The sequence below is a fragment of the Bacillus sp. AR8-1 genome (assembly GCF_008042345.1).
GTDB classification, from domain to species: Bacteria; Bacillota; Bacilli; order Bacillales; family Bacillaceae_G; genus Bacillus_A; species Bacillus_A cereus.
On the sequence record NZ_QNUB01000041.1, the window covers coordinates 1 to 57671 of the forward strand.

A 57671-nucleotide genomic window follows, 5' to 3' on the forward strand; every position below is an offset into this window, starting at 1 on the left:
GTCGTTCCTTGGCCTCCTCCGTTATTCGCTGGAGGTGTCGTTCCTTGACCATTTCCGTTATTTTGTTCATTTTGTTTCTTTTCTTCTTCTTGTTTCTTTTGCTCTTCTAGTTTCTTTTGTTCTTCTTGCTTCTTAAGTTCCTCTTGTTTCTTTTGCTCTTCTTGTTTTTTCAGTTCTTCTTGTTTCTTTAATTCTTCTTGCTTTTTCTCTTCTTCAGTTTTTTGCTGTTGATCTTGTTTTGGTTGCTCCGTTGTATCCGGTACGCTAGTATTTGGCGATGAATCACGTTTTTCACCTTTTATACGTAGCTCACTACCTTCTTGAATAACGCTACTTGGCATTTTAAAGCGTGATTTATCTGTAGCCATTTCACTCATCATTTCTTTAAAGATCAACTGTGCAATTTTCGTATTTTTACTACTAATATACTCGTCTTTACCATCTTTCATATACCCCGTCCATACTGCCATCGTATATTGCGGTGTATATCCAGCAAACCAACTATCACGAGTTGCACTTTCTGGAATTTTATATTGAGCTAATTGTTTTGATGAGTAGTTTGTCGTACCCGTTTTACCAGCTACATCTAAAGATGCTATATTTGCAGATGTACCAGTACCTGATGTAACTACAGAACGAAGCATATCTGTAATCATATATGCCGTAGAATCTGTCATAACTTGTTTTGGCTTTTGTCCAAAACTTTGTGACTTACCATCTGGATAAACAACTTTCTTAACAAAATGCGGTTTCGTATATTTACCATCATTACCAAATGCCGCATAAGCGCCCGCTATTTCAGTTGGTGATACTTCATTTGTACCAATCGCTGTTGATTCAGTCGGTGCCGCATTAAATGTAATGCCTAATTTCTCAGAGAAGTCTTTTGATTTATTAATTCCAACTTCTTTCGCAGTCTTAATTGCTGGGATATTTCGTGACTTTTCTAATGCTACACGCATTGTAATAGGTCCCATATGACTTCTATCTGAATTTCGTACTTCTTGTCCCGTTGAATACTTAAATGGAGAGTCATCAATTTGATGGTACGTGGCCCATTTTAAATATTCAATTGCAGGAGCGTAGTCGAAAATCGGCTTCATCGTTGAACCAGCTGCACGATCTAATTCAATTGCCATATTATGCCCTTTAAATACAGCTTTATTTTCTCCACGGCCACTACCTATAGCACGAACTTCTCCTGTTTTCGTATCCATAAATGTAAATGCACCTTGGAATTTATCGTTCGGATAATCAATGATATTATTATTTAAAATATTATCAGCGAGTTTCTGTGCTTTCGGATCTAACGTTGTATAAATTTCTAAACCATCAGAACCAATATTAGCATCTGGCAATTCTTTTTCTACTTCTTTCACAACTGCATCCATAAATGCAGGGTATGGCATTGTTTGTAGTTGAGTTGCAGGCTTGAGTCCCTTTTCTACGTCAACTTTTAATGCTTCTTCCATTTCCTGTTTTGTTATATATCCATGTCGATTCATTAAGTTTAGAACAACATTTCTTCTTTCTGTTGCTTTTTGAACATTTTCTTTTTTCGTTGGATCATAGTTATTCGGTGCTTTCGGTAAACCTGCCAGCATCGCAACTTCTGGTAATGTTAAGTCCTTCAATTCTTTACCATAGTAGTTTTGTGCTGCTGTTGCGATCCCATATGAACGGTTTCCTAAGTTAATTTTATTTAAGTACATCTCTAATATTTCATGTTTTGAATACTGTTGTTCTAGCTTATAAGCTAAATATATTTCTTGCGCCTTACGCTTTGGTGTTTTGTCCATTGATAAGAAGTAGTTTTTAATAACTTGCTGTGTTATCGTACTTCCACCTTGAGAACCGTAATCTCCTTTAAGACTTACTAGAACAGCACGCGCAGTACCTTTAAAATCTACTCCGCTATGCTCATAAAAACGTGAATCTTCTGTCGCTAAAAATGCATTTTCTACTAATTTAGGTATTTGCTCATACGTAACATTCGTCCTTTTTTCTTTTCCATATTCATATACCAAATCCCCGTTTTTATCATAAATTTTTGAGGATAACGGATTAACAAGTTTTGCTTTCTCAAGTTTTGGTGCATCCTTAATCATTACGAAAAAGGTAGCAACCCCCGCCACTAAACCAACAATACCAAGTAATAAACAAGTAATTAAAAACTTGCGAAAGAATGATGTTTTACCTTTTGGTTTTTGTGTTTTAGAAGCTGGTTGTTTTTTCTTTTTAACTTGTCGTCGTTCCTCTCGAGAACGATAATTTTCTGACATGTTACTTTCTCCTGCCTTTCAATTCTCCCGTTGATTTACTTAAAAATATTGAGGTCACTTTCTAAAATGCATTTGATTAAGAAAGTATATTGACCTGGAGCATTCAATATTTTCCCAATTCACAGATTATAAATTTTAGAATACTTCTTATACAAACTATTTTCACTTCTATTTTTCCTAATAACGCTGCCCCTTTAAGCATAGAATGTAAAAAGTGAATTTTTAATACCTCGTATAAATAATATACCTTTTTTTCAAATGGTCAATATTTTCTTATTTATAAATCAAAGGTGAAATAAAAATAGCACAACGATATGTACTTCGTGTGAACTTCCTTATAATTACGTATAACAAACATTTAATATATTGCATATAAGTATAATACCTCTTAATTTATAAGGATTTCAACTTCACAACCTCAATATCTACAAGAAATTATTAAAAATGAAAAGTGAGGAGTTGCGTAATGATGAAGCTATCTCCCGTGATTTCAAAAAATATAGTTGCTGTTGGCTATAATCCTTTTTCTATGATTTTGCGAATCCAATTAAAGAATGGTATGTACGATTTCTTTAATGTACCAGAAAGTATTTATACTGGCCTATTACATGCACAATCTAAAAGTTATTATCATAAAACTTATATTAAAAATTCTTTCCGCCACACAAAAATTTAAACTTAACACCCACTAAAAAAAGGAGGTTAATCCTCCTTTCTTTTAAAAACATTTCACAGATGAATTATCTTCGATTCCTCTTATTAATTTCATCATATGCTTGAATTTGTTTTTTCAAACGCCGATCAGCTTTTTTATCATGCACTACAAGAATTGCATGTATAACTCCTGGCACCCAAAATATTAATGTTAATATGAAATTTATTATTGCCTGAATTGGTTTTCCACAAAATAGTACAGCAACAGGTGGAAGAAAAATTGCTAATAAATACATCATCCCTTGAAAACTCCTTATTTTGTATTTTATATATCCCTTTTCAAAACATACGTAAAGAAACCTTATGATGTTGTTGTTACATAAATTTTCATTAAGTATATATAACATCTCTTACTTTATATATTCTATCTATAGGCAAAAAAACCTACTACTATTTTAATCTTAACGTACCTATAAAATTCATGTATCTCCTTCTATTTATATAAGTATTTCAACCTTTGCATTGTTTTCTAGCCTATTTTCTTCCTCTATTGCAGTTACTCCAATTGCAGAAATTAACGTTCCTATCGCTTGTATCCAAATACCAATGAGTGCAATTATTCTCTCATCCTTCTTATCAAAAATACTATCTTCATTTTCTCTCTCATCTTTCAATACATTTGAAACACCTTGATACGCTTGTAATCCAGCACCTAAACTTTGCATGGAGTTACCTAATATAATAATTTTCTGTAGTACATTTATATCCATCAAAGCTGCTTCTACTCCTAAAAAAGCACCGATCGATTGTAAACTGTTCCCTGTAATAATAAGATAATCATTTTCTTTCGATTGTTCATTTATATTAAAATATGTTCCTATTACATTTGATATATTCCCTAATGCTAATAGCTCAATTCCTATTTGATCAAGTAATTTACTTTGATTCTCTAAGCCTATATTTTGATTTTCTCTTTTTTCTTCCCCATCATCATAATTGCTCGCAATGATTTGTAATATATACCCGAGGGCTTGTAATGAGCTTCCTACAATAACGAGATCCGATTCAACTTTCTCTTCTCCAATAAATCCTCTTGTCGTTCCAATTGCAGCTGTAAGGTTCCCACCTACTTGAAACCATGCCCCTGTAACTTTTAAACCGCTTGGATTCATTTTTATCACCTATTTAAATATTTTCTAAACCTTTCAAAATAAAGTGAAACTTTAATCAGTGGGGTTTTCTTCATCCCCCTCCTAAATTCTTTGCTTTCGCTGAATTTTGAGGTAGGGGTCTTACTAATCGGCAAATAGCGGAATAAATAAATTCCACCCTTAATCTTTTATTTTATTTTTTAAATGTAATTTTGTGAATGATATAATGTGCTACTAATATAAAAAGCACCTTAAAGGTGCTTTTTATATGCATGCTGGGCATGTCAGTGAATCTCCATTTTTATCTATTGTTATATTCAATATATATTGAGTTGCTTTATGTGACCAAGTTTCAGGTGTAGGTGATTCATTTATATATTGTGGCGCACATGACTTCAGCATTGGAGTACTAATACTCCCTCCAGGATCTAAAGCAACTACAGCCATGCCATGAGGTAATTCCAGTGCCATAGATTTAGTGATACCTTCAATTGCAAATTTTGAGGCACAATATGGCGCAAGCTCAGCTTCACCTTCTCTCCCCCAACTAGAACTCATATTAATGATAATTCCTTCTTTCCTAGCTACCATTGCGGGAACAAACGCTCTTATTACATTTACTACACCATTCACGTTTACATTCATTACATTTTCGAATTCTTGAGCCGTAATTTTCCAAAGTTGTGCATTTTGATTTACAATCGATGCATTATTTATTATCATATCGGGAGCCGTATGTCTATTAAGTATATAATTTGCCCAGTTGTTAACTTGCTGAGAATCTGAAACATCAATTACTTGAAAATCATGTATTTTACTGTACTGTTTTTTTAGTTCTTCAATTTTATCTTTTGAACGTCCACAACCATATATGTTCCACCCTAATTCATCAAATCGGTCAACCATCGCACGTCCTAACCCTTGTGTCACACCTGTAATAATTACAGATTTACCAATTTCTTTTCTCTGCATTTCTCTCATCCTCCTTCCCTATATCTTACTCTCTTCATTTTTATTCAGCCATTTACTATAGTATCAACTCAACTCATACTTTAGTAATGGTTTTGATATTGCATACATAAATAAAAAAAGTAACCATCATGGTTACTTTTTGCTATATATCTAAAAATTCATTGTTTATTTCATTATCGTTTTTACATTTCAACTTCTCTTTTCCACATTTTTCACACTGGTAAATATAAACTACACCTAATGTATCTTTTTTAAAATCCTCATTATCCTGCATCTTAATAAAAATATATTTATGTTTACAATGCGATTCCCCCAAATAATTTTCAAACCACTTTTTCAACACAACACATTCCACCTTTATGATAGAACCTTTATTTAGCTGCCTTATTACATACTTTTATTTAAATATTCAATCTCATATTGCAATTTTTTAAATTGCTCAAAATGCATGGTAATAGATTGGCTACTACCATAATCAACATTTTGTTTCACTAATATAACACCCGTATCATGAAAAAGCGCTTCAAGTTCTTTCCTAATAGACACTTTCGCAATATGAGCTGTTTTAATTGCAGATAAAATTGCAATTTCATTAAACTTTAATTTTATTTCATTTGGACAAAATGCGTCTTCAACTAATATAACTTCATTACTATAAATTAGTGCAACAAGATTACTTGATTTGGCATCTGTTAAATCAACTTTTTTCATAATATCTTTCATTACATTTTGCCTCCTTTATTTTCGTATATATCAATTATACAAATTTTTTTAAAAAATTACTCAACTTTATTATATTAATTTTAACACACTTTTATTGAAATCCATGCTCCAAACGTTTTACTATTCCACAATTTTTATTATATGAACCATCTGGACTATAACTCCATATAGTAATGTTAACAACTTATTATAAAGCAGGTGAAAATTATGCCATCAGTTGTAGGGAATTTAGTTGTACAAAATAGTAATGGTTCATTTAACTTAGGTGATTTCTACAACGTTTCTCCAAAAGAAAATACGAAAGCTTATAATGGCTCTGGCGCATCAAACGTTGGTTTTGTTGTTAATACTTTTAGCGGTGTTAGCGCGACCAATACATTTGATTCTGACCTTGCAGATCAAAACCAAGTGGGTACAGCCTAATCTTATGTTCAACTTTTAGTATAGAAAATCTTAATTTGTCTATACTATAATCAGGCTGTTTGACAGCTCTTGTTGATTTTGGAGTACCCTATCTTTTTCTCCCTTTCCCTGGGGCTCAGCAGCTAGCACGAAGCTAGCTGCTTTTTCTTGTATTATTTGTCTCATAAATCAGAAATAAAAGAAGCTGCCATTTAATATTCAGCTTCTTTTACGTTATTTCAATAATATCCATAGCGTTAAATACGTAAGTTTTATAAAAGGCGTCTGTACAAATTACAATTTGTTTTACCGGATTGATATGTACAACAGTCATGTAGTTTGTTAGTATGTAACCATCTTCAAAATATGTTACCAATATTTCTTTCTCAGACAGTAATGACGTTAATAATTTATCAGAAATTCTCTCTTTTGCTTCGTTTGTTAAAAGCGGTTTTTGTACTTTTAATTTCTCTCCAATAATCTTTCTCATATTTAAAAGTTGTTCGGATATTACTGTAAACGGAACCCACTCTCTTTCTTCCTTTTGTATCTTTACATCGTTCATTTTTATCTCCTTGATCATTTATACATTTATTTAGCCATACTATCCCTTAGTTATTTTTAATACGCACTAAACTCGGATTTACTTCTAAACTATAATTAGGTTACCTCTCAAAAGAACATTCGTTCTTATTATACACGAACTTACGTTCTTTTGAGAAGAGCCATACTTATTATTTTTTAACAAAAAACATAATTTTATTTATCTCCATACTTTTTTCCTTTATCAAATAAACTTCTCATTTCTTATGTAAAATGCATATAACAACTAAAAGGCGACTTCACACAAAGTGAAATCGCCTTTTCTTAAAAAATATTTCAATGTTTATTTTTCTATCCTAACTAATGTTCTTTCTGGAATACATAATTCATCTATATTAAAATGATTTATTTTTAATTTCAATTCCCCTACTCGTTCCTTATCTTCATCACCAACCCAACAACTGAATAATTCGAAATAGTCTCCATCTTCCAAATAACCTTCCATAATCTTGCATAAAGTTAAAAGTTTTTCTTTCGCTTCTTTTTTTTCCTTTACGTTTTGCCACTCGACAAGTTCAATTCCCCAACTAGTTGAAACCTCATATATGTAATTTTTTTGGAATTGATACTCTTGTACCATTTCAAGCATACTTTCCTCTGCAAAACATGATCCAAAAACAATTACATCATTAGAATCGGGCTCCGTTAACGGAATTTCTACATTACAGCCTATGTAACTTGCTAAACTCATTTTATACTCCTCCAATATTCGTATAAAAAATACTTCATAGTATATTTATTTACTTAAATATAAAATCCCTGCCTAAACAAAAAAGTTTTAAATTTTTTCGTTTATTAACCATCTATAACTGAACACATATACTATGATGAACGAACTCACAAAGCATAAGAAAAGAGAGCATTTACAACACTCTCTTTTCTTACATACTCTATGAAACTTTACAAAACTGAATCAGTGATTTTTATTATTATATTTCATTACATATACTTAGGTTGTACTATTATATGTAACTCTCTCTCTGTATCCGCTTTTTTCGGATGACGAAAATAATTAAGTTCGTACTTTAACACTTTATACTCAACAATCCCGATTTTAATCCCTTTCGTTTCTTTTAATATAGCTAATAAATCACTTACATTTTCATCATATGACTCAAAAATTTTCGCGCCGCCCTCTCCTTGAAAGATTACTTTCATATATTCTCCCCACCTTAATTTATTGATGTGGTAAATGACGCGTTTAATACGATTCATTATTTATCCTAAAATTTTCACACCAAAAAGAACATCCTTTCCATTCGAATGCTCAGCTTTTTACTAATTATCCATATTAAATATTTATTCAAAAACATTATATGTATTATTTTTTAAATTACGTTCGATATCCATTATTTCCCATTGTAATTCTTAATATTTAAATGTAATATTGTATTGTCTTACTATCTATTTATAACTCACACACTAATTAGAAAAGGGAACTCTATATGAGTTCCCTTTTCTAATTATGATTACAATCATTATTTCTTTTCTAGAAATTTAAATGTATCTTTAAATTCTTTATTATTCACTTTAATATCAGCATCTTTCAATAAATCATTGACTACTTGTTGTTTCCATTTACCTGTCGTATCTTGTAGTCTTTGTTGTTCTAAATCTTTACGAATTTTTTCCTTTACTTCATCAAATGGCTTCAATTCTTTTTTATCCGTCACTTTAATAATATGGTAACCGTAAGTTGTTTTAACTGGATCACTTACTTGGCCTGCATCTAATTTATACGCAGCTTCCTCAAATTCTTTCACAGTTTGTCCAGGAGCAAAACCAGATATTTCCCCGCCCTGTTCCTTTGAACCAGTATCTTCTGAATACTGTTTTGCTAAGGCAGCAAAATCTTCACCATTATTTACTTTCTCCTTTACTTCTTTAGCTGTCTTTTCATCTTTCACTAAAATGTGACTTACTTTCATTTCTGGTTTATAGTTATTTTTCACATCTTTTTCTGTGACTGTTGCTTTAATCGCTTTCTCAAATGCAATTTCTGGCTTCATTTTTTCTTTTAATTCATCTTCATTTTTCAATCCAAGTTGTTCTAAAGTTGATTTAAAGTTCTCACCCATTTTATCTTTTGCTTCTTCTACTTTCTTTTTTGCTTCCTCATCCGAAACTTTATATTTATCTAACAATGCCTTACTTAACATCATTTGATATAAAGTACTTTCTCCATATTGTTGTCTTAATTCTTTACTTAATTCTTTCTCTGTAACATTTCCTACTTTTGATGTTACTACGTTGTCTGAAGAACCACATGCAGATAATGCTAGCATCACGCATGAAATAATTGTTCCAATAAATATTTTTTTCTTTTTCAATTCAAATACCTCACTTTTATCATTATGCAAATTAACTATACACAGGCATTGTGAAAACAGTGTGTTTTCTGCATGTAATTCATTTCATATGAGTTGACTATGTATCATGCATTTCCATTTTTAAACATAAAGAGTCTTCTTACTATTATGTATAGTAAGAAGACTCTTTACATACACCTCAAAAACAATACGGCTGCTATAGTTACTTAATACTTACATGTTCTTCAGGTATCCAACTATTCTGCCCGATATCTACCGCATTTCCCACTCTACCCCACACTCGAAAAGATGTCGATCCATCTATATTTCCTTTATAATTCATACATTCAGGCTCTTCATAATAATTTACTCTGTAGCCGACAGGATATTTCGAAGTTGCATAAAACCATTTCACCTTAAAATGTTTTAAATATGCCCACTGCTTATCGTTCCCTAAACAAATCATATCTTGCTCACCGCCTCCCCAATAACCTGTTAAGATTAAATATGGAATTTTCTGAGTGAGTGCACCTGTAAATTGAGGATTCATGGGGTTCTCATATAAATTTATTCCGTATCCATCAGGATATTTCGAAACTGCAATACCAATGCCATTCGGTTGCTGTTTATACACTATGTTAGATTGATTTGCTTTGTTCGAATCTATAAACCAAGAAAGTGACTTATTTCCTACTAATCGATTCAGATCACATTTCCCAATCCCAGGAACATTCCCTGAATCCGTATATTGCCAAATATCACATGGATATGCTGGCTTATTCCCTCCATAACGAGGGATCCATACGAAATCAGCTTCAATATTACGTGCTCCAAATGATAAATACATGTGATGCCCTACATATAATCCTACTTTTTCCGCACCTAAACGGCGTAATTCATCAATAAATGCCTGTGTCCCGCCTTGCATATCTGCCATCGTTTGAACTTCTACGTCCGCCACCCAAAACTTAGCTGATTGATCACCACGATTCCAAAAATCTTGTGCCTCTTTCTTTGCATCAGCAATAGATATAAAACGGCAAAAAGCATAATTACCGAATGGGATACTATACTTTTTCATTTCACTAACATAATTTTGATACATAAAATCCACCGTATTAGAGCCATCTTGAACTCTAGCAATCACTAAATCTAGCTGAGATGCTGCAATATCCCAATTGATAGTTCCATTCCATTTTGAAATATCTACAATATACCCCATACATTCCAGCTCCTTTTTAATGTCTTATTCATAGCTTGTTTTATTGTAAGCCTTATCTCTCTAAAACTAGCTATCTATAATATAAATAAAAAGAATCGTTACTGTTTTAAAAAATATATTCTCTTTCAGAAATATTTCTATTAACTTTAACATATATACCATATAAAACATTCTCATATTTGAAATATACCCTACTATTCATTTGTTATGTAATCTCGTCCTATCAATCCAGGTATCAATCATTTTTACGGATATTAGAAAACATCCCCCTACATTATTAAATTAAAACTTCCAAACTTAACGCATGCACTAAAATAATATAATTACCACCAACAGGAATAAGCGGCCCAACTGTAACAGTTGGATCAGCACCTATTGAATTTTTTAATTCATTAAAATATGTGATCCACGGTGGCGAAAGCTGAGCTTGTACATTTTCTTCCACTATTTTATACTACCTCCTTATACAATTCTTACTAACATAATATGTAGAAAATAAAAAAATGCATTAGTTATATTAACCATTTGCGTATTTATTGATTATATTAATTAAACGTTTTATTTCGCATTCTCAATTTCCCCTTTACATCTTTAAGCAATTTTACTACTATGAAATTCTTTATTATAAGCAAATCCACTGAAGTTTCATATTATACTAATACGACTCTACATCCTTTAACTTATAATACTCAATATTAGGAGCTGATTTCATGGAAAAAAAACCTATCGTGTTCAAAATCCCACCAAATTCAAAACTAAAAGTTACATTTTTCGGTCCTTGTAACGAAGTAATTACAAATGTGTCTATAATTAATCAACTATGCACCCCTAAATGTCAAACTATCACGCAATATCCAGACTTTAAGAAATATGTGACTGAAGTACGATCGCTATCCCGTTGTTAGTCCGCATAATGTACGATTTTCACAAATTTGTTACCTAAAATAACTGAGAAAGAAAATAAATGCATTCCTAAACTAAAATTACACATTTTATGATATTCCATTGATAATTCATTGATTTTTTACACGTTTTTATTAAAAGAACATATATTATCGTATGGAGATTATCCACTCATAAAACCTATCTTTCTTTAGAGCGTACTTATTATGTATGCTCTTTTTTTATGCAACCGTCCCCCTTCTAAATTGACCAATAATATATTAAAATTCTTTATATACTCAAGGAGGTCAAATATGTTCAAGCTGCATCCAATACTACTCATCTTAGGATTGATTTTGTTTTTATATAGTGTAATCGCCTTTATGTTATTCTTTTCAGTGTATTAGTATTACCTTCACAAATCTATGTTCAATATATAATTTCTATATAGTAAAGAAAAAACGTAACGATACGATCTTTTATGTATTCCTTCTTTCTTGTTCTATAAGAAAACTAGTAAACTTACTAACAATGAGTTTGTACAAGCATGTTACTTATTATTCTGTTTATTATCTGAAGAAGATTGAAACCCTTACAAATTAAACTATACTTAACCTGTTTACTTATATATTTTAGAAAAACAATAATAATCCCCCACCATTTGGTAAGGGGATTAACTAAACCTACTAAAAAACATTTAATGATCTGTTTTATTTAATTGGAGAAGGAAATCTTGCCACTTCAAAGTGAACCGTATTTACACCATTAACATTTTGTACAATTACGCCAGCAATACTACTTTCTGCAAAAATTTCAACTACATCTCCTGCTTCTAATTGAAGAATAGTAGTTACGGAAACATCATTATTAAAAAATACTCCTGTTCCAAAGAAATCATTATCTATCGCTATTGCTGGATTTCCATTCACACGAATTTCTACTCTAGCTCTGTAATTCACATTAAAATCATTTGGAGAAAATGTTATATTTCCTAATACACTATATACCCCTCTAGTTTTCGGAGTGAAAATGGATGTTACTGGATTATATTCATTCGCTAGATCAAATTGTTCATTTTGAAATAATACTTTAACAGGAGTATTTGCTAGAACAGGTTGATTAACTGTATTCACAGCTCTAAATGCCGATGCCCTTACAAGCTCCTCTTTCTTATCATCACAACACTTCACCTTTACATACTTCCTATCACATTTACTACTTTTCCTATAACAATCATGACTTTCCTTTTTGTAATCTTTACAATACTTACAGTAATAATAAGACATAGTTAGTCCCCCTTTCCTTTACACTTATTTTTACATAGTATGCTATATAGATTAGAATAGCTTGGACGACCTGTTACTATTTTTAATAGAGTAAAAAACCCTCACCATTTCGGTGAGGGTTTACCTTTAAGCTTCTGTAAACTCATTGTTTAATGACTTTATTTAATTGAAGAAGGAAATCTTGCTGCTTCAAAATGTGCACCATCTTCTAAAGGACTTAAAACTCCATCTATACTACTTTGTGCATAAATCTCAACTTCATCCCCTGCATTCAATTGAACAATCGTCGAAACACTTACTACATTTCCAAAACTTATGGGACCAAAAAAGTCATTATCTATAGCTATCGCTGCGTTTCCATTCACACGAATTTCTACACGCGCTCTATAATTTAAAGTTGGATCGTTTGGAAAGAAACCAATCGTTCCAATAATAGAATATACTCCTTTAGTCTTCGGCATAAAAATAGATGTTGCTGGATTATACTCATTCGCTAAATCAAATTGTTCATTTTGAAATAACACTTTCACAAAAGTATTAGCAGGAACATTTTGATTTACTGTATTTCTAGCTCTAAATGCGGATGCTCTAACAAGATTGTCCTTGTTATCATGGCACTTACAAGTGTTCTTACAACAATCATGATGCTTCTTTTTATACTCCTTACAATACTTACAGTAGTAATAACAAGACATACTAATTCCCCTTTCAAACTTATTACTATATATTATGTAAGATTGATTTATAAGGTTTGGACTAGCTATTTTTATTATTCATAAGGGCGCTATTAACCTGCACCCTTATTTATATACACCACTTCATTCCTTACTAGTTATAAGTTGTATACAGTCCCATATGGAATAGTCAGAAAAGAACTTCCGTACGGTGTAACTTGATGTACTGGGTAAAAATACTCTACGGATGAGTAATATGGTTGTACACCTTGCTGCTGCATTTGCATTTGTTGTTGCATTTGCAATGCTTGTTGAATAGCTTGGACTGTACTTTGTGCTCCACTATACGTTATAGACGTACCATACGCTGGTCGCATGCCAGCTTGAGAATTAAAATATGAATAAAACATGATTTTCAACTCACTTCCGTATAATTTATTACAAATTATATTATGATTCTTTATTTCAGTGGGTACTATAAAGCTAGTCCGCTCGCTTATATTCAAATGACAAAATAAAAAAGTAGCTGCTAGACTACTTTGACTCCTTCTTATTACCAAATGAAATGATATACATATTCTCCTGTTACACGCTCATTAATTCCCGCAACCCTAACGAACCTAAGTAAATCCGCCCCTTGAAGAAAATATATCGACATCGTAACCGGTACTTGTGACCACATGAATTGAAAAAGCTCATTCACCCTCTGATTCGTCGTAATGATTAAATCATTTACAGGTCCATGATTCCATGCAGAGGTTTGAACTGAAGTGAAAGAAAGGTCTTTCCCATTAACCACTATTCTTGCCACGCTTTGAGTTATGTCCACAATAATCCCCTCCAACATTACAAAAATTGGACCTTTTTTAGTTCATATTATTATAAATATTCTTGACTGTAATAAATGTTTAAGGCAAATCCCTAATAAAGTGAAACTTTAATCAGTGGGGGCTTACTGCCCGTTAATGCGGGATAAAATTTTTTATTCATATCCCTCAATTCCCATTACAACCATATAATTTCTAACCTTATTCAATTTTTGTAATTAAAATAAAAAATAGCTAATTCACTACTTAAAAAGTAAAAAAGCATCAGATTGACTAGTATGTAGATGGTTAAATGAATGTAAAATGTTTTTAAATTATCTACTCTTTTTTTAGTTTGGAAGTAACTCTCATCTCGTCCCATCTTTATACACCACTTTCTTAATCACACTGAACGCAATATTCAATTGATGAGTTTGTCATTTCGTTACCTCCAATTAACGCCTTTGTTCAATGTAGTAATTTTCTTGTATAATAAAAGTTAATTAATCTAGAAGGGACTGAATTATGCGCAGATATCAATATTTTTAATCTACCTATCATTACAACATAACGGAGGTAAAAGTATTGATTACAGAACTACACTCACAGAGATTATATTTAAGGAAAATGAAAGCATCTGATTCACTAAGTATGTTTAAAATATGGTCTGATCCTGATGTTACTAAATTCATGAATATAAGTAATTTCACTGATGAGAACCAGGCAAAAGATATGATTCAATTCCTTAACGAACTCGCTCAAAATAATAAAGCTATACGTTTTACTATTATTGAAAAAGAATCTAATCACATTATCGGTTCATGTGGCTATAATTCCTTAGATTTTGAAAACTCAAAGACTGAGATTGGCTATGATATTTCAAAAACATTTTGGGGTAGAGGATATGCACCTGAAGCAATATCCTCTTTATTAGATTATGCTTTTACACATCTAAAACTATATCGTGTTGAAGCAAAAGTTGAACCTGCAAATGTAAATTCCATAAAAGTATTAGAAAAATTAAACTTTACTTTTGAAGGTACTCTGAGAAAGAGCGAAAAATCAGCTGGAAAGCTTATCGATTTAAATATCTATTCGAAATTAATAAGCGATTAATTTTAGTCCCTCTGCCCATACTCAATCAAAGTGTGGGCTTCTTTAATTTCTGTATAAAATTCAAAAGTTTGACACAATCCTGGAAAAAGCTTATAAAGAAAAGTGAGGTTCCGTTATTTTCACACTTAGTAGCGCAGTCATGTTACATACAATTTTATAAGTGTGAACGAACTACAAAACTAAAAAACAAATAATAAGTTTGCAACATGTTTGCAAATACGAATTTTGCATATAAATTCGTGTGATATTGAAAGGAGTTTTACTTATGAAAGAAATTAAAACAGAACAAGAATTCAAAGACATCATCGCAAGCGAGGAGCCTGTAGTTGTTAAGTTCTTTACTACATGGTGCCCAGATTGCGTACGTATGGACAACTTTATCGGAGATGTAATGGAAGAGTTCAATAAATTTGAATGGTATTCTATTAATAAAGATGAGTTTCCAAGTATCGCTGAAGAGTATCAAGTAATGGGTATTCCAAGTTTACTTGTATACCAAAATGGTGAGAAGTTAGGCCACTTACATAGTGCTAACGCAAAAACTGAAGAGCAAGTTACTGAGTTTTTAGAAGCATACTAAAATAAAAGCCCTCTGGAAAATATTTTTCAGAGGGCTTTCATCTATTTTCACACTTATCTTTTGACGTTTTTCATCGTTTAATGAATTACACCTTGTCATTATAAGAATAATACATAGTAAGAAAAGTATTCGTTTCTTCATCCATCTCCCCTCCTATCTCTTTAGTAAATAAACTCCAATTCGGTTTACACCCTGACTTTGTACTTTTCAACATATTTTTCCTTCACGAAACTTTGTTATCCCCTTCTTAAAAAGCTATAAAACGTCAACAATGTTTGTATAGACCCACACGACTTTCGTTTGATACTCTATTTATAGAAAGAATTCCTTTAAAGAAAGGTGAGTGATTAAAATGGATACTCTTTCTCATAAAGAAGCTGATAAAGGTGCTATTGTCAGCATTATGGCCTACATATTTTTATCCTCTATGAAAATCATCATCAGTTATATTACCCTCTCTAGTGCATTACGTGCTGACGGTTTAAATAACTTAACGGATATCGGTGCTTCTTTAGCGATATTAATTGGTCTAAAAATATCTCGTAAACCTCGTGACCCAGATCATCCGTATGGGCATTCGCGGGCCGAACAAATCGCATCACTTGTTGCGTCCTTCATTATGGCAACAGTCGGATTAGAAGTTGTTATTAGTGCCATTCAATCTTTCTTAAATCCGAAACAAGCAGCACCTAATGTACTCGCTGCATGGGTTGCTTTATTTTCTGCTGTCGTTATGTACTGCGTGTATTTGTATACGAAAAAAATTGCAGCACGAACAAAAAGTAAATCATTAGAAGCCGCTGCAAAGGATAATTTATCAGATGCACTCGTAAGTATTGGTACTGTAGTAGGTATTGTCGGTTCTCAGTTCCAAATGCCTATTTTAGACCCTATTGCCGCTTTAATTGTAGGTCTTATTATTTGTAAAACTGCATGGGAGATTTTCGTAGAATCTTCTCATATGCTAACAGATGGAATTGATCCTGATAAAATGGAGGAATACGCTGATGCTATTGAGCATATTGGCGGTGTGGAAAACATTGTAGATATTCGAGCTCGTATGTACGGGAATCAAACGTACGTTGATATTACAATTGAAGTAGATGCTCGTATGGATGTTGGAGAAAGTCACTGTATTACTGACAATATCGAGGCTATGCTTCGCAAAAAGTTTGGAATTTACCATGCACACATTCATGTTGAGCCAATGAAAAAAGAACCTATTATGACATAGGTTCTTTTTTTATGAACGTTTTATGAAATATAACACATAAAACGAGCCAGCTACCGCCAGCTGCCCATCCTGCTAATACGTCAGATGGATAGTGCACGCCAAGATATATTCGGCTAACTGAAATAGATAATACAACAAAGCTTGCTATAAGAATAATTAATAATTTTTTATGCAATGAAATACGATCTTCAGTAATTGTGACGTATGCAATAAATCCTAAAAAAGCAGTAGCATTCATCGTATGACCGCTCGGAAAACTATATCCAGTTGCAGTAACAAGCTGCGTGACATCAGGTCTTGCTCGTTCGTACCATAGTTTAAGCATACTGTTTAAATAACGAGATCCGTAGTAATTAATTGTTAGAAGTAACGCACTAAGCAACTTTTTTCTAACGAGAAAATACATTACAAGAATAATGAGTAATGGAAAATATATTCTTTTGGAACCGATAAAAGACACCCAAGTAAAATAGGTCGTCAAATAATCGTTTCGAAAGCTTTGAATAAAATGTGCGACTATATTGTCGAAATTCTCAATACAAGCGGTATGATACGAAAGTGATAATACGACAAAACAAATGAGTAACGTAAAACTTAGCAAGTATAAATGTCGATATCGTTTCACATACATAACCTCACTATGCAAAAAAATGGAGCGGTTGTTTTAGTTTTCCTCTCCATTTCTTTTTTATGCATAGTTTATTAAAAAATATAATTATTAATTTTTTGCTTCATCTCAGGGATATCTTCTCTTGTTACGGTAAAACGAATCACCTTCTCATCAAGATCAAGCGCCTCAGCGAATAATCCAGCTAAACCACGGGATTTTCTATCTACTTCCATAATAATTTCTAGTCGGTCGTATGCACGTGGCAAGATTAATAATTCTAATTCATCTAATTTCCCATAATGCTCTCCAGAAACCGGAATAAACTCAAATTCTTGTGCGAATGGAACTTGCTTACATAATCGATGCGGTAATTCTTCACATTCTATATGACGTGCTTTAAACCCTAATTCATTTACACTATCTAAAACACTACTTAATAATGCATTGGGTAACACTTGAACGTAGTCGCGGTCACTTGGGTCTATACTACGTTTAATATCAAGACCTGTATGAATCCAAACCGTTTTCATACCAAGTGTAAGTGGTGCTTCAATTGGCATTGGAAAAGAAAATGGAATTTCAACTTTTTCATTCGGTTCTACAGAAAAAGGTTCTGTTAAGCGTACTCGCTCTAAATCATATGTTGCTGTTACTTTTTTATCATCCACTTCTCGTACATAAGACGTCGATAATGTTAAGTAAATGCTTTCAATTTGTTGGCTAACTGAACCTCCAGTTATATGAACCTTTCCAACTATTTCTTCCCCAACAATATACTCATCTTTTTCAAGAACAGTATCTACCTTTGCACTTCCAATACCAACGCTTGCTAAAAATTTTTGAAACATGGAGTCTTCATCCTTTCTAAAGCAGAAGCTACATCTTGTTTTAAATCTTGTACATTCTCATAGTACGGCGTTTTTATTTGTAACATTCGCATAAGCATTTCGCGATTATAATTTTCCAAAGTTAATTCTTCGTACCATGGTTTTTCCTTTTTTTCATTAGATTCATATCCTGCATATAATAAAAATAATGAGAAATGACCGAGCGCATAAAAGTCACTACGAAAGTGAACTTCTCGCATCAAAGCTTGTTCACCTTCGTAAGTTGTAGCTCGCTCATCATCCTCACCTTTCCATTTAGCCAATCCAAAATCAATAATACTAATTTGATTTTCTTTCATTAGTATGTTTGGAATGCGTAAATCTCGATGAATAATGCCTTCACTATGAAACACCGATACAATTTCTAATATTTCATATAAAATCTCAAAAACTTCACGTTCTGTATATACATACCCATCTATGAAAATATAATCTTCAAAATTTTTACCAGGCATGTACTCCATTACAAAGAAGCTCTTTTTCTCCCATATGAAATGATCATATAGACTAGGAATTGCATGATGATTCAATGTTTGTAAAATCATTTTCTCTTGTTCAAATGATTTTCTACCAGACTCATATCTTTGTTTACTTTGTCTTAATTGTTTTAAGACTTTATATCTATTTATTTGTAAATCATTAACGACATATGTAACCCCATAACTGCCCATTCCAATTACTGATTCAATTTTATAACGTTCTGCAACAATTGTATTTTTTCGCAGTGGTCTATCAAATAAAGCTAGTACACGACGCCATTTCATCAGCTACTTGAAAAGAAGCTACGGCTTTTACGTTTTCTTTTATAATGTTGATGTCCATAACCAGATGAACGTCGTTTATAATCGCTACTTGAATAAGAGCGCCCTCTACGACGATAATCACTACTTGAATACGAACGATATTTTTTCTTTCCTAATAAAGAATCAATAATTTTTTTGAACATTCCTTCACCTCTTGAGTAAAATTTCCTTTTCATTATACCAATAATTATTGACTATATTTGTGACAGGTTTGTAAAGAGTAAAAAACGACGAGTTATGCCCGTCGTTACTTTCATTCATCCTCTTCATCAAAAACTTCATCAATCATACATTTCTCTAATAAATACTCAAATGTAATATCTGCGAGATCTTCAATTTCTTCTCGTTTTGGGACGTACCCTCTTTCAATTAGTTGCTCATAAAAAAACTCCGCAATCTCTTCCGTATCAATCACGACTTCAATTTCCTTCATGAGCATCACTCCTTTATTTCTGTTTTATGAAAAAATCTCAAAATTATGTATATGAGATTAGAAAAATAGATTTTATTTTTTTATAGGTCATAAGCTTTGGACGAGATGCATACGATTGTAGTACAAGCTATTCAAAGGGGGAAATAATAATGGAAAATCAATATGAAGTAGGACAAACAAAAGAAGAGTTCATGCATGAAGATCAATGGGCAGACTCTCTTATAAAGTGGCTTTTTATTTTTTTAATAGTTGTAGGCATACCTTATACTGCATATGTTGTTGTTCAATTTATTCTCTCTTTCTAGTTAACTATTTTTTCTCTGTCAATTTAACTAAATAATTATGAACAACATCCATTACAATTTTATATTCTTCATCTTTAAATGTATCGAACAATAATTGATAATCGTTATAAATATCAAGTAACCCATCAATGATTTCTTGACGATTCGTCTTAACACTCACTTTTTTCGAGTTGTTAATTGACTTTAACTTACCTAAATCTAATTTATTCATACCTGCTTTATCTTGTTTCAGTTTCTTCAAAATTGCATTTGCCGTTTGAGCATTCGCAAGTAACGTTAAATCTGACTCATCCGCTTCTAACCATTCACCATCCGTAATCCGTGACAATTCATAAATTGTATCTTCCCATGCGTCATTCTTATATCTCCATACTTCTGTACGAAAACCAACAATACGGAAAACATCTTTATCATATCCAGTTACTTGCACAAGATCACCAAACGTGAAATTATAATTTAATTCAATCCACTCCGTATCGCCCTTTTTCATATCTTGCTCTGTAACGTGCTGCAATGTTTGCTCTACGTAAAATCCATCGTGATTATTGACTTCGTATACATAAACTCCATCTAAAATCTTCATATTTGTGATTTTCCCAACGGTTCCATATAGCGTAATCACGACTATGTCCCCTACGTTGTATTTAGGTTGTTTTTTTCTTGCCATCTCTATCTCTCCTTTTTTTGACGTCGTGATTTTGATATCAGTATATGCAACCTACATAAAAACGCTTATCACAGAAGCTTATATTCATAAATTTTTTCAATAAAAATTATAATCTTATAAAATTTACGTTACACTCAAAAAAAAGCTAGTAACTAGACTAGCTTCAAATCAACAAATTTCGTATAAAAAAACATACAGAATACTTCACTTTAAACAAAGTAATGTATTCTGTATGTTTTCAAATAGTTTTTATCTATCTTGTATGTATAAATCCCAGGCTTCATCAAATATAGACATACTTTCTAGCATTCCGCTCAACTCTAAGTATGAACTAATTTCATCATAGTCTTCAGATTGCTTCGGAAAACTTAAATCATCATACATCGCCTCTGCTAAATCTGAAATTTCATTTCTAAATAAAGCTGCACGATGCTTCATCATATAATGGTAAAATGTTTTTTTCAAAAATATTCCCTACCTTTCTAACTTGGGTACATTATACAAGGCGAAAAAGAAAAAAACCAGCATAAAAGCTGGTTAAAAGTCGAAATAATTTCTTTTTAATAGACGCGGTCTTCCCATTAATTCTTCATACGTTAGTTGTTTTGGTAAATCTTTCGTGTAAATTAAAAATAATTGATCTTCAATTTCTTTTACTGTATGGTCTGATTGATAGTCCATCCCGCACGAGGAACAAGAAATACATGGTGTCTTTTGGATTTCAATGGCTTTCGTACCATCTGGTAATTCCCAATATACAGTATTCAAGCTTTCTTTCGCTTCTGTACTGTCACACCACATACAATTCATACTGCATCACCCTCAGTTTTTTTGTCGTTTTCTTCTAATTTAGCCATTTGTGCTTGATATTTTTTATCTTTTAATTGATCACGCTTATCACGTTTATCTTTTAAAGATGCATGCGTATCATTATCTTCATAGTCTTTACGACGGTTCATACGCTGTAAGTCGTCTGGAACGAGGTTAAATTTCTTATCGCTCATAAGACCTGCGATACCAACATCTGAACGTTTTTCTTCGTAGTTCGGATAAATCTCTTTAAAGTATCCTTCCGCTCTTCCTGGAATATAGCTCTCTGGCTCTGGATACGTCGTAATAACACCTTCAAAGTTACGAAGTACAACTTTATCTGCACTTTGTGAGATTAAATAGTTTGGTTGAAGTGCAATTTTACCGCCTCCACCTGGCGCATCAACAACGAATGTCGGAACAGCATAACCAGATGTGTGTCCACGTAAACCTTCAATAATTTCAAGACCTTTAGATACTGGTGCACGGAAGTGACCGATACCTTCAGATAAATCACATTGATAAATGTAATATGGACGTACACGGATTTTTACTAAGTCATGCATAAGTTTTTTCATAATTGGAACGCTGTCGTTAATACCAGCTAAAATTACTGCTTGGTTTCCGACTGGAACACCAGCATTCGCTAACATTTCACATGCCTTTTTCGATTCTTCAGTAATTTCAATAGATGTATTGAAATGTGTATTTAACCATACTGGATGGTATTTTTTAATAATGTTACATAAATTTTCTGTAATACGTTGTGGGAATACTACTGGTGCTCTCGTTCCGATACGAATAATCTCAACATGCGGAATCTCACGTAAATTTTTTAATACATATTCTAAAATTTTATCGTTAATTAGAAGTCCATCACCACCGGAGATTAATACATCTCGTACTTGTGGTGTTTCACTAATATAAGCAATCGCATCATCTAATTGTTTCTTCGGTACACCCATTCCAATTTGTCCACTAAAACGACGGCGTGTACAGTAACGACAATACATAGAACATTGATTTGTTACTAAGAATAGTACACGGTCCGGATAACGATGTGTTAGCCCTGGAACTGGTGAATCTTCATCTTCGTGAAGCGGATCTTCTAAATCATATTTTGTTTTATATAACTCTTCCGAAATCGGTACTGATTGCATCCGAATCGGACAGCGTGGATCATCAGGATTCATTAGCCAAGCATAGTACGGTGTAATGTTTAACGGGATCGTTTTCGTTGAAATTTTAACGCCCTCTTCTTCTTCAGGTGTTAAGTTAATTACTTTTCTTAAGTCATCTAACGTTTTGATCGTATTCGTTAATTGCCAAACCCAATCATTCCATTGCTCTTCAGTAACATCTTTCCATAATTCGATATCCTTCCAGTGACGATTTGGTTTGTATACATCATGTAACATTGCTATTCCCCCTTTTTATACGCTCATCCTTTATATAAGCAATAGTTATGCCAACTTTACATTGTTGATAAGTAAATGTGCGGAGAACCCTATTACATAAGCGAAAAAATATTTTTAAGCGTTGTATGAAATCAATACTTAACATCATATTCATTACTTTTTATATATGTAAACGCTCTTTTATTCGTGCAAACACACAAAAACCGCCGATTATTCGGCGGTTTTGTCGTACTTGCTCAGTTTATATTGAAGCGTTTGACGAGGGATACCTAACATTTTTGCGGCTTGTAATATATTCCCTTCCGTTTCAATCAACGCTTGATCTATTAATTCTTTTTCTGTTTGATGAAGTGCTTCTCTAAGTGGCATTATACCCTTCTTCTTCGAAAAATTCTCTTTCCGAAATGTACGTGGTAAACAATTGGCTGTTAATGTATTCCCTTCTGCAATAATAACAGCATGTTCAATCGTATGTTTTAACTCTCGGACATTTCCAGGCCACTGATAAGCTTGCAGTCTATCTTTCGCTTCCTCATCAATTTGAAGTACACCTTTTTTATAACTTTTATTATATTCTTTCAAAAAATAAGATGCTAATAATAGTACATCCTCAGTTCTTTCACGAAGCGGTGGGATATATAATGAAAATACGTTTAAGCGATAATATAAATCAGTGCGAATTTTATTCTCTCGTAAACATATTTCTGGAGGCTGGTTCATTGCGGTAATAACACGAACATCTACTTTTCTCGTCTTATTATCACCAATTCTTCTAATGACTCCATCTTCTAACACTCGTAACATTTTTGCCTGCAAATCAAGAGGCATTGAATTCAGTTCATCTAAAAATAATGTACCACCATCAACAAGTTCAAATAGCCCAGCTCTTTCAATCGCTCCTGTATAGCTTCCTTTTGTCGTTCCAAACAATAAACTTTCTAATAGCGACTCTGGTAAAGCTGCACAGTTTTGTGCAATAAATGGCTTGTTTTTTCTTTTAGAAGCTTCATGAATTGCTTGTACGAACAGTTCTTTTCCTGTTCCTGTTTCACCATATATTAAAACATTTGCGTCTGTTGGTGCTACTTTTTGTGCTAACTCTTTCGTCTGTTTAAACCGCGTATCATTTGTCACTATCGTCTCAAATGCAGCATGCTTTTTAATCACTTTTTTTCTAGATGATCGCTTTATTTTCGACTGTAAGTCAACAATTGTGTCAGTAAGTTTTTGAATTGTAGAGTAATCCTTTGCAATTTCAACAGCCCCAGCAATATTCCCATCTATAAAAATAGGTAACGTCGTATTTACTGTACAAACATCTTCACCATTTAAATTTTGATAATGCTGTGCTTGATGTACGATAGGTTTTTTTGTATCTAGTACTTTCATCAATGTACTCGTTTCCCTTGATAAAGACGGGAACGCTTCTAACAGATGTTTCCCTAACACTTTTTCAATCTTCGATCCATCGTGTTTCGCAGCTACAGAATTATAAAATATTGTAATTCCATTCTCATCTACAGCGTGTATAGCCTCATCAATACTGCCCAAAATCGCTTCAATGACTTCTTGTGTCGAAACTGCTAGCAATGTCATCCCCCCTCTTGCCGAAAATCCAGCAATTATATGCCGAATTTTCGGCACACCTATGTGCGATTGTAAGCATGACGATTCCGTTCTATAATTTTGACCAATTTTATATTTTCATTAGATAACTCGAAACTCTAATTAGTACAGCTTTTCGAACACCCAGCTCCACCTAACTGTTTTGCTTTACAGCCGAATTTTGAGGCGGAAGTTTTACTGCTTTCGAATAGCTAGATAGATCTTTCACCCATATATTCATATCTTCCAACTTATCGAAAATGTAGCAATTATTCGCCAGTCTTCCTGTATACGTATAACCTAATTGATGAAAGGCAGCATTCATTCCGAAAGAAAGCGATCGAGCAATTGTATAGGAGCAGAAAATAGATCTTTCTCGAAGCTCTTCCTCTAATTTAATTAGTAAACTTTTCATAAATCCATGTTTACGATATTCAGGTAAAGTAGCACAATTCGTTAATTCTGCATTCCCTTCTTTTATATTCATTTCTGCAGATGCTGTACTAATAATTTTTCCCTCATATTCATATACGTAGTAAATTGTATCGTCTTCTTTCATCGTCTGTAATACATAACTCGCTTCATTTAAAGGTGTCGGATACACTTCAAATACTTTTCCGAATACAGTTGCTAATTCTTCTGCATCTTCTTCAGTCGCTTTTCTCAGCAAAAATTTCTCTGGAACTACTTTTTCTTTTATTTCTTTTCCTTTTACACCGCTTAATATAGTATCTTCCTCAGTCCAATGCATACTATTTCGTCTTTCATCATTATTATATTTCACCAAAAAGTATGCATCGTGTCCTTGAAAATAATGAGGTATCGTTGCTTCCAACAAAAAACCGAAAGAGAGCCATGTTGAAACATGCTCTCCCTTTCCTTTAATAATACATTTAGTGAAAGAATGTTCCTCTGCTAGTTCGTCAATTGTCTGTATAATACTTTCAACATTTCCTGTATAGTGATCTACCCGAATACGCTTATTAAAATAATCTAAAACGCCTTCTACTGTATAACAATTCGTCTGTTCTCTAAAAGATTCATAGTATTTCATTTTTTCACCTCACACCAATCTAGTAATGTACATGCAATAATTTTTGCGGCAGCTATCATTTTATCAACTTCTATATATTCGTTTGGATAGTGTGCTACTTTCGTCTCTCCTGGACCAAATACTATTGTTGGTACGTTTGCAATTTGTGTAAATAAACCTCCATCAGTCCCCCACGGAGATGCTTCAATAATTGGTTCGTTCCCTTCGATTTCAACAAAGTTGTGATGAAGTGTTGTAATGAGTTCATGATTCTCTTCTAATTCACCAGGAACCCATCTCGCTCCAAACCACTCTACTTCTACTGGATTTTCAACAAACCAATTGTCCACATCATTTAATTCAACAATCCAATTCTCAAACTCTTCTTTTGCCGCCTCTATAGTCTCATTCGGCGCAACACCGCATCTTCCTTCTAAAATTAATTCATCTGGAACAGAACTTGGCCAACTCCCTCCTTCAATTTTCCCAATGTTAATTGGAATTGGAATCGGAATCCCTTTAAATAAAGGATCTGTAATTCGACTATTTCTTTTCTCCTCTAGCTTTCTTACATGTTCTATAACAAACATACTTTTTTCAATTGCACTAACCCCTTCATAACGCGTTCCACCGTGTGCAGCTTTCCCTTTTACACGTAAACGAAACCACATGGAACCTTGTTGTTTCGGGAAAAACTTCATATTAGTAGGCTCTGGAATAATGACACCATCTGCCTTATATCTTCGTAATATAGTTGCTAATGTCCCTGCTCCGCCACTTTCCTCTTCTATTACACTTTGAAAATAGATGTCTCCTTTTAATTCAATGCTAGATTCAATAATCGCTTCCATTGCAAGCATGAGTGCGACATTTCCACCTTTCATATCCGTCGTTCCACGGCCATATATACGATTTCCTATTTTCTCACCGCTATAAGGATGATGTTCCCACTGATTCACATCCCCTTCTGGAACTACATCAATATGCCCATTTAATATCATAGATTTCCCGTCGCCACTTCCTTTTAAAGTTGCTACAATATTTGGGCTATCTGAAAAACTTGTACGGGGTGATACAAAATAAGGATGATCTTTCATTTTAGAAAAAGAAGGCTCCCATATATCGAGGTCTAAACCTAATTCACGTAATTTTTCAATCACAATCGCCTGCGCACCGCTTTCATCACCAGATACGCTCTTTTCTTGAATTAATCGTTTTAAAAATTTCACACTTTCCTCTTCATGGCTCTCAATATAATCACAAACTTGCTTTTTTAATTGCTCCATATATTACATCTCCCTTCATTCAATTACTAGTAAGTTAGAATTAATTTGAAAATCAGCTTCTGTATGTCGTTTTATATCTTCTACTGTGTATGGGCTCATTAATTCTTGTAATATAAGTCCACTCGGAGTTACCTCCATGACTGCCATATCAGTAATAATTAAATCTACACATTTCTTTGAAGTTAATGGCAATGTACACTCTGAAACAATTTTTGCATTTCCGTACTTATCAACATGATTCATCACAACAACGACCCGCTTCGCTTTTTGTGCTAAATCCATTGCTCCACCAATACCTGGAACACGTTTTCCAGGTACAATCCAGTTTGCTAAATCACCATTTTCACTTACTTGTAATGAACCAAGAATCGTTATATCTAGCAAACCTTTTCGAATCATACCAAACGCTGTGCAACTATCAAAATAACTCGCTCCTGTTATAAGAGAAGTTGGTAAACCTGCTGCATTACACAAATTTTCGTCTTCATTCCCTTTACTTGGCGTTGGTCCCATGCCGACGATTCCATTTTCCGCATGAAACATAACATTTATATCGTCAGGCAAATGATTTGGTACAAGCGATGGTATGCCAATACCTAAATTTACAATCATACCATTTTGTATTTCTTTCGCCGCACGCCTAGCAATCTTATCCCTCACTTCTACGCCCATACCCATTTCCAGTTCACTCCTTCCGACGGTACAATATAATTTACGAAAACACCTGGAACGACAATTTCCTCTGGATCTAAACTTCCAAGCGGGACTATTTCTTCTGCTTCTACAATTGTTATATCCCCAGCCATCGCTACATGAGGATTCATATTTCGTGCACTTTTGTCAAATACAAGGTTACCAAACGGATCTGCCTTTTTCGCATATACAATTGAAACTTCAGCAGTTAATGCTGTTTCAACTAAGTAGGTCTTACCATTCATTTCAACTGTTCGTTTTCCCTCTTCCACAATCGTATCAACACCAACATCAACTAAAACACCACCAAGACCAACGCCACCAGCGCGAATGCGCTCTGCTAATGTTCCCTGCGGAGAAAACTCAATTTGTAATCTTCCCTCGTTTAGTTGCCTTCCTGCATTTGGGTTGGAGCCAATATGAGAAGTAATTAGTGATTTAACTCTTTCATTTGTAACAAGACGACCGATACCTACATCAGGGAATCCAGTGTCATTTCCAATCAAATTTAAATTTGTAACGCCTTTTTCTAAAATTGCCTGTATTAAAGATGGAGGGGATCCAATCCCTCCAAATCCCCCAAACATTAATGTCATATCATCATGGAACAAAGAAATTACTTCCTCAATTTCTTTTAATTTACCGAATGTATTTGTAATAGTTGTCATGCGATACTATGCCCTCCTTTTTGCATCATCTCTTCCACACTTTTAGAGAAAATTGAAAGTAATTCATCTAACTCGGAATATGTAGTTGTCATTGGCGGTGCTACAAGCAGTGCACTATCTTCTTTTCCTGCTTGCCCTGAAACTGCTTGGTATAAAAGTAGGCCATTTTTAGCTGCAACTGAAATAAGCTCCGACGCTTTTGTAAACGGTTGCAATTCTACTCCGATTAGCAACCCTTTTCCGCGCACATCAGCAATGATTGTCGATTGTTGCTGAACTTTCTGTAAGCCTTTTATTAAATACTCTCCCTTTTCTGCTGTTTTTTCAGGGAGATTATGTTTCTCCATATATTCAATAACAGCTAAAGCCGTTGCTGCAGACAATGGATTGGCACTTAACGTATGACCGCTCATTACTGAACGTGACCCACGTAATATTGGTTCCATAACACGATCACTTACAACTGTCGCTGCCATCGGTGTATATCCCGCTCCTAACCCTTTACCAAGTGTCATGATATCCGGTTCTACACCCCAATGCTCCATTGCAAACCATGCTCCAGTACGACCAAGCCCAGTCATCACTTCATCCGCAATAAATAAAATATCGTAATGGTCGCAAATATCTTTAATGACTTTATAATAGTCTTTCGGCGGAACAACCGCGCCTCCAGCTGCTCCGATAATCGGCTCAGCAATAAAAGCAGCAATATGCTCTGCACCAATTCTTTCAATTGATCTTTCTAGTTCAGTCGCACATGCCAGCTGACAAGTTGGATATACCTTTTGAACAGGGCATCTGAAACAATATGGAGCTGGTATAGTCGGATAATCTTCCAAAATAGATACGAAACGTTGTCTACGTAGTGGGTGACCAGACATCGATAACGCACCCATCGTAATACCGTGATAACTCATCCATCTTGATAATATTTTATGTTTCCCTTGAATACCTCGCTCTTGAAAATGCTGAATTGCAATTTTCATAGCTGTTTCATTTGCTTCCGTACCACTATTTACAAAGAAACTCCAGTTCAAATCTCCTACACTTAAATCACTTAACTTCTTTGCTAATTTTTCAGCTGGTTCACTCGTAAACTGTGATCTATAAACAAAAGCAATCTCCTCAGCTTGCTTTTTAATAACGTCTGCAATCTCCTTTACGCCATGCCCAATACCTGCCGTAATTGCTCCTGACGAACCATCAAAATATTTATTACCATTTTGATCATACAAATAAACACCTTTTCCATGTGAAATCATTGGATACGGCTGACCAACAAGTGGTTTAATTAAGTAATCGCGCATAGCGCTCCCCCATTTCTCCAATTTGTATATATATATGAAGAAAATTGACGTTTCTTTCATAAAAAAGAATCCTCTGCAAAAGCAGTGAATTTATCAAAAAACTATTATAAAATATACAAATGAGTGCTTAAAAACATTTATAAAACAGAAAATTCAGAACTCAAAGTGAAGACCAATCCTTTTCTATACGCCCAAATAACCCTCCCTTTTATATGAAATGACTACATCACCAAATGTTTTTATAGCATAATGCCAGCTGCCCTTAAATGCCGACATTCTGTACACTTCGACGGAACTCCCGTTAAACTCCTTCCTAATATCCTACTTTAAATTGCATATTTTAAAACAAATTTCGACACCCCACCTTACTAACCAATTCAAATTCATATTTAATATGTAAACTTTTCATTTTTAAACTATAAAAAAAGAACCGATTAACCACACTAATCAGTTCGTCATGACGCTCTCTTATGGGTTAATACTGTCAATTGCTAAAATAAATAGAAAAATCATGTTTACAAATTCATCCTACAGCCTATAAGACAAAACCTTTTCATAACTTCATTCACAATTACTATCGGGATATCCCTATCCCGAAGTGGCACCCCTTTCCTCAGATTCAAACTACCTTTCCTTTATAATTTATGTAGGACAATTATCACTTTGTATGTGTATTTGCCTATAATTAAAAAAAACTCTAGTTTTCTAGCGATTGCTGGACATGTATTCAATATGTTAATTGAAATGCAGTTTCAATTTGGCATTTATTTTACTTTCGTGCAGTCATATGTACTGCTTTACTCTGCCAAATACTCGTAAGCACCAGCACCTCTTTATGAAAACATATTTGTTGTCAATTTTTAATTTTCCCTTTATAAAATTATTTTTTTCGCATAACCGCTTTCTTGCTTCGCATATAGTTTTAATGATGACAAAGGAGGAATGTTCATGTCTCAATCTGAAATTGAAAAATATGGACAAGAAGTTACGCAATACGAACAGCTCGCACGTTACTATCAGTTTCGTAATCCTAAAAAATATATAGAATTATATATGAAATATTGCGATGCACTTTCAAAACTTGTACAGGCGCATGAGAAAAGGGATTCACAAGAAGCTGCTTTACCGTCACATATAAGAATTTTTCATGCCGATCCAAATATATCAGCGGTTGATATTTTAGTAAACGGACAAAAGGTTATTAAAAGTATTTCATTTAAGCAATTCAGCCCTTATTTATCATTAGTGCAAGGTAAATACCGTATAGATATTGTCCCTGTCGGAAATGAAACTCCAATCTTTTCAGCATTGGTACCAATAATGGGAAATCATACTTATACTCTTGCTGCAATAAATAGTGATAATCACCTACAATTACAACCTATACTTGATAATACACATTTACCAGCTGGTCAAGCTAAAATACGCTTTGCACATTTCTCTCCAGATACCCCTGTTGTAAATGTAGATTTAAAAGATGGAGATCATTTATTTGAAAATGTACTCTTTAAACAAATAACAGATTTTTTACAAGTTAGCCCTGGTACAGCAGATATTGAAATTTCACTCGCAGATAATAAAAACGTTTTATTGACTATTCCGAAATTCAATGTTGAACCAAATGTTATTTATACAATTTCAATAGTAGGTTATTCAACTAAAGATCCTAAATTAGAAGCCGTTATACTTACAAATTAAAACAGTCTACACCATTCATTTGGTGTAGACTGTTTATTTTTGAAATGCAATTTGAAATTCTGTCCAATCGTTATCTGATCGACACATAATGGATCCATTATGTTTTTCCACAATTTGTTTACATACAAATAATCCAATACCAGTTCCTAACTTTTTAGTAGTTACAAATGGTTCAAAAATCGTTTCTACATTTTCAGCTGGAATCATTGGTCCATTATTTTTTATCACAATTCGAATAGCTTGATCTTCTTCAAATACATCAATGATAATTTTTCGTTCTTCTTTCATTGATTCAAGAGCATCAATTGAATTCATTAATATGTTTAAAAATACTTGTCTCACTTCACTTCGATAACCAACAAGCGGAATTGGATACGGTAAATTCTTTTCAATCAAAACATTCGCATTGACCAAACTCGGATATAAGAATTGTATAATGTCTTGAAACAAGTCATTAAGCCAAAACCGTTCCGATTCATTCCACATTTCTTTTTTCGATACGAGTAAAAATTGCGAAATGCGAAAATTTAATTGATCTAATTCATGCGAAATAATATCTAAATACGATAAACTCGGATGATCTGCCTTTAATAATTTGACAAACCCCATAATGGAAGTAAGCGGATTACGAAATTCATGTACAAAACTAGCTGACATTTGTCCTAAAATCGTCAGCCTTTCTTTATGTGTTTCGTTAATATATTGCTGTTTTTCCTCTAAATTCTTCGATATAATTTCCGAGTATTTTAAAACAGTATAATAAATTAATTTGTCAAAACAAGTATGTATTTTTGCCATAATTGGTTTCAATTCACGAGCGCTAACATCTAATTCACACATCGCTTCGAAAAGTTCATTTCTTCCCACGTTTGCGTTATAAACAAAATCTCCAATATTCGCATCTGCTCCAGCACGTTCAATAGCAATTTTCTCGCATAACGGTTGAAGATAATTTATATCTTTATCTTCCATAGTAAGTTCGATAATTAACTCTAGTAAATCCTCTCCATTTTGAACTACTTCTAGTTTAAATGGATCTTTTTCGGAAATTATCATTTTGTTTTTCCAGTTCTCTACGAATTGGTGCCTATTGTTTTTCAAGTGTGAACAAAATATTTCTTTAATATCCTTATCGATTGGAAAAACCTCCATTCCCTCCATTTCCATACGACGAATACCCTTTATATTTTGAATATTAACACAAAAAATACGATTCGTTAATAGATTTTTGTCACATTTTGTTAATTTCTGTTGATAAAATTATTTTTTCTTTCTTATTTAACTAATTGTATGCAAATTCCCTTTTTCCTTCACATATTTTCATTATTTCCGTAGTCAAAACGACTTTTTTTTGCATCATTTTTAATTCTTGCGTACAATAGAAAATGAAAGGTGTGAAAAATATGGTAAATAAAAATGTGGAAGATTATCTCCAAGAAGGCATTTACGGCCAAAAGCAAAACAAACCAGAAGAACGTAATATGTATTTAACTACATTACGTGAGCGTGTAGAAATCGCTTTAACGATCGGTCAAGTAATGCAAAGTAATGTATACTCTGAAGTGGCAGGTAGCATGCGCTCTTCTCAATCATTACAACTCCTCCTAAATGGTAGCATTGCTTACCCACATTTATCAAAATACATTAAATTAGCAAACGAAAAAAATGTTCCTTTTACAATTGTTCAAAATAAAGATACAGAAACACCAATCGGTTTAGTATTAACTCATGCTACTGCTGTAGATAAAGAACAAATTTATGTAGAAGATACTATTTTCAAACAAGAAATGAAGTAAAAGTTACACTTAATTAAATAGTTACTAAAAGCGTAAAAAAACGAGTATGGAATCGTAAACATTCCCTACTCGTTTTTTAGCGCAAATTTTAAGTTTTCTATTTTATTTTTTAATACATACTAATTTCATTTCTGTCATTTCTTCTATTGCATATTTAATTCCTTCGCGCCCCGTGCCACTTTCTTTCACACCACCATAAGGCATATGATCTACTCTGAACGTTGGAATATCATTAATCATGACACCACCAACCTCTAGCTCATCAATTGCACGCATTGCTTTAAATAAATTATTTGTAAATACTCCTGCCTGTAAGCCGTAACGCGAATTATTTACTTGCTCAATCGCTTCATCAAATTCTTTAAATGTATTTACTGTCATGAGTGGACCGAATACTTCTTGGCACTGCACAGATACATGATCTGGAACATTTGTTAATACAGTTGGTTCAAAAATTCTTGCATCCCGCTTCTTACCACCGCATAAAACAGTTGCTCCTTCCTTAATTGCTTCTTGAACCCACATATCAATTCGCTCTACATCTTTTTTTGAAATTAAAGCTGATACATCCGTTTCCTCAAGCAGTGGATCACCAACAACAACTGATTCCATCGCTTTCTTTAGCTTCGAGAGAAATTCATGCATTTTCGTTTCATGTACAAAAACACGTTGTACGGAAATACAAACTTGCCCATTATTAACAAATGCTCCCCATTTTACACGTTCAATTATTTCATCTGTTAACTCTACATCTTCATCAATAATAACAGCAGCATTTGAGCCTAGTTCTAACGTAACTCGTTTTAGCCGAGCCTTTTGTTTTATTCCGATTCCAACTTTTGGACTTCCAGTAAAAGTAATAGAAGCAACGTAATCATTTTTGACGATTGCCTCACCAACCGTGACGCCAGGGCCAGAAATGATATTTAAAGCTCCATTTGGCAATCCTGCCTCTTCAAATAACTCAACTAATGCATAAGATGATAATGGCGTTTGATCAGCTGGCTTTAATACAACTGTATTTCCAGCAGCAATTGCTGGTCCAACTTTATGCGCTACTAAATTTAACGGGAAATTAAATGGTGTAATAGCCCCTATAACCCCAATCGGCTTTCGGATTGTATATGCAATACGCCCATCCGCACCAGGTGCGGCGTCTAATGGCAATGTCTCACCATATATACGCTTCGCTTCTTCAGCTGCAAATTTGTACGTTTGAACAGTACGATCTACTTCTCCCCTTGCAGCACGTATTGGTTTTGCAGCTTCTTTTGCAATAATCTCTGCAAATTCTTCTCTTCTTTCATCCATTTTTTGTGCAACTTTCTCTAAAATAGTCGCACGATCATATGCAGATAATTTATTCATTTTTATCATTGCATTTTTTGCAGCAGTAACAGCCTCTTTTATATCTTCTTCCGTTCCTTGTGCAATTTCCGCTAATGTTTCTTCAGAATATGGTGCGTATAATGGTTTATACGTGTTTACAGATTTCCAATTTCCGTTTATATATAAATGCTTTTTCATACTTCTTCTCCTTCCAAATATATGTATACAACAATACTTCACCTAGTGAAGGTTTCAACTTATGTCATTGTATCATAGCCCTTATCCCTCAAAAAACATTATGCTCAAAAAAACTCTGCTATATAGCAGAGTTTACGAGCTAATTTGCTCTTGTAACGAAATTTGTTTTTCATCTTCTAAAATAACAATCGATTCTACTATCTTTGTAACTTCTAATCTTTTTATATAATGTCCATCTAATTCTTTCACACAAAACTTATAATTTTCAATTTCAACGGAATCCTCTTCAGCAATCTCTATATTCTTCGTTAAAATCCAACCACCGATTGTATCAACACCATCATCATCAATCCCTAAACCAAATAACGTATTCACTTCACTAACAAGTACTTTTCCCCCTAGTATCGTCTTCGTTTCACTAACCTTTTGAATTTCTGGCTGCTCATCCGTATCAAACTCATCCTGAATATCTCCAACAATTTCTTCCAAAATATCTTCAACAGTAACAAGTCCAGATGTCCCACCATATTCATCTATCAATATAGCAATATGTGTTCTTTCTTTTTGCATTTTTAAAAACAAATCATGAATTGGAATAGAATCGATAACTAAAATAATTGGTCTCATATATTGCTCTACTGTCTTCTTATTAACAGCTTTATGTTGTACAAACTCAGTAAAAATATCTTTAAAATTCACAAAACCTATTACGTGGTCTTTGTCACCATCAACAACTGGATACCTTGTATATTTTTCGCGAGACATTTTTTGCAAAGCTTCTTCAGCAGGCATTTCTTTACTTATAATATTCATTTCAGTTCGAGGTACCATTATTTCTTTTGCAATCCGATCATCAAATTCAAAAATTTTATTTACATATTTATATTCAGATTGATTAATCTCACCATTTTTATAACTTTCTGAAACTAACAACCGTAATTCTTCTTCTGAATGAACCTCATCATGCCCCTTCGGCGGTTTCAGCCCTAGCAGCTTCGTAATGATTCGAGCTGAACCATTTAATAGCCAAATGAATGGGAATGCAATACGATAAAAGAAAATTAACGGCTTAGAAACAAGCAAACTCACTTGTTCAGATTTTTGAATTGCAAATGTTTTTGGGGCCAATTCCCCTATTACAACATGTAAAAAAGTAATTAACAAAAATACTAAAGTTACAGCAAAAATGTCTGCTAGTTGAGTAGAGATATTCCAATTTGCAAAAAGCGTATCAAACATTTGCTTTAACGCAGGTTTACCAAACCACCCAATTCCTAAAGCTGTAACAGTAATTCCTAACTGACAAGCAGATAAATATTCGTCTAAGTTTGTAATGACTGTTTTGACCGATGTTGCACGATTATTTCCTTGTGCAATTAAATAGTCAATTCGTGAACTTCTCACTTTAACAATTGCAAATTCTGCTGCAACGAAAAATGCCGTTAAGGCAATTAAAACAATCACTATACTTATACTATATATGTCCAAATACTTTTCCTTACTTACATTGTAAGCAAGGAAGCCACCTCCTACTTAATTTTATTCAAGTGAAGTAAGCATTCTAATACTCTAACAAAATTCTACATTAGCAACCACCTTTTTATATATTATATGCATACATAAAAAAGATATTTATCATTATGATAATCTAATTCATTTACACTCGTCAAATTATTCTAAATGTTACGATAAAATTTTTTTATTTAAACGAACTATTCTTCTCAACTCAATTTCGTGAAAAAACACTTTCTTTGCCGATTCCACACTTCTTTTGTCGCACTAGAAGGGAACTTACTTCATAGCTCGAAATCATTCAACAGGATATATATAGGAGGGATTATTTTGGAATATAAAACACCATTTATCGCAAAAAAATTAGGTGTTAGCCCAAAGGCTGTTGTCCGGATCGCGCAACAATTAAATCTTACGATAGAAAAAAACAAATATGGCCACTTTATTTTTACACAAGATGATGTCGATCAAATGTTAGAACACCATCTATTTCAAATAGAGCAGTCTCAAAATCCTCAACCTACTCAAAAGACTTCCTCAAATGAGGTTGAAGAATTAAAAACTCAAGTCAATACAATTGTTCAAAACATATCATCGAATGATTTTGAACAATTAGCTGATCAATTAAACACTATTACGAGAAGACTCGATCGAATGGAAGAACAAATGCAAGATAAGGCAAATGATGTCGTCACGTACCAACTTTTACAACACCGTCGTGAAATGGAGGAAATGTTAGAACGAATTCAAAAGTTAGAAGCTGCCCTAACGAAAGAAGAACCCATTTATATTACTCCTGATTCAAAACCAACATACGAACGAGAAAAGAAACCGAAGCGCCGCAAAATGATTTTTAGTATATTTGGATTATAATTTTTAGACCCTTATTAAAATAATAAGGGTCTTTTTTAATGAAGAGTTATATCTTATAAAAATATTATTCTCTTTATTATACATATTCACTTCGTTTTATTTCGTTAACATAATATTTTTACTGTATTCTGCAATTAATGCCTGTGCATGAGCATTCCCTTGAATCACATCACGAAATTCTTTTAAAGAATACAAATGCGTAACCCCTTTTCGAGCATGAATTCTTACTGGTACACCTTGTAAAGTATCATGAAACTGAAATGGATTATCTATCGGTTCAATTGGAAAACCGAGTGTAAGTAAATACATATACATTCTTTTTGTTACTGCTGCAATGTACCATTCAGCTTTTGTTTCTAACGCATGTATAAATAAAATAGCTGTTAACCTTTTAAAATGTCCTCTCCCACGAGACGTTTTCGAAATACTTAACTTGCCTATTTCATACACATTCTTCAAATCTTTTACTAAATCATTTTTAGAAAACGGATAGAAAAACTCAGAATTTGATTGTTCAGGTACCGTATACTTAATACATTCTACTGTACCAATAGGATGTTCATCTTCTATTAATAAAAATCGTGATGGATTTAAATTACGTTCTACGAACATTAAGTTTCTTTCTTCACAAAAATCTCCCCATAGTTGCTCGAACCCAAAATGTTCTTCCTTTGTTTGAACACGCTGGAACATATTTAACCGCCTTTCCCATCGTCGCTCTGTTTTTTGATAACGCTTTCACTATCTATCATATAAGAACAAATCTTCGTATGCAACTAAAAATATTTATTACTTATTATATTCTGCAAAATGAATTAGATTCCAATTTAATCGACTTTTATCCCGCGCTCACATTCCTTTTAATAACACATTTGTATCACTTTTCAAATCTAACTTACAATATGTTTCTTTCCATACAGCATATAATTCTTCTTAATCTAAAAAAATCCTTTATGAAAAAGGATTTCTTTTACTTCTCAATGCTTTTTAACCACTTTTCAAAAATTTGTACCATCCCGTGTTTTCCAGCTAATTTCTCTTCCCCTTGTTTCGTCTTATATGGATATAACTGCAAGAAAACACCGCATCCAGACTCAATTTTTTTACTATGCATATGGCTTCCTGGATATACACAAATGACTTCATAAATTGACCTTCGATAATAGACTCGCTTTCCATCCTGTTCTTCTACATACTTTATAGACCAATACTTATACATTTGCTCAGTTGCTTTCGTATTTCCGACGTGCTGAAAAATATTGTACATTGGACTATACTTCACTTCAATAATAATAGAAGATTTATATACGTATTTCCCATCTTCTTTTACATAACAGTCTAAGCGAATATCTGGCTTCTTCGTATCCTCACCATTGTAAAAATTACTCCCTTTACTTAATGCAATAAGAGGATGTGTTTCAATTAAGTCATTAAATGCGACATGCACCTTTAAATCATCTCGTTGTAAAACTACTGTCGTTCCATCTTGTAATCCATCTACATAAAAATGTTCTTGTATTTGTTCACGAATGGAATTTCTAGCCTCAAAACCAATTTGCTCTAAAATTGAAATAACGATAAAAAAAGCGTAATATTCATACACTAAAAACGTTGGCTTATAAACAAATAATAACGATGGAGATTGATCCGTATATTGCGGGAGTACTTCTAAATGATGTAGTAATTGTTGATGTGGTATCGGTAAATCATGTAAGTTCATGTTACTTGTTTCAGTAACTTCCCTCCAAAACGAGGAGTGCATTAACATTTGAAAATATTGTACATTTTCATGAACAATGTGCGCCAATATTTTATATTCTTGTATTTTCATTGAGCTCTTTCGTAAATCGGCTTCTTTTAGTAACTGTATATTTTTATATTTTTGCTTCTCTCTATCGGTTACTGATCCATTACGCTCAATTGTTTGTATAATTGTTTTTACGGCTTGAAACTCTTCTGATTTTTTCTTTTTTTCTCTTTCTAATATTTCAATTGTTTGACGTAAAAAACTTTTAGCTTCAATTAAATAATGATAAAATTGCATCGATTTATATTTAAGAAATGCATTTTCCTTACTATTTTTTTGTTCCATAAACTTACGATTATAATGTTTTGCATAAGGTTTTCTTTCTGCCACTATGGTTCCTTTTCTTGTTGGCTTTCTCTCTTTTCCTTCCCATTTATATGCATTTATAAATTTTGAGCTTGATTCTATTTTCTTAAAGATTTGCTTTATCATCTTCATTTTTTGGGGTAACTTTCTAAGCAACACTAAATAAGAAGAATCCTCAATATCGCTAAGTGCAGAGAAAGTCTTTTTATAATAACCTCTATCCAAAATCAACTCATTTAAAATTGACTTCACATAGTCTTGAATCATTTCAAATTGATCATCAAAAAAGTTTTTCGGTACGATTTGAAAAGCACCATAATACGTTGTATCTTCTATACGAACTTCAAAATGGTATAAACCACAGCGCCATGGATAAAAGAATTCTGTTTTCCCATGTTCATATATTAATACTCTTTGTTTTTTTTCATTTATTTCATATTGAGCCTCTTTTATATTTTTCTGTCCCTCATATACTTTATTCCATATAAAAGTAATATTCATTGGGATTTCATAATTGTACTGCAATCTAATCGGTTTTAATTCTTGTACTTTATAAATGCATTGAACTAATGCTGTAGTAGATGTACAAAGACGATTTAATAAAATATAATCTCCTTTCCCCTCATTTCCAATGATTAACTTTAATACAAAAGGGAGCGTTTCATTCGTATCAACGATTTTTGTTTCGTAACGCCCTTCATTTTGCATATCCATACAGCTCCAGTTCCCTACGTTTTTCTCGTATATATGCTAAAGAGTGTTCAAATGTAGATACTCTGTTTGCAAGTGCAGATTGCAAAAGAGGTACTAAGGTCGCTCCCCTTTTTGCTTCTTCAGAAAGTAAAGAACCAACCATCATTTCGGTCCCTCTGATTTTCGTCAATACACGCTGCTTTATTTGTAAATCAAACCCTTCTTCTCTACTAATCATATAGGTATGGTTATTTTGGAACGGTATATTTTGCAAATAAGTCGCAATTGCGTTTGCACATCGGAAAGAAATTCCCTTAGACGCATCATGTGATGACAATACGACATGCAACTTATCTAATAGCTCTAATTCTTCTTCAGAAAACACTTCAATCATCGCTTTATTTCTCATCCAATTTATCCGAAATTCTCCCGCTGTTACTTTCAAAGGTGGGTGTAATACGACTTTCCCCAGTTCCATGCCCATCTCACAAAACGGAATTTTTTGTAACGTTATTAAGTTCGTTCGGTCTAATAATCGATCGGAGAGCTCTTTCGTTGTTTCATCAAAATTCACAGTACCTACAAATATAATATTTTCTCCAATTTCAATTGTTGATGGAATTGAATTCTCAATGTCCTGAACACCCTCATACAAGTTTAAAATACGATTTTTTGTTTCAAGTTGAAGAACAGATAAAAATGGAGTAAACCAATGCTCAATATGTGACATGTTCATTTCATCAAAAACGATTATATACAGTTGATTGGGATTTTCTTTCGCCTTCATTAACGTCCTAACTAACTTCGTTTCACTTTCAATAAAAGTACCATTTGGATGAAGGTAACCAAGTAAATCATGTGGTTCTTGATACGATGGTGAAATTGGAATCCAAACCAATTCTTCCCCATACTGTAATCCTAATGCTTCTGCATAAGTTTGCACAAAACGTGATTTCCCAACGCCCGGTATACCACCAAGAATCGTTAACATATTTGTTTTTACACTTATATGGAAATTATATATATCCGTTGCATCCAAATATAGCCCTTTATTATGCACCATACTTTGTACATACTGTAAAAAGGACGATTCACGCTCATCCCATTCCCATTCATCTTTTTGCACTTTTATATCCTCTACTTCAACTAGCTTACCTTCTTCATGCATTCGTTTTTTTAATTGCTCATACACATGATCACTTACAAAATATAATTGATCTTCTACCGCTATTTCTACATACTTCGTCCAGTCACTGCAGTTTATATATTTACATTCACGTTTCTGTTCAAAATATGCGATTGAGCTAATTGATGACTTTAAGGATATGTTTCCATACAGTCTTCCATCGTGCCACAATAATTCGGGAGGCTCAAAGTCTTTCGGAAATTTTGGCATAAGAAATGATAAATAACCGTTGCTAAGTTTTCGTTCTAAAGATTCTCTTTTTTTATTATTTGTAACTTTAGGTGCCGGAATCATTTTATAGCTGCTTGCTATTTCTTTCGGTTCTTCTGTACATATTAACTCCACGTATACATTTCCTCTTTCATAATAAAGACGAAACATCACTAATTGCTTTTCTAATTTCCTCTTCTTTAATTCCAAAAAGATTTTTTCATTCTTTTTATTACTACATAATCCTTCAAATACATAGGGTTCATTTGCAAATTGTTCCTGTAAAGTGAATGGTATTGGCGATAAGCATTGTACAAAGAAATTCTCTCCACTCTTCTCTTTTTCAGCTTTTGTAAATTTCCCTAAAAATCTCATATAGTACATTCGTTTTATAAAACTTGGCTGAAGAGCTTTATGTAATTTCACCTTAGTCACCTTCTTTTTTCATACTATTCTTAGTGTATGAAAGAAACGAAAAACTAGAAATAAAAAACCTGACGTTATCCGCCAGGTTCAAAATTAAAACGTATATTAATGAGAAGGAAATGCTTTTTTCTCTTGTAAAATTGCATTATGAGCAATTTTCATTTTAGCAAGTACGTAACGTAATCGATCTTCAGCATTTTCATCTTTACTTTTTTGCAATTCCGCCAAATTTTCAACAGAACTTGCTAAATTCTCAATGACTCCTCTCAGCTCAGGATGATGATTAAAAAAAGATTCTTGCACTAATACTTTCCTTAACTCACTAGCTAAATCAATTATTCTAGACAGCTGTTCTTTTTCTTCCATTCTCATCCCTCCTGAATATCTTATGTAGTAAATATTCTCTAAACAAAGAAAAAAGCCCTTTAAATGAAAAGGACTTTTTACATTTTTATATTTCCAGTTAATAACATATACAGTGATGTGATAGCCGCAATAATAATTGCCCACATCACATATTTCTCTGCACCTGCAAAGCAACGGTTCCCTTGTTCTTTTCTTGCAAACGTGTAAACAATAATTCCAATTCCATACACAATTGAAACTAGTAGTAAATTCTTTAAACCAGCTGCATAAAGAAGCCATACAGAGTAAATAGAAGCAATTAAAGCTAACGCTCCATTTTTTAATTTAGCGTCTTTTAGCTCGTTTGTAATGACTAATTTAAATTGGAATAACGCTGATAATAAATATGGTAATAAAATTGATGTTGATGCAATGAAATACATAATTTGATATGTTGATTCTGAAAACAGAACGATGATAAATATAATTTGGGCAACACCATTTGAAATCCATAATGCCATGTGCGGTGTTTGCTTTTTATTTGTTTTCGTAAAGACTTTCGGAAATACGCCATCTTTTCCGGCTACATGAGAAATTTCAGAAACAAGTAAAAACCAGCCAATTAATGTACCGACAAGTGAAGCAACTAACCCAATGTTAATCGCAACTGCACCCCATGGACCAACAACATGCTCTAATACATGTCCCATTGACGGAGTTTCTAGCACAGAAAGTTCGCTTCTTGTCATCGCTCCCATTGACAGAACAGAAATTAAAATATATATGGACATTACTAAAATAAGTCCCATTACTGTTGCCTTACCAACATCTCGGCTATTCTTCGCTCTTCCGGATAATACAACCGCTCCTTCAACTCCAATGAAAACCCAAAGTGTTACAAGCATTGTATTTTTCACTTGACCAAGTATAGCGGAAAGTGAGAAGGTTCCTTCTCCCCAAAAATCATGTGTAAATGTGTCCCAGCGAAAGGCTGTTACCATTACAACAATAAATAAAACGATTGGAACTAACTTCCCTATTGTTGCGATAACATTCATAATAGAAGCTTCACGGATTCCAAATAAAATTAGAAAATGAAGTGTCCATAATAAAAGTGATGCCCCAACGATAGATGCAACATTATTTCCTCCTTTGAAAATTGGAAAGAAATAACCTAATGTACTAAACAGTAACATAATTGTTGCGACATTACCTAAGATTCCTGCTAGCCAATATCCCCAAGCACTATTAAATCCAATATATTCACCGAAACCAGCACGTGCATAACTATAAATTCCACCTTCAAGTTCCGGTTTTTGTCTTGCTAACGTTTGATATACGAGCGCAAGTGGAATCATTCCCATCGCTGTAATACACCAGCCAATTATTATTGCACCACTGTTTGCTCCTACTGCTAAATCATGCGGTAAACTAAAAACACCTCCACCAACCATTGTTCCAACTACTAATGCGATTAACGGAAAAAATCCTAACTTCTTTTCTATTTGTACCACCCCATCTGTCATTCTAGGTGTTATGTTCGTTCAACTATTAAAGTCACCTTTTTCTCTAATAGACGTTTCTCTTATATTTTTTCAGGAAAACATTACTTATTCTAAAAGAAAATGAACAAAAATGGAATACTTTTTTGAAAAAATGTATAAGTATGCACAAAAAAACCGCTCATTTTGTAATGAACGGTCATTTCAAACATATAAATTTGTATATTTCTTGTAAATTTAACGAAGTAAATTCTCTTTTTCTAAAAATTGTTTTGCGACTTCTTCACTACTTTTACCATTTACGTTAACTTCATAATTCATTTTTCGCATTTCTTCATCTGTAATCTTTCCAGATAATTTATTTAATACCTTTTCAAGTTCAGGATATTTCTGTAACGTTTCTTTTCTTAATAATGGTGCCCCTTGATAAGGTGGGAATAACCCTTTATCATCTTTTAGCACTTTCAGTCCGTATTGCTCCAATTCACTATCTGTTGAATATGCATCAATTACGTTAACATCTCCAGATTGAATTGCGCTATAACGCAGCTTCGGCTCCATCGTTTTAACATTCGAGAACTTATAGTTATATAATTTTTGCATTCCTTTATAACCATCTTCACGATCAGCAAATTCCAATGTAAACCCTACTTTGGCTTCCTGCGCAACATTCCCTAAATCAGAAATTGTATTTATATTCTTTTGATCTGCTATTTTTTTCGGCATGGCTAGTGCATATGTATTGTTATACTCCATTGGCTTCAACATAACCATATTATATTTCTTTTCCATTCCAATGCGAGCCTGATCATATACTTCATCACGATTTGTGCTCTTTGGTTCTTCTTTCACGAAAGTAGATAAAGCTGTTCCTGAAAATTCTGGGTATATATCTACTTCCCCGGATTTCAACGCTTCAAATACAAATGCTGTTTTTCCAAGACCTGGTTTTAATTGTACGTTTAAATCGGTATCTTGTTCAATAAGCTGCTTATACATTTGAATTAAAATTTCAGGTTCTGATCCAAGTTTGCCCGCAATAACAATATCTTTCTTTTCTGTACTCCAAAGAAATGGAGAAGCAATCATTACTACAACTATACATATCGTCAATATAACACGCTTAGAAGAGCGTTTCGGTCGTTCAAGTATGCGAAGTACTATATCAAAGAATAAAGCGAGTAACGCGGCTGGTACGGCCCCTAAAATGATAAGTGCATGATCATTTCGATCTATGCCTAATAAGATAAGCTTACCGAGCCCACCAGCACCAATGAGAGCTGCTAATGTAGCCGTTCCAACAATTAATACCATCGCTGTACGAATACCGGCCATAATGATAGGCAATGCAAGAGGAAGCTCTACCTTCCACAGCCTTCTCCAACTATTCATCCCCATAGCTCTCGCGGCTTCTATTAGTGATTCATCTAATTCCCTTATTCCTGTATATGTATTTCGTAAAATAGGTAATAGTGCATACACAACTAATGCAATAATCGCTGGAAGTTTTCCGATTCCTACTAACGGAATTAATAGTCCGAGTAATGCAAGTGATGGCACTGTCTGCATTACTGCAGAAGTTCCTATTATAAATTCAGCCATTCGTTCTTTTCTTGTTAATAAAATGCCAAGTGGCACCGCTATAATTACTGCAAAAAATAATGAAATAAGCGATATTTGTAAATGCTCACTTAATGCAGTTAGTAATTCTATTTTTCGTTCTTGGAACGTTTGTATAAAATTAGTCACTGTTTAGCCTCTTTCCTTCATTTGTTCAACAATATAATTGACGATATGACGACTTGTTAACGCTCCAATATATTGACCGTTTTCTTCAACTGGAACGATTTCCTCATCACGCACACGAACTAACGCTCTTGTAAAGAAGAATGTAATGATAGTGCCTGCCCTTCTAATTGCACACTTTGATCAAGCGGCAATACATCTGCTACACTTTTCTCCTCATACCAAGTTCGTCCACGATTTCCAATGAACTCCTCTACAAATTCATTTTTCGGATTATGTATAATTCCTTCTGGTGTATCTAGTTGAACAACTTTTCCTTCTTTCATAATACAAATGCGATCTCCAAGTGATAATGCTTCTTGCATATCATGTGTTACGAACACGATTGTTTTTTGAATCTTTTTTTGCAACTGTACAATATCCTTCTGAAGCTGTTCCCTACTTAATGGATCTAACGCACTAAATGGTTCATCCATAAGAACGATTTTCGGGTTTGCGGCTAATGCTCGCACGACACCGACACGTTGTTTTTGTCCTCCTGACAATTCATCAGGCATACGATCTCGATATATATCCGGATCTAATCCAACCATATGTAACAAGTCATCGACGCGTGCTTTTATTTCCTTTTTGCTCCATTGCCTCATTTCAGGAACAACTGCAATATTTTCAGCGATTGTCATATGAGGAAACAAAGCGATTTGCTGCAACACGTATCCTATATCCCAACGTAATTCGTTTATATTATATTGTTGAATATCTTTTCCATCGATTAAAATCGATCCTTCAGTCGTTTCGATTAAACGATTAATCATCTTCATTGTCGTTGTTTTCCCGCAACCACTCGGACCGATGAGAACGAAAAATTCTCCCTTTTTAATTTCTAAATGCAATGAATCCACTGCTTTCGTGCCATCTTCATACGATTTTGACACATGATTAAATTGAATCACAAACACAACTCCTTTACTGTTGTTTCCTTTATTTTGATGGAATATGGCATTCATTTCAAATGATACGCTTTTAAATTAAAAAAGAGCTCGCATTTGAGCTCTAACGGTCGAACAATATTGTTTTCATAATAGCAGCATATTCGCGAACATACATTTTTCTCTTAGAACGAATTGGTGTTTCAGCAGCTAGCGCCTCCATCTTCATGCCTAAACGCTTTGCAATTATTTTCGTTCGATATAAATGATATGTATTACTTACAACTACCGCATGTTTCACATTATATAAATCCATACTAAATTTTAAGTTTTCATACGTATTTGTAGATTGATCTTCTATTAAAATACGACTCTCATCTATACCGTGTACCATTAAATAATTTCTCATGCTATGAGCTTCCGGTATATCTTCATCTTCTCCTTGACCACCTGAAACAATTACTTTCGCTTCAGGATGGGAAAATAAATACTCCAACGCTACATCCAAACGATTTTGAAGAGATAAAGACGGTCTATCTCCAAATAACTTTGCACCCAGTATAAGAACGTACGGAGAGTGATAGCTCAACTTTTCACGAGCAACTTTGTTCATTCGAAACGTCATATAAATGATGTATAGTGGCGGTAATAATAAAATTATAAGAAAGATCCATTTGTTCATAAATAAGTATTCACTCCCTTTCTTGTTATTATATAGAAAAAGAAAGGGAGGCAGAAGTGTTTTTTCAAACGATTGATTTATTAGAAACATGCGCCGCTACTTTACGTTGTGATAGTACATAATAAATAGCGATTCCTAATGAGAAGATCAATATGCAGCTTAGTACGTAAAACGGCAGCATGACTCCCACTTTAGATACACCCGCTGTAAACAACATTAATAATAAAATTCGTATTCCAGTACCAATTAGGCGAAATAAGCTGTCTACACGTCCCATTACTTCATTTGGAATTTCCTCCATCATCAATACATTTCTCGCCACTCTTGTCCCCGCATTTCCAATTGCATGAAAAATCGCTAGTCCATATAACAACATTACGGAAGGTTCAATACTCATTGCGGTAATTGAAATTACATAAATGAACATCGTCATAACGATTGAAACTTCTGTTTTGACATATTTCATTATGAGTGGAATACAAATTCCTGCAACAACCGCTCCGACACCGTACATCGTGCCCTCTACTGCGTATACAGAGGCATTGGCTTTGAGTATATCCGAAATATACACGGGTATTAAATAATTTGCCATCATGACACCTATAAACGGCATATAAGTAGCCAGTAAGAACCAAAAGAGCTTAGGACGTTTTTTCATAAAGTGAATTCCTTCAAACAATTGCTTCTTAAATGTTATTTTTCTTTTCACTTCTTTTTTCTTTACGTACGGTATACATAAGAAAAGAAAAAATGCTCCAGCAAAAGTTAACATGTCTACTAACAAAATCCACTTCAAAGATACAATTTCAATTAAGAAGCTCGCGGCCGCTCCAGAAATAACTTGTGTTAACTGTCCTTGTATTTCCATCGTTCCACTTAAACTTTTATAATGTTCCGCTTGAAATATCTCTTGGTTGAACGCAAATATTGTAGGATAAAATAATAAATAGTAGAATGATCCGGCTATATAAATAAGAATATAGTGAATAGAATGATAAGGTTGCCCAGCAAATCCCCATATAACCATTATTCCAATTACGGCAATTCCGATTCCTTCGTTACATAGCAATAAAGATTTTCTTGAAAAACGATCAATACTTTGCCCAATGAATGGTGTTAATAAAAACATAATGAGGGTTGCAATGATAGAAACATAACCAAACGTTGTCTCTCCTCCACTCTCTTTAATTAACAGCCACGGAATCGTTATCATAACAATTCCGGAACCAATAGCAGATAGACTATTGGCCCCTAGAATGTAATACAATCGAGAATCATGATAAAGTGAGGACATATCACTCCACTCCTAGTTGCTTTTTCACCTCTTTATATACGCTCATATATGCTTTTAATTCTTTAACTACATCATGAATTAATGGTTTGGCATCTTCCCCAAGTTCACCATCTTGCACATGTAATCCATCAAGCACAACTTGTTTTGGAATGGCATTTGCATAAACACCTCTAGCGACCGTTCGCATGCTGTTTAATGCATTTATTCCACCTTTACCGCCACCAGCAACCGCTAACAACGCAACTGGTTTATGAATAAATTCACTACTACTTAAGTAATCTAAAGAGTTTTTCAGCGCACCGCTCATCGCATTATGATATTCTGGTGTACATAATACAACCCCATCCGCAGCTTTCACTAACGTTTTCAATTTTTTTACTGCCTCTAAATCACGTTGTGACTCTTCTCCATTGTATAAAGGTAACTCCTCAATTGCTAAATCATATAATTCCCCTTCAAATTGATCCGCAATATATTTTGCCACCACGCGAGTTCTACCAAATTTTCTTGGTGTACCGTTAATAACGACTAGTTTCATGATTATTTCTCCCCTTTGTTTTCAAGTTCTACTTATATATTATCAGAAATTTCTATACAAAACACAATATAAAGAGTTAACTTGTTTCATAAAATAGTATGATAAACAAAAAAGAACTCATACTTTCGTATGAGTTTCGCACAATTACTTCGTTTCATCTCTCAGACTCAATGTACCTAAACTTTCATTTGCTTCAAAATGATTATATGCTTTTCCCGCTAATTTTTTCCGTTCTTCTGGTAATTCTATATATTTCATTACGTTTTCAATTATTTTTTCGTACGGAGTAAATACAATTCCCGGCCACTCTACCTCATCTTCTGGATTACTATTTTCGGAAATAATAAATTTCTTATTTGCGACTGCATAAGACACGCGAGGTGTTTCAAGAATTCCTGATAAGTAAAAATGAATATTTAATATAATTTTAGCTCTAGCAATCAATTCATTTCTAACAATTCCCCACGCATTATTTTTAAAAACTATATTTAAATTTGGGGCAATCGCTTTTAGATGATCAAAAATAGCTTGCCGCCTCGGATTAAGAGCACCTATAAACAGAATATCAATATCTTCAGTAATGTCATCTTCAAATGCATCTTTTTTTATTTCCAAAGTTGGAGCATAGTTCATTTTTACATGTTTTATTTCTTTTCCTACCCCTTTTTGTTTTAGCCATTCTATATTTTGTTTACTATAATCCCAAATCACTCTATCTTTTAATAATATTAAATAAAGGGGGTGCGCATATGGACTTCCTTCGTATAGCTGTTCTAAATTATAAATAATTGCATCTTTCGGAAGAAGATTCGGGTTATATGCGTATGTATGTGCTCCAAAAACAACTGTATTCTTTACATTTTCTAGTATTGTTTCTGATATAATTACTGTATTTCCCTCCTGCTCCAACCGCCACTTTAAAGCTCGCGCAACATCTATGAAACTACCGTATGTCTTTGGGCATATAAAAAGACAATAATCATATTCTTTATTCAAATAAGCTTCCATTAATTTTAAATTATTTTTATATAAATCTACATCCGGATGTTTAAGCACTAACTCATTTGCATGTTTTCTTGCTACTTTATATAATCCAGCATAATAAGCAGCGATGCATCTTCTTAATTCGATTCTTTCACGATGTTCATCTAATACATCCATGTTTAAAAGAAGATTTGCGATACAATACGCTTTTAAATGATCACGGTCATAATAATAGTCTAGTAGTGGCATCAATTCTTCATACGTATTTCCATGCACCGATTCTCCTAGTTCAATCGCCCATCGCATTAATTCCATGATTACTCCACTACTCCTTTAACCGAAAATGTATTTAATAAAATTTCGCATTATTCTCTACTACATTTGCTATATGAAATGGAATCTCTTCTTTAATCGATTCCAAATACTTTTGCGACACGGCCCCTAAATGTTTTTTATGAGGTATATAGAAAGCACTAATAGAAATTTCATAGTCAAATAAGTAATCATACACATGATAATCTACAAATAAAAGATCATCCTTTGGAAAAGGAATTTCCTTCCCTTGCAGAGCATACATCAAAGCAATATTGTTTTGAGATCGTAATCGATACAACCTTGCAAGTTGGTATAATGGTTCAGCCCGAGTTGGTCTATATTCCCACGCTTTTTGAAAATAAAAAACAGCTAATGCTAAATATTTCTCTTCTTGCCCTTTAACAGTTTCTTTTTCATCAGCATCTGTCACTTCATTTTGTTTATTTGCTGAACGATTTGCTAACTGCTCATAACAAAACCCTATTCGCAATAACGAATAGAATACCTCTTCAACCCAACCCCCTGCTTCCACTCGTTTTTTATACCATTTAATCGAATCTTCAAATTGACTTAAATGAAAATAAGTTTGGGCTAAATAAAATAAATATCTTATATGCAAATCTGGCGTTGTTTCTGGGTCGTTTATTCCTTGTAACAACAACCTCTCATCTCTTTCAAATTTATCAGCTTTACTCCCGCCATCTCCGGGATCATTCACGACAAGAGTCTCTAACCGATCTACCCTCGTATTGTAATTCGCTCCAACTTTTGAGCGATCTATATCCCAATACTCATGAGTAACACCGACAGATTTCCATGGTAAAGAAGCTTTTAATAGACGTGTAAGCCAATATTTAATATGAACATCATATTGCAATGTAAGATAATGATCTTCCGTTAAGCTCGTTTTATCGAAATTCGGATCAACCTCTAAAATCATATCCGCATCTAATATTAATAAATAATCCGCTTCTGGATATGTTTTTTGCGCTAATGAAACTGCTAAGCTTCTGTTATAACCAAAGTTTTTAAACGGCTCATGATGAACTGTCCCAGGTATCTCATTTTCCTTACACCAATTTTCTATAATTTCAGGCGTATTATCCGTCGATCCAGTATCACAAATAGAAACATAATCTACAATTGATTTTGTTGCATTTAAACATCTTTCCATAATTCTAGACTCATTTTTGACAATCATACAAAGACATAACTTTTTTTCTTCCTTTACAGACTTCACTTGCTCATTTCCCATTTAACCACCTCATATTTTATTAACACGCTCTTCTCATATGTAACAACATTTTTTAGCTATACTGATGACATAAGCACCCTTTTACTATTTATGAAAACTTCATTTTATTTATTCTTACTTTTATGTTGGGACATATTTCATGCTTCGCTTTATATTTGATACAATCAATACAAAAAAACATAATACGGGAATCCGTACATTTCAAAGTATAAGAGGAGGTTATATTTTGTTGGATTACATTTGGCTAAATGACAAATCACCAATTTTAGAACAACTACCAAGTAATTTTAAATCTGCAGCTATATTGCTACATCCATTTGTCCAAATGCCTTTAGGATGGGAAAAGTCTGTGAGAAAAAGACCATATGAGCACATCTATCCTAGCGCTGAAGAAATCATTCACAATGGGAAATCCGTTTCTTGGAAAGAAATGATGTCTTGTAGTGGATTACATTCATACGCAGACCTAGCAATGGCCATGTTGACTTCCATTAGTGCCTTTTCAGAAGAATATAAAAGAGAGGATTTAGCTGAAAAGCTACATTCAAACTTAAAAAAAGATCTTTATTATCCAACAGAAGATTATACGTCTATATTTTTATTACACAAATTACTTAAACTCCTCGGTTCTAAAGGTGCAAAAAATCTATATTTCTCTGAACCAATTCTTGATACAAACGGATTATTACAGGTAAATAATACTACTCCATTAGATATTTGGGACATTAGCAATAATGAGTTAATTATTACTGGAGAAGACAATGAGTATGCGTTTATGAGTATATACGATTCCTTTACAACCTTATTATTAGCTAAAGAAGAAAATATAGAATATATTGTTCAATCAATGAATGTTGAAGCTGTCATTTGTGACAAAAAAACGATGATTGATTGGTATTTTTAAATTAGTAATTTCTTAAACTATAAAAAAGAAACTTGCGCTTATGCACAAGTTTCTTTTCAAAAACATCCTTATTTTTTTACAACTTCATGTCCACCGAACTGATTACGTAGTGCTGAAACTACTTTTCCATGGAATGTATCATCTTCCTGAGAACGATAGCGCATAAATAATGACATCGCGATTACTGGTGCCGCTGCTTGTAACTCAAGCGCAGTTTCAACAGTCCATTTCCCTTCTCCTGAAGAGTTCATTACACCTTTAATGCCATCAAGTTTAGGATCATCTGCAAATGCTTTTTCAGTTAAGTCCATTAACCAACCGCGGATTACTGATCCGTTCGCCCATACTTTTGCAACATCTTCATAATTGAAATCAAAGTCACTCTTATCTAGTACTTCAAATCCTTCAGCAATTGCTTGCATCATGCCGTATTCAATACCGTTATGAACCATTTTTAAGAAATGACCACTACCAACGCGGCCAGTATAAGAATAGCCATTTTCTACTGCTAAATCTTTAAATAAAGGTTCTAATTGGTCGTAAATTTCTTTTTCTCCACCAACCATTAAACAAGCACCGTATCTAGCTCCTTCTACACCGCCAGATGTACCGATATCTACATAATGTAATCCGAAGCTTTTTGCTTCTTCAGCACGGCGTAACGTATCTTTATAGAATGAATTTCCACCTTCAATAACGATATCACCTTCATCTAATAACGGATACACATCTTTTAATACTGACTCTACAACTTCTCCTGCAGGCACCATTACCCAGATCGTACGAGGAGCTTCTAATTCAGCGATCATTTCTTTTAATGTATGACGTGCAGTAATTCCTAGTTTTCCTGCCTTTTCTACAAGCTCTTTATTTACATCGTATACAACTACTTCATGCTTGTCTTCATGTAAGTGTTCAGCTAATGGGAATCCCATTTTTCCTAATCCAATTAATCCTAGTTTCATATTAATCAATCTCCTATTCTATACAAATATATTTAATATCGAAATTAGCCCAAGTGCTACTACAGATAATATAGTCTCCATTGCAGTCCATGTTAATAACGTTTCTTTCACAGTCATTCCGAAATACTCTTTAATCATCCAAAATCCTGAATCATTCACGTGTGATAAAATTAATGACCCTGCACCTGTTGCAAGTGCTAATAATTCAACATTTACACCTGGTGTACTTGCTGCAATCGGCGCAACAATACCAGCTGCTGTCATCATAGAAACAGTTGCCGATCCTGTCGCAACTCGGATAAGTGCAGCAATTCCCCATCCAAGTAATATTGGTGAAATATGTGATTCTTTCGCCATTTCAGCAATTGTAGTACCAATTCCAGAATCTAATAATACCTTATTAAATGCACCACCAGCACCAATTACTAACAGTATGTTTGCAATTGGCCCAAGGCAATCATTTGTAAATTGTAATACTTTATCTTTAGAAAATCCTTTTGCATAACCAAGGCTAAAGAAAGAATAAATCGTTGCAATTAATAAAGCGACTATTGGATCTCCAATAAAGTGTAACACTTGTGCAAGTTGACTCGTTTTATGTAACGCTACTTCAGCAATGGATGCACCAAGCATAAGAAATACTGGAAGTAAAATAGTAAACAATGTATTTCCGAAGCTAGGAAGTTCTTTCTTCTTATCTCTTTCAATAAATTGCTCCGCTATATCTAATGGTACTTCCTTATGTATACGAGCACCAATCCATTTCCCGTAAAGTGGACCTGAAATAATTGCAGTTGGAAGTCCGACAATTAACGCATATAAAATTGTCTTCCCTACATCTGCTTTAAAAATACCCACTGCCGCCATTGCCGCTGGATGCGGTGGGACAAGTCCGTGTACGACTGACAGTCCTGCTACTAGCGGAATACCGATTGTAATAAGTGATACCCCAGTTTCTAACGCAATTGTAAATACTAACGGAATTAATAGGACGAATCCAACTTGGAAAAATACCGGAATCCCTACTAAAAATGCAACGAACATCATCGCCCAGTGAACTCGTTTCTTCCCAAAACGATTAATTAATGTGTTAGCGATACGTTCAGCACCGCCAGATTCGGCCATCATTTTTCCAAGCATCGTTCCTAGTGCTAAAACTATCGCTAAAAAGCCTAACGTATTACCAAGCCCTAGTTTAATAGAATCAATAATCCCTGGATCTTTTGGTGAAGTTCCAATTAAAGGCATTCCCATTGCTAAACCTACACCAATTGCTGTTAAAATTAATGCGACAAATGGATGCCATTTTACTACCGTAATAAGTAAAAGTAGTATGACAACTGCCGCTAGTACGATCCCAACTACCATTTCTCCCAATCCCCCTATTGTTTACGTTGGAAAGCAGCTATACAATCAAATTCTTCTTTCAAGCGATTGTAAAGTCGTTCATACATATAAAACATTTCTAAATATATAGCCGTATTTTCTTTATTCGGTACATGATGATGGACAATATCAATCCAATCCTTTACCTCTTCAAGAGAATCAATTTTTCCTACAGCATATAAAGCAACTGCCGCTGCCCCAAGCGCAGATGCTTCATGACTTTCAGGTACAAGCAATTCTTTTCCCATCATATCGGACAACATTTGTCTCCAAAATGCAGATTTTGCAAACCCTCCTGAAACTCGTATTTCAGTAAGTGGCCCTGTACAATCCCTGATTGCGAGTGCTACTGAATATACACTCATACAAACACCTTCCATCACTGCACGTATAAAATGTTCTCGTTTATGTTGAAGATTGATTCCAAAGAATGTACCACGAGCGTTTGCATTCCAGTAAGGTGCGCGTTCTCCAGATAAGAAAGGTAAGAACAATAGCCCATCCGCTCCAGCTGGTACGCTTTCTGCATATTTAATTAATAAATCATAAGGATCAATGCCGAGCTTTCTTGCTACTTCTTGCTCTGGACTACCAAATTCATCACGTAACCATCTCAGTAATATTCCGCCGTTATTCGTTGGACCACCGATTACCCAGTGCTCATCTGTTAATGCGTAACAAAACGTTCTCCCTTTCTCATCTGTATTTATATTTGATGAGATTGTTCGAACCGCACCACTCGTTCCAATCGTAATTGCAGCCGCACCCGGTGATATCGCACCAACTCCTACATTTGCAAGAACCCCATCACTTGCTCCGATGACAATTGGTGTTTCTGCACTTATCCCCATCTTCTGTGCTAATTCTGGCTTCATACCTGATAAAATATATGTAGTGGGTACAGGGGTTGATAATTGTTCTGGTGACATATGTAACATAGTCAAAACATCTTCATCCCAGTTTAATGTTTCTAATTTAAATAACCCTGTAGCAGAAGCAATCGAATAATCAACTACGTAGCGTGAAAATAATTGGTAAATCACATACTCTTTAATGGAAATGAATTTATAGGCACTTGTATATAACTCTGGTTCCTCTTCTTTCATCCATAACAATTTAGAAAGTGGTGACATCGGATGAATCGGTGTACCTGTACGTCTATAAATTTCATGCCCATTCATTTGTTGTAATAATTTTTCTGATTGCTTCGTACTTCGATTATCTGCCCAAATGATAGAACGCGTTAATGGCGCACCATTTTCATCTACTGCAATTAATGCGTGCATAGCTGTACTAATACCGATTGAAGAAATATCTTCTGGTAATACATTACCTTTTTCAATGGCAACGCTTACACTTTTGTATACAGCGGCACATATTACATCAGGATCTTGCTCAGCCCATCCTACATTCGGTTGAATAATTGGGTAATCGATTGCATGTGATGCAATGACTTTTCCTTTTTCTGTGAACACAACCGTTTTTGTACTTGTGGTACCGATATCAATCCCGATTACTCTCCCCCTTGTTTCCATGCGAATCTTCCCTTCATTTCTAGCAAAATACGATTTAGTAAACCGTTTACATGAATTAGTATATAAAATATTTTTTCATTTATCAAGTTATAAAAAGAAAATTTTTTTCACAACAAAAAGTAAATCCCCTCATTCCATTTCACTTATATACTAAATTTAGCTTTTCCGTGCGGTAAAATTACGTTATCTTCTTTACGCAATACACTCTTTCCTCTCATTAACAACACATACATAGTCCTCCATACGTTCTACTCATTTGCATGAAAAAGCGTTGAAAAGCAATATTCATTTTTAGGGATCACGTTACATAACCATCAAGCCAAGAAAAGTAACTACCCGCAGAATGAGAATTCTGTGCATTTTGCTCTTGTTTATTGTTTTAGATTCACTAGTCCTTTTATCTTGATAAACATAGAGCGCGGCCCCCCTGCTATCACTTTTTTATCTTGTAAATATATCTTACATACTATAAAATTTAATAGTATTTTTATTTTTCAGAAAAATAAAACAATAATATAGAATTTATTGTATAATGTTGTAAAAAGATGTCGGAGGGATTTAATGTTAAATAAAATATCTCAATTCACAATTAAGCTTTCATCAATTCTTTTATCACTCTTACTATTATTAAATTTACCTTATTTATTTATCACTCAACAAGGGTTTACCTTTCAACCAATTTATTTTTTTAATCAGATCGTTACCATGTTAAAACAGGTCTTCTCCCCTGAATCATTAGTGATTATAGGATCAGACCCGAAGTTTGGCCATTTCAAAAAAACACCATTATTTCCAACTGTTTTAGAACCTTACCTATATTCATTTACTATATTATTTTTAGCCTTTTTTCTTGCTCTCTTTCTATCATCTAGCATGGCATTTTTTTATTTTTTAGCGAAAGATTATATAAAAAAATGGATAAACCGAATTGTGTTCATATTAGAAGCTGTCCCTGATATGATGATGATGATTTGTTTGCAAATATTCTTCATATGGGTACTTCAAAAATTCGGGGAATCTCCTGTCACTATTATTTCTTTTAATGAAAATCGAGCTTATTTACTCCCTATTTTATCATTAGCTGTCTTACCTACATTACAAATGTTTCGGATGATGGTGTTATACATAAAAGAAGAAGAAGGAAAACATTACGTAGAGGTTGCATATGGAAAAGGTCTTTCATCAAGTTATATACTCTGCATTCATTTATTCAAAAATATATCTATCCACTTCTTTCACCATTTAAAAACGATTTTTGTTTTCTTACTTTCTAATTTATTCATTTTAGAATTTGTTTTTAATATGGAAGGCATTATTCAATTTCTATTTAATAAGGCGTTTGTTTCACCTCCCGCTGCATTTATCATACTTGTTATGATTATTTTACCGTTTTATGCCATTTTCCAAATAGTCTCATTCATGATGAATAGATGGAAAAAGCAATTGAAAGGAGTATCATTATGAAATCTATTTGGAAATCAAAACGCTTTTTAATCGGCTTTACTTATCTATTCATACTTATTTCAGCTAGTTTTATTTATAGTTGGTTCTTTAAAGATAACATCCCAAAACCTCCTCAGTTACTTTACAATGACAATAACGAATTACTTGGAAAGGCCCCCTTTCCGCCATCGTTAATTCCACCTTTTGGATCTGATCGTTTTGGAGAGTCTGTTTTCTTACAAATTGTAGAAGGAGCAAAATTCACTATTTTATTAGCCGTAGCAATTAGCTTCTTTCGAATTTTATGCGGAACATGTATAGGAATCCTCTTAAGTTTATATGCTCCAAAACTCAAGAGATTTTTCCAGTCATGCTCAGAAGTTTTTTATTATA

At 33.6% G+C, this 57671-nt stretch carries 61 protein-coding genes and 2 pseudogenes (1 of these 63 running past the window's edge); 13 read left to right on the top strand and 50 right to left on the bottom strand.

Features of this window, described 5'->3' with window-relative positions:
• The coding region (locus DN400_RS23060; protein WP_142316836.1) for a transglycosylase domain-containing protein at positions 1 to 2282 on the bottom strand (2282 nt) is incomplete at its 3' end.
• A 466-nt stretch (positions 2283 to 2748) separates the two neighbouring features.
• On the opposite strand from DN400_RS23060, the gene DN400_RS23065 reads away from it, so the two are divergent.
• A complete protein-coding gene (locus DN400_RS23065; protein WP_000977080.1) occupies positions 2749 to 2958 on the top strand; it encodes a KTSC domain-containing protein in 210 nt (69 codons plus the stop codon).
• Between the two features lie 64 nt (positions 2959 to 3022).
• Here DN400_RS23065 and DN400_RS23070 read toward each other — a convergent pair whose 3' ends face one another.
• The 5 genes from DN400_RS23070 to DN400_RS23090 form a co-directional block, all read right to left on the bottom strand.
• Positions 3023 to 3235 carry a YqaE/Pmp3 family membrane protein gene (locus tag DN400_RS23070; protein ID WP_000990219.1) on the bottom strand — a complete coding sequence of 71 codons (213 nt, stop codon included), beginning with the start codon at positions 3233 to 3235 and terminating at the stop codon, positions 3023 to 3025.
• A gap of 198 nt (positions 3236 to 3433) precedes the next feature.
• On the bottom strand, positions 3434 to 4108 hold the full coding sequence (locus DN400_RS23075; protein ID WP_098211195.1) for a DUF6944 family repetitive protein: 675 nt from the start codon (positions 4106 to 4108) through the stop codon (positions 3434 to 3436).
• A gap of 243 nt (positions 4109 to 4351) precedes the next feature.
• Complete coding sequence (locus DN400_RS23080) at positions 4352 to 5059, bottom strand: SDR family oxidoreductase (protein WP_001189038.1); 708 nt, start codon at positions 5057 to 5059, stop codon at positions 4352 to 4354.
• Between the two features lie 142 nt (positions 5060 to 5201).
• Positions 5202 to 5402, bottom strand: coding sequence for a hypothetical protein (locus tag DN400_RS23085; RefSeq protein ID WP_000915134.1), 201 nt, complete (start codon positions 5400 to 5402; stop codon positions 5202 to 5204).
• Positions 5403 to 5446: 44 nt separating this feature from the next.
• Positions 5447 to 5782: a hypothetical protein gene (locus DN400_RS23090; protein ID WP_000651909.1), complete on the bottom strand. Its 336-nt coding sequence runs from the start codon at positions 5780 to 5782 to the stop codon at positions 5447 to 5449.
• 207 nt (positions 5783 to 5989) lie between these two features.
• Here DN400_RS23090 and gerPF point away from each other — a divergent pair, with 207 nt between their 5' ends.
• Entirely contained in the window at positions 5990 to 6205 is a 216-nt protein-coding gene (gerPF, locus tag DN400_RS23095) for a spore germination protein GerPF (protein ID WP_001141569.1), read from the top strand.
• Positions 6206 to 6413: 208 nt separating this feature from the next.
• On the opposite strand, the gene DN400_RS23100 is transcribed toward gerPF, so the two are convergent.
• The 6 genes from DN400_RS23100 to DN400_RS29625 form a co-directional block, all read right to left on the bottom strand.
• The gene (locus DN400_RS23100) at positions 6414 to 6749 is read right to left on the bottom strand and encodes a YolD-like family protein (RefSeq protein ID WP_002093988.1); all 336 of its coding nucleotides are present in this window, start codon (positions 6747 to 6749) and stop codon (positions 6414 to 6416) included.
• A gap of 321 nt (positions 6750 to 7070) precedes the next feature.
• Entirely contained in the window at positions 7071 to 7478 is a 408-nt protein-coding gene (locus DN400_RS23105; RefSeq protein ID WP_061660149.1) for a hypothetical protein, read from the bottom strand.
• A 248-nt stretch (positions 7479 to 7726) separates the two neighbouring features.
• Positions 7727 to 7945, bottom strand: a complete 219-nt coding sequence (locus DN400_RS23110) for a hypothetical protein (protein ID WP_000864277.1) — start codon at positions 7943 to 7945, stop codon at positions 7727 to 7729.
• A 320-nt stretch (positions 7946 to 8265) separates the two neighbouring features.
• On the bottom strand, positions 8266 to 9117 hold the full coding sequence (locus tag DN400_RS23115) for a peptidylprolyl isomerase PrsA (protein ID WP_000727353.1): 852 nt from the start codon (positions 9115 to 9117) through the stop codon (positions 8266 to 8268).
• Between the two features lie 202 nt (positions 9118 to 9319).
• Positions 9320 to 10318, bottom strand: a complete 999-nt coding sequence (locus tag DN400_RS23120; protein ID WP_000540668.1) for a glycoside hydrolase family 25 protein — start codon at positions 10316 to 10318, stop codon at positions 9320 to 9322.
• Positions 10319 to 10595: 277 nt separating this feature from the next.
• Entirely contained in the window at positions 10596 to 10763 is a 168-nt protein-coding gene (locus DN400_RS29625) for a hypothetical protein (RefSeq protein WP_000392277.1), read from the bottom strand.
• A 265-nt stretch (positions 10764 to 11028) separates the two neighbouring features.
• Between DN400_RS29625 and DN400_RS23125 the strand changes: the two genes are divergently transcribed.
• Positions 11029 to 11223: a hypothetical protein gene (locus tag DN400_RS23125; protein ID WP_000412557.1), complete on the top strand. Its 195-nt coding sequence runs from the start codon at positions 11029 to 11031 to the stop codon at positions 11221 to 11223.
• Between the two features lie 687 nt (positions 11224 to 11910).
• Here DN400_RS23125 and DN400_RS23130 read toward each other — a convergent pair.
• The 5 genes and pseudogenes from DN400_RS23130 to DN400_RS23150 form a co-directional block, all read right to left on the bottom strand.
• Positions 11911 to 12486, bottom strand: coding sequence for a complement C1q domain-containing protein (locus tag DN400_RS23130; protein WP_000122945.1), 576 nt, complete (start codon positions 12484 to 12486; stop codon positions 11911 to 11913).
• 158 nt (positions 12487 to 12644) lie between these two features.
• Complete coding sequence (locus DN400_RS23135) at positions 12645 to 13181, bottom strand: C1q-like domain-containing protein (RefSeq protein WP_001278087.1); 537 nt, start codon at positions 13179 to 13181, stop codon at positions 12645 to 12647.
• A gap of 137 nt (positions 13182 to 13318) precedes the next feature.
• Positions 13319 to 13570, bottom strand: a complete 252-nt coding sequence (locus DN400_RS23140; protein WP_000500102.1) for a DUF3947 family protein — start codon at positions 13568 to 13570, stop codon at positions 13319 to 13321.
• Positions 13571 to 13713: 143 nt separating this feature from the next.
• Entirely contained in the window at positions 13714 to 13989 is a 276-nt protein-coding gene (locus tag DN400_RS23145; protein ID WP_000355690.1) for a hypothetical protein, read from the bottom strand.
• Positions 13990 to 14201: 212 nt separating this feature from the next.
• A pseudogene (locus DN400_RS23150) lies at positions 14202 to 14348 on the bottom strand (2TM domain-containing protein); the annotation flags it as partial.
• Between the two features lie 203 nt (positions 14349 to 14551).
• Between DN400_RS23150 and DN400_RS23155 the strand changes: the two are divergent.
• The 3 genes from DN400_RS23155 to DN400_RS23165 all read left to right on the top strand — a co-directional run bounded on the left by DN400_RS23155 (position 14552) and on the right by DN400_RS23165 (position 16896).
• On the top strand, positions 14552 to 15082 hold the full coding sequence (locus tag DN400_RS23155) for a GNAT family N-acetyltransferase (protein WP_000627262.1): 531 nt from the start codon (positions 14552 to 14554) through the stop codon (positions 15080 to 15082).
• Positions 15083 to 15347: 265 nt separating this feature from the next.
• Positions 15348 to 15662 (top strand): thioredoxin family protein, encoded by a 315-nt coding sequence (locus DN400_RS23160; protein ID WP_000658787.1) that lies wholly within the window; start codon positions 15348 to 15350, stop codon positions 15660 to 15662.
• 352 nt (positions 15663 to 16014) lie between these two features.
• A complete protein-coding gene (locus DN400_RS23165; protein ID WP_000380385.1) occupies positions 16015 to 16896 on the top strand; it encodes a cation diffusion facilitator family transporter in 882 nt (293 codons plus the stop codon).
• Here the strand turns inward: DN400_RS23165 and DN400_RS23170 are convergent.
• The 5 genes from DN400_RS23170 to DN400_RS23190 all read right to left on the bottom strand — a co-directional run bounded on the left by DN400_RS23170 (position 16886) and on the right by DN400_RS23190 (position 19629).
• Positions 16886 to 17521 carry a phosphatase PAP2 family protein gene (locus DN400_RS23170; RefSeq protein WP_000833369.1) on the bottom strand — a complete coding sequence of 212 codons (636 nt, stop codon included), beginning with the start codon at positions 17519 to 17521 and terminating at the stop codon, positions 16886 to 16888. The genes DN400_RS23165 and DN400_RS23170 overlap by 11 nt on opposite strands.
• Before the next feature lie 77 nt (positions 17522 to 17598).
• Positions 17599 to 18354, bottom strand: coding sequence for a sporulation protein (locus tag DN400_RS23175; protein ID WP_000486624.1), 756 nt, complete (start codon positions 18352 to 18354; stop codon positions 17599 to 17601).
• A complete protein-coding gene (locus DN400_RS23180) occupies positions 18336 to 19157 on the bottom strand; it encodes a serine/threonine protein kinase (protein ID WP_000872058.1) in 822 nt (273 codons plus the stop codon). Before DN400_RS23180 ends, DN400_RS23175 begins: the two co-directional genes overlap by 19 nt.
• The gene (locus DN400_RS23185; protein WP_000473371.1) at positions 19157 to 19339 is read right to left on the bottom strand and encodes a hypothetical protein; all 183 of its coding nucleotides are present in this window, start codon (positions 19337 to 19339) and stop codon (positions 19157 to 19159) included. The genes DN400_RS23180 and DN400_RS23185 overlap by 1 nt, the downstream gene beginning before the upstream one ends.
• Positions 19340 to 19449: 110 nt before the next feature.
• Positions 19450 to 19629, bottom strand: coding sequence for a YozD family protein (locus tag DN400_RS23190; protein WP_000658451.1), 180 nt, complete (start codon positions 19627 to 19629; stop codon positions 19450 to 19452).
• Positions 19630 to 19778: 149 nt separating this feature from the next.
• On the opposite strand from DN400_RS23190, the gene DN400_RS23195 reads away from it, so the two are divergent.
• Entirely contained in the window at positions 19779 to 19934 is a 156-nt protein-coding gene (locus DN400_RS23195) for a DUF3930 family protein (protein ID WP_000431486.1), read from the top strand.
• A gap of 4 nt (positions 19935 to 19938) precedes the next feature.
• Here DN400_RS23195 and DN400_RS23200 read toward each other — a convergent pair whose 3' ends face one another.
• The 10 genes from DN400_RS23200 to DN400_RS23245 all read right to left on the bottom strand — a co-directional run bounded on the left by DN400_RS23200 (position 19939) and on the right by DN400_RS23245 (position 29421).
• A complete protein-coding gene (locus tag DN400_RS23200; protein WP_000101490.1) occupies positions 19939 to 20601 on the bottom strand; it encodes a hypothetical protein in 663 nt (220 codons plus the stop codon).
• Positions 20602 to 20850: 249 nt separating this feature from the next.
• Entirely contained in the window at positions 20851 to 21066 is a 216-nt protein-coding gene (locus DN400_RS23205; RefSeq protein ID WP_000750717.1) for a YozE family protein, read from the bottom strand.
• Between the two features lie 72 nt (positions 21067 to 21138).
• Positions 21139 to 21411, bottom strand: a complete 273-nt coding sequence (locus DN400_RS23210) for a YokU family protein (protein WP_000995766.1) — start codon at positions 21409 to 21411, stop codon at positions 21139 to 21141.
• The gene (kamA, locus tag DN400_RS23215; protein WP_000902145.1) at positions 21408 to 22829 is read right to left on the bottom strand and encodes a lysine 2,3-aminomutase; all 1422 of its coding nucleotides are present in this window, start codon (positions 22827 to 22829) and stop codon (positions 21408 to 21410) included. Before kamA ends, DN400_RS23210 begins: the two co-directional genes overlap by 4 nt.
• Before the next feature lie 210 nt (positions 22830 to 23039).
• Positions 23040 to 24425 carry an arginine utilization transcriptional regulator RocR gene (rocR, locus tag DN400_RS23220; protein ID WP_023521852.1) on the bottom strand — a complete coding sequence of 462 codons (1386 nt, stop codon included), beginning with the start codon at positions 24423 to 24425 and terminating at the stop codon, positions 23040 to 23042.
• A gap of 163 nt (positions 24426 to 24588) precedes the next feature.
• The gene (ablB, locus tag DN400_RS23225; protein ID WP_000878591.1) at positions 24589 to 25488 is read right to left on the bottom strand and encodes a putative beta-lysine N-acetyltransferase; all 900 of its coding nucleotides are present in this window, start codon (positions 25486 to 25488) and stop codon (positions 24589 to 24591) included.
• Entirely contained in the window at positions 25485 to 26753 is a 1269-nt protein-coding gene (locus DN400_RS23230; protein WP_147801953.1) for a peptidase, read from the bottom strand. Before DN400_RS23230 ends, ablB begins: the two co-directional genes overlap by 4 nt.
• Before the next feature lie 15 nt (positions 26754 to 26768).
• Positions 26769 to 27431 (bottom strand): CoA transferase subunit B, encoded by a 663-nt coding sequence (locus tag DN400_RS23235; RefSeq protein ID WP_000525276.1) that lies wholly within the window; start codon positions 27429 to 27431, stop codon positions 26769 to 26771.
• Entirely contained in the window at positions 27416 to 28114 is a 699-nt protein-coding gene (gene atoD / locus DN400_RS23240; RefSeq protein WP_000208107.1) for an acetate CoA-transferase subunit alpha, read from the bottom strand. The genes DN400_RS23235 and atoD overlap by 16 nt, the downstream gene beginning before the upstream one ends.
• Complete coding sequence (locus DN400_RS23245) at positions 28111 to 29421, bottom strand: aspartate aminotransferase family protein (protein WP_001205877.1); 1311 nt, start codon at positions 29419 to 29421, stop codon at positions 28111 to 28113. Before DN400_RS23245 ends, atoD begins: the two co-directional genes overlap by 4 nt.
• Positions 29422 to 30369: 948 nt before the next feature.
• Between DN400_RS23245 and DN400_RS23250 the strand changes: the two genes are divergently transcribed.
• Complete coding sequence (locus DN400_RS23250; protein ID WP_000083276.1) at positions 30370 to 31119, top strand: DUF4397 domain-containing protein; 750 nt, start codon at positions 30370 to 30372, stop codon at positions 31117 to 31119.
• A gap of 33 nt (positions 31120 to 31152) precedes the next feature.
• On the opposite strand, the gene DN400_RS23255 is transcribed toward DN400_RS23250, so the two are convergent.
• Positions 31153 to 32286 (bottom strand): BA2291 family sporulation histidine kinase, encoded by a 1134-nt coding sequence (locus tag DN400_RS23255; protein ID WP_000425086.1) that lies wholly within the window; start codon positions 32284 to 32286, stop codon positions 31153 to 31155.
• A gap of 236 nt (positions 32287 to 32522) precedes the next feature.
• Between DN400_RS23255 and DN400_RS23260 the strand changes: the two genes are divergently transcribed.
• A complete protein-coding gene (locus tag DN400_RS23260) occupies positions 32523 to 32915 on the top strand; it encodes a YueI family protein (RefSeq protein ID WP_000247562.1) in 393 nt (130 codons plus the stop codon).
• A gap of 102 nt (positions 32916 to 33017) precedes the next feature.
• Here the strand turns inward: DN400_RS23260 and DN400_RS23265 are convergent, their stop codons facing one another.
• Both DN400_RS23265 and DN400_RS23270 read right to left on the bottom strand, forming a co-directional pair.
• Positions 33018 to 34442 (bottom strand): aldehyde dehydrogenase family protein, encoded by a 1425-nt coding sequence (locus DN400_RS23265; protein ID WP_147801954.1) that lies wholly within the window; start codon positions 34440 to 34442, stop codon positions 33018 to 33020.
• A 132-nt stretch (positions 34443 to 34574) separates the two neighbouring features.
• Positions 34575 to 35930, bottom strand: a complete 1356-nt coding sequence (locus DN400_RS23270) for a hemolysin family protein (RefSeq protein WP_147801955.1) — start codon at positions 35928 to 35930, stop codon at positions 34575 to 34577.
• Between the two features lie 354 nt (positions 35931 to 36284).
• Between DN400_RS23270 and racA the strand changes: the two genes are divergently transcribed.
• Positions 36285 to 36827: a chromosome-anchoring protein RacA gene (gene racA / locus DN400_RS23275; protein ID WP_000456013.1), complete on the top strand. Its 543-nt coding sequence runs from the start codon at positions 36285 to 36287 to the stop codon at positions 36825 to 36827.
• Between the two features lie 96 nt (positions 36828 to 36923).
• On the opposite strand, the gene DN400_RS23280 is transcribed toward racA, so the two are convergent.
• The 12 genes and pseudogenes from DN400_RS23280 to DN400_RS23335 form a co-directional block, all read right to left on the bottom strand.
• The gene (locus DN400_RS23280) at positions 36924 to 37520 is read right to left on the bottom strand and encodes a hypothetical protein (protein WP_000487795.1); all 597 of its coding nucleotides are present in this window, start codon (positions 37518 to 37520) and stop codon (positions 36924 to 36926) included.
• Between the two features lie 277 nt (positions 37521 to 37797).
• A complete protein-coding gene (locus tag DN400_RS23285; protein WP_147801990.1) occupies positions 37798 to 39648 on the bottom strand; it encodes a hypothetical protein in 1851 nt (616 codons plus the stop codon).
• Positions 39638 to 41455: an AAA family ATPase gene (locus DN400_RS23290; RefSeq protein ID WP_000766193.1), complete on the bottom strand. Its 1818-nt coding sequence runs from the start codon at positions 41453 to 41455 to the stop codon at positions 39638 to 39640. The genes DN400_RS23285 and DN400_RS23290 overlap by 11 nt, the downstream gene beginning before the upstream one ends.
• A gap of 105 nt (positions 41456 to 41560) precedes the next feature.
• Positions 41561 to 41821 (bottom strand): hypothetical protein, encoded by a 261-nt coding sequence (locus tag DN400_RS23295; protein WP_000391447.1) that lies wholly within the window; start codon positions 41819 to 41821, stop codon positions 41561 to 41563.
• A 77-nt stretch (positions 41822 to 41898) separates the two neighbouring features.
• Positions 41899 to 43326: a basic amino acid/polyamine antiporter gene (locus DN400_RS23300; RefSeq protein WP_000129441.1), complete on the bottom strand. Its 1428-nt coding sequence runs from the start codon at positions 43324 to 43326 to the stop codon at positions 41899 to 41901.
• Positions 43327 to 43539: 213 nt separating this feature from the next.
• Complete coding sequence (locus DN400_RS23305) at positions 43540 to 45051, bottom strand: ABC transporter permease/substrate-binding protein (RefSeq protein WP_000181022.1); 1512 nt, start codon at positions 45049 to 45051, stop codon at positions 43540 to 43542.
• Between the two features lie 3 nt (positions 45052 to 45054).
• Positions 45055 to 46001 (bottom strand): annotated as a pseudogene (locus tag DN400_RS23310) (ABC transporter ATP-binding protein).
• A 100-nt stretch (positions 46002 to 46101) separates the two neighbouring features.
• Entirely contained in the window at positions 46102 to 46659 is a 558-nt protein-coding gene (locus DN400_RS23315) for a YdcF family protein (protein WP_001045713.1), read from the bottom strand.
• Positions 46660 to 46723: 64 nt separating this feature from the next.
• On the bottom strand, positions 46724 to 47953 hold the full coding sequence (locus DN400_RS23320) for an MFS transporter (protein ID WP_000097170.1): 1230 nt from the start codon (positions 47951 to 47953) through the stop codon (positions 46724 to 46726).
• A gap of 1 nt (position 47954) precedes the next feature.
• Positions 47955 to 48491 (bottom strand): NADPH-dependent FMN reductase, encoded by a 537-nt coding sequence (locus tag DN400_RS23325; RefSeq protein WP_000780355.1) that lies wholly within the window; start codon positions 48489 to 48491, stop codon positions 47955 to 47957.
• 144 nt (positions 48492 to 48635) lie between these two features.
• Positions 48636 to 49790, bottom strand: coding sequence for a CgeB family protein (locus tag DN400_RS23330; protein ID WP_000422334.1), 1155 nt, complete (start codon positions 49788 to 49790; stop codon positions 48636 to 48638).
• 34 nt (positions 49791 to 49824) lie between these two features.
• Positions 49825 to 51045 (bottom strand): glycosyltransferase, encoded by a 1221-nt coding sequence (locus DN400_RS23335; RefSeq protein ID WP_065228786.1) that lies wholly within the window; start codon positions 51043 to 51045, stop codon positions 49825 to 49827.
• Positions 51046 to 51184: 139 nt separating this feature from the next.
• Between DN400_RS23335 and DN400_RS23340 the strand changes: the two genes are divergently transcribed.
• Positions 51185 to 51949 (top strand): DUF2711 domain-containing protein, encoded by a 765-nt coding sequence (locus tag DN400_RS23340; protein ID WP_061660140.1) that lies wholly within the window; start codon positions 51185 to 51187, stop codon positions 51947 to 51949.
• A 68-nt stretch (positions 51950 to 52017) separates the two neighbouring features.
• On the opposite strand, the gene gnd is transcribed toward DN400_RS23340, so the two are convergent.
• From gnd to gntK, 3 genes are read right to left on the bottom strand one after another with little or no spacing between them, the layout of a single operon-like run.
• Positions 52018 to 52914: a phosphogluconate dehydrogenase (NAD(+)-dependent, decarboxylating) gene (gene gnd, locus DN400_RS23345; RefSeq protein ID WP_147801956.1), complete on the bottom strand. Its 897-nt coding sequence runs from the start codon at positions 52912 to 52914 to the stop codon at positions 52018 to 52020.
• Between the two features lie 18 nt (positions 52915 to 52932).
• The gene (locus DN400_RS23350; RefSeq protein WP_000260205.1) at positions 52933 to 54282 is read right to left on the bottom strand and encodes a GntP family permease; all 1350 of its coding nucleotides are present in this window, start codon (positions 54280 to 54282) and stop codon (positions 52933 to 52935) included.
• 14 nt (positions 54283 to 54296) lie between these two features.
• Complete coding sequence (gene gntK / locus DN400_RS23355; protein ID WP_000449995.1) at positions 54297 to 55835, bottom strand: gluconokinase; 1539 nt, start codon at positions 55833 to 55835, stop codon at positions 54297 to 54299.
• Positions 55836 to 56396: 561 nt separating this feature from the next.
• On the opposite strand from gntK, the gene DN400_RS23360 reads away from it, so the two are divergent.
• Both DN400_RS23360 and DN400_RS23365 read left to right on the top strand, forming a co-directional pair.
• The gene (locus tag DN400_RS23360; protein WP_000932680.1) at positions 56397 to 57299 is read left to right on the top strand and encodes an ABC transporter permease subunit; all 903 of its coding nucleotides are present in this window, start codon (positions 56397 to 56399) and stop codon (positions 57297 to 57299) included.
• Positions 57296 to 57671, top strand: partial view of an ABC transporter permease gene (locus DN400_RS23365; RefSeq protein WP_000836572.1) — the 5' end (the start) only. The gene runs 644 nt beyond the window's last position; only the first 376 of its 1020 coding nucleotides appear in the window; its start codon is at positions 57296 to 57298; the stop codon falls past the right edge of the window. The genes DN400_RS23360 and DN400_RS23365 overlap by 4 nt, the downstream gene beginning before the upstream one ends.

Excerpts from the sequence above, each read along its gene's own strand:
- DN400_RS23065 (WP_000977080.1), top strand. The coding sequence starts at position 2,749 with ATGATGAAGCTATCTCCCGTGATTTCAAAAAATATAGTTGCTGTTGGC.
- DN400_RS23070 (WP_000990219.1), bottom strand. The coding sequence starts at position 3,235 with ATGATGTATTTATTAGCAATTTTTCTTCCACCTGTTGCTGTACTATTT.
- DN400_RS23075 (WP_098211195.1), bottom strand. The coding sequence starts at position 4,108 with ATGAATCCAAGCGGTTTAAAAGTTACAGGGGCATGGTTTCAAGTAGGT.
- DN400_RS23080 (WP_001189038.1), bottom strand. The coding sequence starts at position 5,059 with ATGCAGAGAAAAGAAATTGGTAAATCTGTAATTATTACAGGTGTGACA.
- DN400_RS23090 (WP_000651909.1), bottom strand. The coding sequence starts at position 5,782 with ATGAAAGATATTATGAAAAAAGTTGATTTAACAGATGCCAAATCAAGT.
- gerPF (WP_001141569.1), top strand. The coding sequence starts at position 5,990 with ATGCCATCAGTTGTAGGGAATTTAGTTGTACAAAATAGTAATGGTTCA.
- DN400_RS23100 (WP_002093988.1), bottom strand. The coding sequence starts at position 6,749 with ATGAACGATGTAAAGATACAAAAGGAAGAAAGAGAGTGGGTTCCGTTT.
- DN400_RS23105 (WP_061660149.1), bottom strand. The coding sequence starts at position 7,478 with ATGAGTTTAGCAAGTTACATAGGCTGTAATGTAGAAATTCCGTTAACG.
- DN400_RS23110 (WP_000864277.1), bottom strand. The coding sequence starts at position 7,945 with ATGAAAGTAATCTTTCAAGGAGAGGGCGGCGCGAAAATTTTTGAGTCA.
- DN400_RS23120 (WP_000540668.1), bottom strand. The coding sequence starts at position 10,318 with ATGGGGTATATTGTAGATATTTCAAAATGGAATGGAACTATCAATTGG.
- DN400_RS23125 (WP_000412557.1), top strand. The coding sequence starts at position 11,029 with ATGGAAAAAAAACCTATCGTGTTCAAAATCCCACCAAATTCAAAACTA.
- DN400_RS23130 (WP_000122945.1), bottom strand. The coding sequence starts at position 12,486 with ATGTCTTATTATTACTGTAAGTATTGTAAAGATTACAAAAAGGAAAGT.
- DN400_RS23135 (WP_001278087.1), bottom strand. The coding sequence starts at position 13,181 with ATGTCTTGTTATTACTACTGTAAGTATTGTAAGGAGTATAAAAAGAAG.
- DN400_RS23140 (WP_000500102.1), bottom strand. The coding sequence starts at position 13,570 with ATGTTTTATTCATATTTTAATTCTCAAGCTGGCATGCGACCAGCGTAT.
- DN400_RS23160 (WP_000658787.1), top strand. The coding sequence starts at position 15,348 with ATGAAAGAAATTAAAACAGAACAAGAATTCAAAGACATCATCGCAAGC.
- DN400_RS23165 (WP_000380385.1), top strand. The coding sequence starts at position 16,015 with ATGGATACTCTTTCTCATAAAGAAGCTGATAAAGGTGCTATTGTCAGC.
- DN400_RS23175 (WP_000486624.1), bottom strand. The coding sequence starts at position 18,354 with ATGTTTCAAAAATTTTTAGCAAGCGTTGGTATTGGAAGTGCAAAGGTA.
- DN400_RS23180 (WP_000872058.1), bottom strand. The coding sequence starts at position 19,157 with ATGAAATGGCGTCGTGTACTAGCTTTATTTGATAGACCACTGCGAAAA.
- DN400_RS23185 (WP_000473371.1), bottom strand. The coding sequence starts at position 19,339 with ATGTTCAAAAAAATTATTGATTCTTTATTAGGAAAGAAAAAATATCGT.
- DN400_RS23190 (WP_000658451.1), bottom strand. The coding sequence starts at position 19,629 with ATGAAGGAAATTGAAGTCGTGATTGATACGGAAGAGATTGCGGAGTTT.
- DN400_RS23195 (WP_000431486.1), top strand. The coding sequence starts at position 19,779 with ATGGAAAATCAATATGAAGTAGGACAAACAAAAGAAGAGTTCATGCAT.
- DN400_RS23200 (WP_000101490.1), bottom strand. The coding sequence starts at position 20,601 with ATGGCAAGAAAAAAACAACCTAAATACAACGTAGGGGACATAGTCGTG.
- DN400_RS23210 (WP_000995766.1), bottom strand. The coding sequence starts at position 21,411 with ATGAATTGTATGTGGTGTGACAGTACAGAAGCGAAAGAAAGCTTGAAT.
- kamA (WP_000902145.1), bottom strand. The coding sequence starts at position 22,829 with ATGTTACATGATGTATACAAACCAAATCGTCACTGGAAGGATATCGAA.
- rocR (WP_023521852.1), bottom strand. The coding sequence starts at position 24,425 with ATGACATTGCTAGCAGTTTCGACACAAGAAGTCATTGAAGCGATTTTG.
- ablB (WP_000878591.1), bottom strand. The coding sequence starts at position 25,488 with ATGAAATACTATGAATCTTTTAGAGAACAGACGAATTGTTATACAGTA.
- DN400_RS23230 (WP_147801953.1), bottom strand. The coding sequence starts at position 26,753 with ATGGAGCAATTAAAAAAGCAAGTTTGTGATTATATTGAGAGCCATGAA.
- DN400_RS23235 (WP_000525276.1), bottom strand. The coding sequence starts at position 27,431 with ATGGGTATGGGCGTAGAAGTGAGGGATAAGATTGCTAGGCGTGCGGCG.
- atoD (WP_000208107.1), bottom strand. The coding sequence starts at position 28,114 with ATGACAACTATTACAAATACATTCGGTAAATTAAAAGAAATTGAGGAA.
- DN400_RS23245 (WP_001205877.1), bottom strand. The coding sequence starts at position 29,421 with ATGCGCGATTACTTAATTAAACCACTTGTTGGTCAGCCGTATCCAATG.
- DN400_RS23250 (WP_000083276.1), top strand. The coding sequence starts at position 30,370 with ATGTCTCAATCTGAAATTGAAAAATATGGACAAGAAGTTACGCAATAC.
- DN400_RS23255 (WP_000425086.1), bottom strand. The coding sequence starts at position 32,286 with ATGGAAATGGAGGGAATGGAGGTTTTTCCAATCGATAAGGATATTAAA.
- DN400_RS23260 (WP_000247562.1), top strand. The coding sequence starts at position 32,523 with ATGGTAAATAAAAATGTGGAAGATTATCTCCAAGAAGGCATTTACGGC.
- DN400_RS23265 (WP_147801954.1), bottom strand. The coding sequence starts at position 34,442 with ATGAAAAAGCATTTATATATAAACGGAAATTGGAAATCTGTAAACACG.
- DN400_RS23280 (WP_000487795.1), bottom strand. The coding sequence starts at position 37,520 with ATGTTCCAGCGTGTTCAAACAAAGGAAGAACATTTTGGGTTCGAGCAA.
- DN400_RS23285 (WP_147801990.1), bottom strand. The coding sequence starts at position 39,648 with ATGCAAAATGAAGGGCGTTACGAAACAAAAATCGTTGATACGAATGAA.
- DN400_RS23295 (WP_000391447.1), bottom strand. The coding sequence starts at position 41,821 with ATGGAAGAAAAAGAACAGCTGTCTAGAATAATTGATTTAGCTAGTGAG.
- DN400_RS23300 (WP_000129441.1), bottom strand. The coding sequence starts at position 43,326 with ATGACAGATGGGGTGGTACAAATAGAAAAGAAGTTAGGATTTTTTCCG.
- DN400_RS23315 (WP_001045713.1), bottom strand. The coding sequence starts at position 46,659 with ATGAACAAATGGATCTTTCTTATAATTTTATTATTACCGCCACTATAC.
- DN400_RS23320 (WP_000097170.1), bottom strand. The coding sequence starts at position 47,953 with ATGTCCTCACTTTATCATGATTCTCGATTGTATTACATTCTAGGGGCC.
- DN400_RS23325 (WP_000780355.1), bottom strand. The coding sequence starts at position 48,491 with ATGAAACTAGTCGTTATTAACGGTACACCAAGAAAATTTGGTAGAACT.
- DN400_RS23330 (WP_000422334.1), bottom strand. The coding sequence starts at position 49,790 with ATGGAATTAATGCGATGGGCGATTGAACTAGGAGAATCGGTGCATGGA.
- DN400_RS23335 (WP_065228786.1), bottom strand. The coding sequence starts at position 51,045 with ATGGGAAATGAGCAAGTGAAGTCTGTAAAGGAAGAAAAAAAGTTATGT.
- DN400_RS23340 (WP_061660140.1), top strand. The coding sequence starts at position 51,185 with ATGCTTCGCTTTATATTTGATACAATCAATACAAAAAAACATAATACG.
- gnd (WP_147801956.1), bottom strand. The coding sequence starts at position 52,914 with ATGAAACTAGGATTAATTGGATTAGGAAAAATGGGATTCCCATTAGCT.
- DN400_RS23350 (WP_000260205.1), bottom strand. The coding sequence starts at position 54,282 with ATGGTAGTTGGGATCGTACTAGCGGCAGTTGTCATACTACTTTTACTT.
- gntK (WP_000449995.1), bottom strand. The coding sequence starts at position 55,835 with ATGGAAACAAGGGGGAGAGTAATCGGGATTGATATCGGTACCACAAGT.
- DN400_RS23360 (WP_000932680.1), top strand. The coding sequence starts at position 56,397 with ATGTTAAATAAAATATCTCAATTCACAATTAAGCTTTCATCAATTCTT.